Annotated in this window: 48 protein-coding genes and 1 tRNA gene (1 of these 49 running past the window's edge); 20 read left to right on the top strand and 29 right to left on the bottom strand. The window is 36.3% G+C overall.

The genetic code is table 11. The features are described from left to right. The 4 genes from ACFRAE_RS16380 to ACFRAE_RS16365 form a co-directional block, all read left to right on the top strand. A protein-coding gene (locus ACFRAE_RS16380) for a toprim domain-containing protein (RefSeq protein WP_422798254.1) crosses the window boundary here: on the top strand, nucleotides 1–508 show its 3' portion. The gene continues 374 nt to the left of window position 1, outside the view; only the last 508 of its 882 coding nucleotides appear in the window; the start codon falls outside the window, past its left edge; it ends in the stop codon at nucleotides 506–508. Nucleotides 509–578: 70 nt separating this feature from the next. Then, a complete protein-coding gene (locus ACFRAE_RS16375; RefSeq protein ID WP_422798253.1) occupies nucleotides 579–941 on the top strand; it encodes a plasmid mobilization protein in 363 nt (120 codons plus the stop codon). After that, nucleotides 922–1833: a relaxase/mobilization nuclease domain-containing protein gene (locus ACFRAE_RS16370; RefSeq protein WP_422798252.1), complete on the top strand. Its 912-nt coding sequence runs from the start codon at nucleotides 922–924 to the stop codon at nucleotides 1831–1833. The genes ACFRAE_RS16375 and ACFRAE_RS16370 overlap by 20 nt, the downstream gene beginning before the upstream one ends. Nucleotides 1834–1838: 5 nt before the next feature. Continuing rightward, nucleotides 1839–2507 (top strand): hypothetical protein, encoded by a 669-nt coding sequence (locus tag ACFRAE_RS16365; RefSeq protein ID WP_422798251.1) that lies wholly within the window; start codon nucleotides 1839–1841, stop codon nucleotides 2505–2507. Nucleotides 2508–2588: 81 nt separating this feature from the next. On the opposite strand, the gene ACFRAE_RS16360 is transcribed toward ACFRAE_RS16365, so the two are convergent. The 3 genes from ACFRAE_RS16360 to ACFRAE_RS16350 form a co-directional block, all read right to left on the bottom strand. Next, nucleotides 2589–3206 carry an FMN-binding negative transcriptional regulator gene (locus ACFRAE_RS16360; RefSeq protein WP_422798250.1) on the bottom strand — a complete coding sequence of 206 codons (618 nt, stop codon included), beginning with the start codon at nucleotides 3204–3206 and terminating at the stop codon, nucleotides 2589–2591. 174 nt (nucleotides 3207–3380) lie between these two features. After that, entirely contained in the window at nucleotides 3381–4025 is a 645-nt protein-coding gene (locus tag ACFRAE_RS16355) for a hypothetical protein (protein ID WP_422798249.1), read from the bottom strand. Between the two features lie 349 nt (nucleotides 4026–4374). After that, nucleotides 4375–4448, bottom strand: a tRNA-Pro gene (locus tag ACFRAE_RS16350). A 324-nt stretch (nucleotides 4449–4772) separates the two neighbouring features. On the opposite strand from ACFRAE_RS16350, the gene ACFRAE_RS16345 reads away from it, so the two are divergent. From ACFRAE_RS16345 to ACFRAE_RS16335, 3 genes are read left to right on the top strand one after another with little or no spacing between them, the layout of a single operon-like run. Beyond that, complete coding sequence (locus ACFRAE_RS16345) at nucleotides 4773–5618, top strand: hypothetical protein (RefSeq protein ID WP_422798248.1); 846 nt, start codon at nucleotides 4773–4775, stop codon at nucleotides 5616–5618. Between the two features lie 24 nt (nucleotides 5619–5642). Further along, a complete protein-coding gene (locus ACFRAE_RS16340; RefSeq protein WP_422798247.1) occupies nucleotides 5643–6050 on the top strand; it encodes a group III truncated hemoglobin in 408 nt (135 codons plus the stop codon). 47 nt (nucleotides 6051–6097) lie between these two features. Then, nucleotides 6098–6403, top strand: a complete 306-nt coding sequence (locus ACFRAE_RS16335; RefSeq protein ID WP_422798246.1) for a Smr/MutS family protein — start codon at nucleotides 6098–6100, stop codon at nucleotides 6401–6403. Nucleotides 6404–6441: 38 nt separating this feature from the next. Here ACFRAE_RS16335 and ACFRAE_RS16330 read toward each other — a convergent pair whose 3' ends face one another. After that, nucleotides 6442–7440: a 3-keto-disaccharide hydrolase gene (locus ACFRAE_RS16330; protein WP_422798245.1), complete on the bottom strand. Its 999-nt coding sequence runs from the start codon at nucleotides 7438–7440 to the stop codon at nucleotides 6442–6444. 22 nt (nucleotides 7441–7462) lie between these two features. After that, on the bottom strand, nucleotides 7463–8878 hold the full coding sequence (locus ACFRAE_RS16325) for a Gfo/Idh/MocA family oxidoreductase (protein ID WP_422798244.1): 1416 nt from the start codon (nucleotides 8876–8878) through the stop codon (nucleotides 7463–7465). Between the two features lie 120 nt (nucleotides 8879–8998). Here ACFRAE_RS16325 and ACFRAE_RS16320 point away from each other — a divergent pair, with 120 nt between their 5' ends. Next, nucleotides 8999–10393 carry a 3-keto-disaccharide hydrolase gene (locus ACFRAE_RS16320; protein WP_422798243.1) on the top strand — a complete coding sequence of 465 codons (1395 nt, stop codon included), beginning with the start codon at nucleotides 8999–9001 and terminating at the stop codon, nucleotides 10391–10393. Nucleotides 10394–10467: 74 nt separating this feature from the next. Here ACFRAE_RS16320 and ACFRAE_RS16315 read toward each other — a convergent pair whose 3' ends face one another. From ACFRAE_RS16315 to alaS, 5 genes are all read right to left on the bottom strand, one after another. After that, nucleotides 10468–12615 (bottom strand): DUF4954 family protein, encoded by a 2148-nt coding sequence (locus ACFRAE_RS16315; protein ID WP_422798242.1) that lies wholly within the window; start codon nucleotides 12613–12615, stop codon nucleotides 10468–10470. A 16-nt stretch (nucleotides 12616–12631) separates the two neighbouring features. Next, the gene (gene glmS, locus ACFRAE_RS16310; RefSeq protein WP_422798241.1) at nucleotides 12632–14473 is read right to left on the bottom strand and encodes a glutamine--fructose-6-phosphate transaminase (isomerizing); all 1842 of its coding nucleotides are present in this window, start codon (nucleotides 14471–14473) and stop codon (nucleotides 12632–12634) included. 134 nt (nucleotides 14474–14607) lie between these two features. Further along, nucleotides 14608–15300, bottom strand: coding sequence for a response regulator transcription factor (locus tag ACFRAE_RS16305; RefSeq protein WP_422798240.1), 693 nt, complete (start codon nucleotides 15298–15300; stop codon nucleotides 14608–14610). Between the two features lie 107 nt (nucleotides 15301–15407). Then, nucleotides 15408–16505, bottom strand: a complete 1098-nt coding sequence (locus ACFRAE_RS16300; RefSeq protein WP_422798239.1) for a redoxin domain-containing protein — start codon at nucleotides 16503–16505, stop codon at nucleotides 15408–15410. Nucleotides 16506–16510: 5 nt separating this feature from the next. Beyond that, entirely contained in the window at nucleotides 16511–19126 is a 2616-nt protein-coding gene (gene alaS / locus ACFRAE_RS16295; RefSeq protein ID WP_422798238.1) for an alanine--tRNA ligase, read from the bottom strand. 359 nt (nucleotides 19127–19485) lie between these two features. Between alaS and ACFRAE_RS16290 the strand changes: the two genes are divergently transcribed. The 3 genes from ACFRAE_RS16290 (at nucleotide 19486) to ACFRAE_RS16280 (ending at nucleotide 22610) form a co-directional block, all read left to right on the top strand. Further along, entirely contained in the window at nucleotides 19486–20319 is an 834-nt protein-coding gene (locus ACFRAE_RS16290; protein ID WP_422798237.1) for a universal stress protein, read from the top strand. Nucleotides 20320–20324: 5 nt separating this feature from the next. Next, nucleotides 20325–21179, top strand: coding sequence for a universal stress protein (locus ACFRAE_RS16285; RefSeq protein WP_422798236.1), 855 nt, complete (start codon nucleotides 20325–20327; stop codon nucleotides 21177–21179). Between the two features lie 102 nt (nucleotides 21180–21281). Then, nucleotides 21282–22610 (top strand): OmpA family protein, encoded by a 1329-nt coding sequence (locus ACFRAE_RS16280; protein ID WP_422798235.1) that lies wholly within the window; start codon nucleotides 21282–21284, stop codon nucleotides 22608–22610. 358 nt (nucleotides 22611–22968) lie between these two features. On the opposite strand, the gene ACFRAE_RS16275 is transcribed toward ACFRAE_RS16280, so the two are convergent. Then, nucleotides 22969–24453, bottom strand: a complete 1485-nt coding sequence (locus ACFRAE_RS16275; RefSeq protein ID WP_422798234.1) for an amino acid permease — start codon at nucleotides 24451–24453, stop codon at nucleotides 22969–22971. A 467-nt stretch (nucleotides 24454–24920) separates the two neighbouring features. On the opposite strand from ACFRAE_RS16275, the gene ACFRAE_RS16270 reads away from it, so the two are divergent. After that, the gene (locus ACFRAE_RS16270; protein ID WP_422798233.1) at nucleotides 24921–26717 is read left to right on the top strand and encodes a DEAD/DEAH box helicase; all 1797 of its coding nucleotides are present in this window, start codon (nucleotides 24921–24923) and stop codon (nucleotides 26715–26717) included. Nucleotides 26718–27277: 560 nt separating this feature from the next. Here the strand turns inward: ACFRAE_RS16270 and ACFRAE_RS16265 are convergent. The 6 genes from ACFRAE_RS16265 to ACFRAE_RS16240 form a co-directional block, all read right to left on the bottom strand. After that, entirely contained in the window at nucleotides 27278–27883 is a 606-nt protein-coding gene (locus ACFRAE_RS16265; RefSeq protein ID WP_422798232.1) for an HPP family protein, read from the bottom strand. Continuing rightward, the gene (rlmB, locus tag ACFRAE_RS16260) at nucleotides 27883–28665 is read right to left on the bottom strand and encodes a 23S rRNA (guanosine(2251)-2'-O)-methyltransferase RlmB (RefSeq protein WP_422798231.1); all 783 of its coding nucleotides are present in this window, start codon (nucleotides 28663–28665) and stop codon (nucleotides 27883–27885) included. The genes ACFRAE_RS16265 and rlmB overlap by 1 nt, the downstream gene beginning before the upstream one ends. 79 nt (nucleotides 28666–28744) lie before the next feature. After that, nucleotides 28745–30583 carry a DNA polymerase III subunit gamma/tau gene (locus tag ACFRAE_RS16255; protein ID WP_422798230.1) on the bottom strand — a complete coding sequence of 613 codons (1839 nt, stop codon included), beginning with the start codon at nucleotides 30581–30583 and terminating at the stop codon, nucleotides 28745–28747. A 171-nt stretch (nucleotides 30584–30754) separates the two neighbouring features. Then, complete coding sequence (locus ACFRAE_RS16250; RefSeq protein WP_422798229.1) at nucleotides 30755–31480, bottom strand: MIP family channel protein; 726 nt, start codon at nucleotides 31478–31480, stop codon at nucleotides 30755–30757. 237 nt (nucleotides 31481–31717) lie between these two features. Beyond that, nucleotides 31718–32218: a hypothetical protein gene (locus tag ACFRAE_RS16245; protein WP_422798228.1), complete on the bottom strand. Its 501-nt coding sequence runs from the start codon at nucleotides 32216–32218 to the stop codon at nucleotides 31718–31720. 130 nt (nucleotides 32219–32348) lie between these two features. Next, nucleotides 32349–32939 carry a C40 family peptidase gene (locus tag ACFRAE_RS16240; RefSeq protein WP_422798227.1) on the bottom strand — a complete coding sequence of 197 codons (591 nt, stop codon included), beginning with the start codon at nucleotides 32937–32939 and terminating at the stop codon, nucleotides 32349–32351. A 194-nt stretch (nucleotides 32940–33133) separates the two neighbouring features. On the opposite strand from ACFRAE_RS16240, the gene ACFRAE_RS16235 reads away from it, so the two are divergent. After that, nucleotides 33134–34045, top strand: coding sequence for an EamA family transporter (locus ACFRAE_RS16235; RefSeq protein ID WP_422798226.1), 912 nt, complete (start codon nucleotides 33134–33136; stop codon nucleotides 34043–34045). A 344-nt stretch (nucleotides 34046–34389) separates the two neighbouring features. Here ACFRAE_RS16235 and mtaB read toward each other — a convergent pair whose 3' ends face one another. Beyond that, nucleotides 34390–35709, bottom strand: a complete 1320-nt coding sequence (mtaB, locus tag ACFRAE_RS16230; RefSeq protein ID WP_422798256.1) for a tRNA (N(6)-L-threonylcarbamoyladenosine(37)-C(2))-methylthiotransferase MtaB — start codon at nucleotides 35707–35709, stop codon at nucleotides 34390–34392. A 114-nt stretch (nucleotides 35710–35823) separates the two neighbouring features. On the opposite strand from mtaB, the gene ACFRAE_RS16225 reads away from it, so the two are divergent. From ACFRAE_RS16225 to ACFRAE_RS16215, 3 genes are read left to right on the top strand one after another with little or no spacing between them, the layout of a single operon-like run. Beyond that, nucleotides 35824–36645 carry a thymidylate synthase gene (locus ACFRAE_RS16225; RefSeq protein WP_422798225.1) on the top strand — a complete coding sequence of 274 codons (822 nt, stop codon included), beginning with the start codon at nucleotides 35824–35826 and terminating at the stop codon, nucleotides 36643–36645. A 20-nt stretch (nucleotides 36646–36665) separates the two neighbouring features. After that, nucleotides 36666–37163, top strand: coding sequence for a dihydrofolate reductase (locus ACFRAE_RS16220; protein ID WP_422798224.1), 498 nt, complete (start codon nucleotides 36666–36668; stop codon nucleotides 37161–37163). Between the two features lie 44 nt (nucleotides 37164–37207). Continuing rightward, nucleotides 37208–38947, top strand: a complete 1740-nt coding sequence (locus tag ACFRAE_RS16215) for a M61 family metallopeptidase (RefSeq protein WP_422798223.1) — start codon at nucleotides 37208–37210, stop codon at nucleotides 38945–38947. A 55-nt stretch (nucleotides 38948–39002) separates the two neighbouring features. Here the strand turns inward: ACFRAE_RS16215 and ACFRAE_RS16210 are convergent, their stop codons facing one another. Then, nucleotides 39003–39509, bottom strand: coding sequence for a hypothetical protein (locus ACFRAE_RS16210; protein ID WP_422798222.1), 507 nt, complete (start codon nucleotides 39507–39509; stop codon nucleotides 39003–39005). A 189-nt stretch (nucleotides 39510–39698) separates the two neighbouring features. On the opposite strand from ACFRAE_RS16210, the gene ACFRAE_RS16205 reads away from it, so the two are divergent. Next, a complete protein-coding gene (locus ACFRAE_RS16205; protein WP_422798221.1) occupies nucleotides 39699–41459 on the top strand; it encodes an AMP-dependent synthetase/ligase in 1761 nt (586 codons plus the stop codon). 5 nt (nucleotides 41460–41464) lie between these two features. Further along, nucleotides 41465–42451, top strand: a complete 987-nt coding sequence (locus ACFRAE_RS16200) for a YihY/virulence factor BrkB family protein (protein ID WP_422798220.1) — start codon at nucleotides 41465–41467, stop codon at nucleotides 42449–42451. A 409-nt stretch (nucleotides 42452–42860) separates the two neighbouring features. On the opposite strand, the gene ACFRAE_RS16195 is transcribed toward ACFRAE_RS16200, so the two are convergent. The 9 genes from ACFRAE_RS16195 to ACFRAE_RS16155 form a co-directional block, all read right to left on the bottom strand. After that, nucleotides 42861–45605 carry a carboxypeptidase regulatory-like domain-containing protein gene (locus ACFRAE_RS16195; RefSeq protein ID WP_422798219.1) on the bottom strand — a complete coding sequence of 915 codons (2745 nt, stop codon included), beginning with the start codon at nucleotides 45603–45605 and terminating at the stop codon, nucleotides 42861–42863. Nucleotides 45606–45652: 47 nt separating this feature from the next. Continuing rightward, nucleotides 45653–47122, bottom strand: a complete 1470-nt coding sequence (gene cls, locus ACFRAE_RS16190; protein ID WP_422798218.1) for a cardiolipin synthase — start codon at nucleotides 47120–47122, stop codon at nucleotides 45653–45655. A 257-nt stretch (nucleotides 47123–47379) separates the two neighbouring features. Continuing rightward, the gene (locus ACFRAE_RS16185) at nucleotides 47380–48075 is read right to left on the bottom strand and encodes a sulfite exporter TauE/SafE family protein (protein ID WP_422798217.1); all 696 of its coding nucleotides are present in this window, start codon (nucleotides 48073–48075) and stop codon (nucleotides 47380–47382) included. 50 nt (nucleotides 48076–48125) lie between these two features. Further along, nucleotides 48126–48551 (bottom strand): FixH family protein, encoded by a 426-nt coding sequence (locus ACFRAE_RS16180; protein WP_422798216.1) that lies wholly within the window; start codon nucleotides 48549–48551, stop codon nucleotides 48126–48128. Between the two features lie 2 nt (nucleotides 48552–48553). After that, nucleotides 48554–49954, bottom strand: coding sequence for a cytochrome c oxidase accessory protein CcoG (gene ccoG / locus ACFRAE_RS16175; RefSeq protein ID WP_422798215.1), 1401 nt, complete (start codon nucleotides 49952–49954; stop codon nucleotides 48554–48556). An 18-nt stretch (nucleotides 49955–49972) separates the two neighbouring features. Beyond that, nucleotides 49973–50890, bottom strand: coding sequence for a cbb3-type cytochrome c oxidase N-terminal domain-containing protein (locus ACFRAE_RS16170; protein WP_422798214.1), 918 nt, complete (start codon nucleotides 50888–50890; stop codon nucleotides 49973–49975). 17 nt (nucleotides 50891–50907) lie between these two features. Next, nucleotides 50908–51084, bottom strand: coding sequence for a hypothetical protein (locus ACFRAE_RS16165; protein WP_422798213.1), 177 nt, complete (start codon nucleotides 51082–51084; stop codon nucleotides 50908–50910). 23 nt (nucleotides 51085–51107) lie between these two features. Beyond that, nucleotides 51108–53255: a cytochrome-c oxidase, cbb3-type subunit I gene (gene ccoN, locus ACFRAE_RS16160; RefSeq protein ID WP_422798212.1), complete on the bottom strand. Its 2148-nt coding sequence runs from the start codon at nucleotides 53253–53255 to the stop codon at nucleotides 51108–51110. Nucleotides 53256–53497: 242 nt separating this feature from the next. Beyond that, nucleotides 53498–54184 carry a lytic transglycosylase domain-containing protein gene (locus ACFRAE_RS16155; RefSeq protein WP_422798211.1) on the bottom strand — a complete coding sequence of 229 codons (687 nt, stop codon included), beginning with the start codon at nucleotides 54182–54184 and terminating at the stop codon, nucleotides 53498–53500. A gap of 291 nt (nucleotides 54185–54475) precedes the next feature. Between ACFRAE_RS16155 and ACFRAE_RS16150 the strand changes: the two genes are divergently transcribed. Both ACFRAE_RS16150 and ACFRAE_RS16145 read left to right on the top strand, forming a co-directional pair. Next, nucleotides 54476–55825 (top strand): pseudouridine synthase, encoded by a 1350-nt coding sequence (locus ACFRAE_RS16150; protein ID WP_422798210.1) that lies wholly within the window; start codon nucleotides 54476–54478, stop codon nucleotides 55823–55825. Between the two features lie 71 nt (nucleotides 55826–55896). Next, a complete protein-coding gene (locus ACFRAE_RS16145) occupies nucleotides 55897–56364 on the top strand; it encodes a hypothetical protein (RefSeq protein ID WP_422798209.1) in 468 nt (155 codons plus the stop codon). A gap of 68 nt (nucleotides 56365–56432) precedes the next feature. On the opposite strand, the gene ACFRAE_RS16140 is transcribed toward ACFRAE_RS16145, so the two are convergent. Next, nucleotides 56433–57389, bottom strand: coding sequence for a TIGR01212 family radical SAM protein (locus tag ACFRAE_RS16140; RefSeq protein WP_422798208.1), 957 nt, complete (start codon nucleotides 57387–57389; stop codon nucleotides 56433–56435). Between the last annotated feature and the right edge of the window lie 282 nt (nucleotides 57390–57671).

The raw sequence follows: 57671 nt of genomic DNA, 5'->3' as shown, positions 1-57671 counted from the left end.
AATCTATTACAGGACGGCAAATGGACAGACGTACTTTGCCGTCTGTTTTAAGAATGATGCAGGTGGATACGAACTGCGCAACAGCTATGACAAACGCTCCCTATTGACAAAGGGGATCACTACGATCGGTAACGGTAGCAAAGATGTTGTACTGTTTGAGGGCTTCACAGATCTGCTGTCCTTTATGACGTTAAAAAAGAATGCAGGTAAGCCGTATCTAAATACGAACTTCTGTATCCTGAATACGACCGCCAATCTGCAAAAAGCATATCCATTCTTAGAGCGACATAACAGAATAACAAGCTATCTGGACACAGATAGCAGTGGTTTAAAATCGTACCACACCTTGCGAAGCCATTTTAAGAAAACGCACACCGTAAAAAATGGAATGGAAGAACTGCAGAGGCAAGACAACAGGATCAAGGATGTCAATGACTACCTGATATTCAGATCACACAAAGAACAAATTCATAGCACCCAATCGGGAAGAAAGCTATCGAATAGGTAGGAAGCAAGGTTGTGTTTTGGTGACCCCAAAACCTATAAGCTCCCGATGGTCACAGCTAAAAAGAAACAAGATGAAAAATAACAAGAAAAAAGGCGGAAGACCCGCACTCGAAAATAAAAAGAAGTTCAGGATCAACGTACGTTTCGATGAGTTGGAACATAAAAGAGTTTTACAGAATGCAACAATTGCAGGCATGAGCAAATCCGAATGGGTACGCAAATCTGCGACCCTTCGCAAGATCGCTCCGAGGTTTACCGAAGAACAGCTCAAAGCATTGAGGGCGATTACTGGAGCTTCAAACAATCTCAATCAGCTAACGAAAAAAGCACATCAATCCGGATTACTAGACATCGCAACAGAATGTCAGAATACGATCAGCCATATCAATTATTGTATCGATAAAATACTACACCATGATAGCCAAGTTAATTGAAGGAAGATCATTTGGAGGATGTGTTGCTTATGCCTTAAAGAAAGATAGTGAAATTATTCATTCAGTAGGACTGCGGACAGATAATGCAAAAACCATTATACAAGATTTCAATTTTCAAAGAATGTTAAATCCGAAACTCGGTAAGGCAGTCGGTCATATTATCCTCTCATGGAACACTGCAGACAAGGACATGCTCAGCAATGATATCATGATATCATCTGCCAAGCGTTATCTTTCCAAAATGGGCATTAGGGACACACAATGCCTAATGGTTAGGCATTACGATCGACAGCACGATCATATTCACATCCTCTTTAATCGGGTCAACGATCATGGCAAAACCATATCAAACAGTAATCAGCGGTATAAGAGTTTTAAAGCCTGTAAAGAATTAAATACCCTATACGGTTTCAAGCAATCAGAAGGTAAACAAAATGTAAACCGAGGACGATTAAAAGGCAATGACCTTATAAAGTATCAGATCCATGACACCGTAAAAGCAGGTATCAAAGCTTGTAGAAATTGGAATGAACTAGAAAACTATATCAAATATAGAGGAGTATCAATCCAGTTCAAACACAAATCGGGATTAGACGAGATACAAGGGATTTCTTTCTCCAAGGACGGACAAGTATTTCGAGGCTCTGCCATTGACCGTTCATTAAGCTTCGGACAGATAGACAAGGCGCTAAATAGCATGGATAACACAGAAGAGCTACAGCAGACAATAGAAAACACCCAATCAGCAGATCAATCCATGGATAACAGCATCATTAGTGCAATTGGAGAAATCACATCTGCACTATTCTCTATCCCTCAAATCGCACCAGAACAAGAAGATCCTTGGAGAAAAAAAAGAAAAAAGAAAGAAAATAATACATTTAAACGTTAAAGACAATGCATACAGAATTACAAAACATTAAACAACAGGTAGACGCTCTACAAGAAAACATAGACTTAATTACGCAAGATATTGTGCGAATCATGCCGACTATCATATCGCTACTTTCTGAAAATGAAAAGAAAATGAAAGATTTTCATGAGATACGAACACAGGATCAGGAAGTTCTGACGCAAATAAAAGGATATATCAAGCGTGAAAATGAAATCCTATCCAAAATCATCAATGATTATAGCTCTCTTCAAGATGTCGCCAATGAAATTGTTACTACAACTAGACAGGAATTAGTCGTATTAGCAGACAAAGAAAAAGAGATTGTGTCAAAGATTTCAGAGATTCCCGAACAGGTCATTGTGAAGCATCAATATGGCATTGATTTGAAATCAACTCCTGTGGTGGTTGTTATGGTATTATTTTCGGTCATAATCTCACTAGGGCTTGGTACTTTATACGAGAAGAATAGACAAATTGACAACATAAAATCATATGAGATGCGTTATCGAATGATGGAATTGGAATTACCAAGTTTAACATCTCATATTGACTCTTCTTACTCTTTAAACCCCAATAAATTCCATGATTTGGTGATAAAAAAAGAAGAACAACAGCGCCTAAAATGGAGCATACAGGAGAAGCAGAGAGAAATTCATGAATTACAGGATTAAGTTTTAAATTCAAATACCTTAGGGCATCGAAACTAAGGTATTTAAACCTCCATCATCTTGCCAAACTGCCGTTGCAACTGGTTATTTCTCTGTTAAGTTCTCTTTCATATACTCTGCAATAATTATTTCGTTTGTGTCCTTGCTGTTTGATAAAGTTTCAATGATTTTATTCTGCTCCGTTTCCGATCTATTTTGGCTTAATTTCTTTTTAGCTTGTAAGTCGGTTACAAGGATTTCAAAGGCAACAATTCCTTTTGACATTCTTAATTTATATTCTTCTGAAAAATTGTTCCATTGTTGTCGATATGTTGTTTCGTAATTGTCAATTGTCGCTTCCAGAATTTCAAAGGTCTTTTCTTGTTCAGTTATTAATTTTCCTTGCCCATAGGCGTGAATTGAAATATAGTTCCAAGTTGGCACATTTAGTTCTTTGTCATAGTTTTTTGTAGAAATGTATGCGTGGGGTTCACTAAAAATAACTAAAACAGAACTATCTTCAATGTCTTGCCAATGCTCATTGGCTTTTGCAAAATGTGAAGTTAAAACTATATGATCATCTTTCGTAGTTACAACAAATGGTAAATGTGTTGCGATTGGAAAATTATTTTTTGAGGTAATAATAGTCGCAAAACTAAACCGTTTAATAAAATCAATAATTTCTGTTTTGTCTGTCACTAAGTTTACTTTTGGAATATACATTTTTCGATTTCTTTCTAAATTTTAGGTTTATTTAAATATAGTCACTAATGTTTTAGCTCTTTACGTTTGGGCGGGATTACAGCTTCAATTTATCACTAAAGTTTAATCGAAGTATAAAACTCTAAGATTGAACGTCAGCCCACCTGACTCAAGCCCCTTGTTAACAGTGTTTTTTTATTTACGTCCGACAAGTTTGTCTAACCATTTTACTTTCTCTTTAACAACTCCAATTTTATTCTTATTAGGGTTCCAAAGGGAATTAGTTTGTGTCTTAGCATATTTTCCTGCTAATTCTTCATATATTTTTGCTTGTTCAAAATTTCTTTTATACTCTGCAATTACTATCATTACAGAATACATAATGTAATTTTGAACAGGAAATATTAAAGTGTCTTCATTTAGTTTTTCTGTCAGCAGATTTTCAACTTTATCATACAATTCTGTTTTTTCTGCACGAATTACAGCCTCAGAAAAGTTTAAATATGCAGTCGTGACAACATTCGGAAATTCTTTTTCAATATCGAGTGATTTCTGAAAATATTCTAAAGCAGTATTGTATTCTTCTCGAAGCTTATAAATTTCACCTAATAAATTATAGGTTTGGCTCTTTTCAATTCGGTTCTCTGGATAGTCCTTCAGAATTTTATTCAAAAGTGTCTCTGAAACAGACAAAAGATTTTTGTCCTTCGTCTCAATAAGTTCTATCGCTTGAACTCTTAAATATTGGGCTCGACTGTCTTTTCTTGCACGTCCAAGTTTAGCGAAGTATTCTTCTTCGTCTGTTTTAGTCCAAGTTTTTCGTCTGTACCAATCTGTCATTGTCGAGTCTTTCTAAAATTACTACTAACCTATTTTTTAGCTTAGCTAATATACAAAATATTAAACACTGTAAAGCGCAACAATATATGAATAAAGTATTATCACTACATAGATAACGAATCCCTAGGTCATGAGAATATCAAGACTACCATGATATACACACATATCACAGATATTGATAAGAAAAAAGACCCCAAGCCCACTAGATTTTTTATAATTTCTAAGAAAAGCACTATATGAGACTACATTAATCTAGACTTACCTATCTTAATATTAAATTGAAAAACAAGCAATTTCGTCCGAAATATGTCCGAAAACAGAAAAAGCCACTGATTATCAGTGGCTTTTGTCGGGGTGGCAGGATTCGAACCTACGACCTCCACATCCCAAATGTGGCGCGATACCGGGCTACGCTACACCCCGAAAAGGTATCACCTTTGTTTTTGTGTGGCACAAATATACAATCTTATTTTTATTCATCAAAGAGGTAAATATAACATTAAATTAACCCTCTGATTACGTGTGAAATAATTTACAAAATCATCATGCAGCTTCTCTATTTTGATTCTAAATTAAAAATATGTCTGAAAATAATAGCTGTTTCACTACAGGAGTTTTTATATTAGCATAGTATTAACATTACATGCTCTCAACAATTTAATTTTAGCATGTACTTTGTTTAAAAATAGCGACATGTATTTAAAGCATATTTTCTTTTTTTTCACCCTTTTACTCCTATTCAGCTGTGTGTCAAACACAACGAATGAAAAGGATAACAACAATGATATCAAAATTATTGATGGCAAGGAATATGTGTTAACGAAAGTGGAAAAGCTAGAGGATTACCTATTGGCTCTCGATTCAACTGATGTAAAGAGTCTAACGAAAGCAAATAAAAAATTCAAAGAACTTTTTAGTGAGCAAGATAGCCTAGAAAATGATTTAGCGGTGCTAAGTATTTTAGATTATTTTGATAAAGTATCCACATATGCGACGCCATTTATTTTCGAAGAAAAGGTTGACTATAGACCATTAGTAGATATTGAATTTAATAAAGCATCCAATGATATCCCTAGTCCTTTGGAAAATACCTATGAAACTATTAATGAAAATGGTTTACGGGTAAAAGAAACGGAAGGTATGTTTATGTTAGAGGTTAATCCACTATATATTCAAAAAGAGTATTATCCTTTTATCAGCAAAAATTTAGAAATTTATTTACAGCAATTAGGTAAAGAGAATATTGAAGGATTTGCACAAGATGCTGCTATTGTTATTCCATTTCAATCTTTAGTTCAACGAACTATTTGGTGGGAGGATTTTTCAAACAGCACTAAAAATTCTGCAATTGGAAAAAAGGCAACTGACCTTTACAACTATTATTTTAGTAACCTTTGTATTGGAATGGATAATACTCCAGCCATAGAAAGTGAACAAATAGCTGCTTACTTCCAAGATGCCTATAACTACTTAAAAGAAATTGCGCCAAATTCCACAACCTATCAGCGATTGAAACTCTATGTTGAATTGTTGGAGCAAGAAAAAATCGATGAAGCCAAAAGTTTAGTACCAGGCTTAATTTCGAATGAATAAAACTATGATTTATCTATTGAATCAATGAAATTACAAGATAGTCCACGAGAAGATATTCAAGGAATTGATGATATTAAAATTTTTGTAAACTCATTTTACGGTGTTATACAAAATGATTCTCTTTTGGGGCCTATTTTTAATGCAGTGATACAAGACCGTTGGGATGCTCATTTAGCAATCATGTATACTTTCTGGCAAACTATATTATTTGATCAGCACACCTATTCAGGTCGTCCTTTCCCTCCACATGCTAAATTACCTATAGAAAAAGCCCATTTTGACCATTGGTTATCCTTATTTAGAGCAACAATTGATCGCTTATATGTAGGACCTATCGCTGAAGAAGCTAAATCAAGAGCTGAAAAAATGGCGCTATTATTTCAAATCAAACTCGACCATATTCGCAACAACCCTTTTAAACCGATATTATAATTCATTTTAGAATCGTTAGGATTTAGAATTAAACCTATTTTTGCCCTATGGGAAGAAATTTATTCAAACCTGCAAAGACGGTAGACTTACATGCCGAAAGTTTTATAGCAAATATCGAAGCATACGACACGAATGAATTATTAGGCGAGTCAATCGATATTCTACGGGAAAATTTAGATGCAGCTATATATTGGGGTTACCCGGAAATTAAGTTTATCCATGGCCGAGGAACAGGGAAATTAAAACAAGCCGTTTATGAAGAATTAAAAATCTATAAAGATCAAGGAGCTATCAGGCAATATTATTCATCCTATCAAAATGAAGATATTGTGGTCGTAATCATAGGCATCTAAAAAATAAGAGCTCAACATCTATTGAGCTCTTATTCTATTTATTTTGCAGGTGTAATGCTAATTTTTCTAAATTCTATTGGACCGTGATCCCCTTGAATGTAAATTGGACCTGGTTCACCTTCGTTGCTATCTAAAGCACCACCAGTAATGCCTGGAATCTCTTGTTGATTGATGACCGTTTTACCATTAACTACGATAGTTACTAAGCGTCCAACTAAAGTAATATCCATCGTTTGCCATTCATTAGCCGCTAAATTAGCCATAGCATTTGGCGCTAAGAATCCATATACTGCACCAAAATACAGTGATCCGGGGTGTCTATCTTTTGGAGAATCTTCGATCTGTACTTCATATCTTCCCCTTAAATAAAGTCCAGAATTACTTCCTTCCGGATATTTAAACTCTACACTTAACTTAAAGTCTTCAAACTTCTGTTCTGTGATTAAATTTGCACCAGCAGATTCATTCGTTAAAATACCCTCTTTTACAACCCATTTATTATTTTCATTAGATGGTTTCCATCCAGCTAAATCAGTTCCATTAAACAAGTTAATCGATTCTCCCCAAGCTACCTCACCCACTCTATTTAAATATGGAGCCTTTACTCCAGTAAATGAATATTTTTCTCCAGCACTATTAGATATAGTACCTTTCAAACCACCAGCGGCAAGTTCACCCTCGATAATAAAATCTCCTTCAGTGCCTTCCCATTGTGGAGGAATAGCAAAAGAAAATTTACCATCTACTAATTTAATATGCGAAACAGGACGAGAACTACCACTGTCCCCTACCCATGCCCCAACTAAGGTGCTAAATCCAGATAATTTAATTTCTAACCAAGAAGGAACAGATTTCCCCGCTTTATCTACTGTTAAATCCCATCGTCCGATCAAATCTTTAGATTCCTCAGGAATCGTTTGGCTGGCAGGATTATGCTCTACTTCTTCTTTTTTTTCTGCCGGTTGGTTTGTACATGAAGTTAGAGAAACCCCTAACAAACTACTGAATACAAGACCAAAAGCTACTTGTTTTATCATGTCTTTATTTATTAAATTTATACTATACCACAAAATATTGTTCCCAACCCTTCTTAGGAGGTGGACCAATTAATAATCCATTGGCAAATTTATCATTTACAATTTCCTTTTTCAACGGGTCAAAAACTATTTTGGTATTTAGTCGCTGAGCAATAACTCCTAAACAGAACACTTGACTTAAAGGTCCTGCAATATCAAAAGGAGATCGGGTTTTTTCTTGTCCTTTACAGGCCTTAAGAAAATTAGCAAAGTGATTTGAAGGAGAAGCAGGTACCTCAGGTAGTCGGGACGCCATATCTTTTGCTTTATCCTCAGGAATAATGGATAAGGTACTTGCATGCGAGCCTCCTTTAAAGGTTAGGTCTTTGGAATATATAATTTTTCCAGGATTTAATTTTACAGGCTCTAATTTTCCAGTACTCGGAGGTGGAATATTCGGGTCTAGACCAGATACACCGTAGCCCTCAGGTATAGGAGGAAGATTATCCACTCCATCATGCCACATAATATCTAATGCAGGCATCTTTTTCCGTTTTGGAAAACTAAATCTAATGGTACTAGACATCGGGAAGAAAAAGGAATTATGACCTGCTAATTTCTCCGCACTGACTTCGGTCGGTAAACCTAATTCTAAAAACTCATGTGCGGTATCTAAAATATGAGCTCCCCAATCACCTAATGCTCCCATACCAAAATCAAACCAACAGCGCCATTGCCCATTGATAAAATCTTTATTGTAGTTATGGCCCATCGTATGCATCTGCCATAAATCCCAATCTAGGGAATTTGGAATTTCCTCTGTTTTAGGGAAATTTTTAATATTCACATCCCATCCATGCCAACGACGAGGAGAATTCATATGCCCCACAATCTTGGTCACATCTTTAATGATTCCAGCTTCTTTCCAAGCTTTAAATTGAAAATAATTTGCTTCAGAATGCCCTTGGTTTCCCATTTGTGTCGCCAATTTCGGATTCTTCTTAGCTTTCTGCATCATCAATTCGACTTCCAAAAATGTTCTAGCCATGGGTTTTTCCACATAAACATGCTTACCCAAATCTAAGGCCATCATTGTTATCGGAAAATGAGAGAAGTCTGGAACACCAACGGAGACCGCATCGATCTGATTGCCCATCTTATCAAACATTTGTCTGAAATCTTGGAATCGAGGAACATCAGGGAATTTTTCTAATATGCCTAAGGTGTGCTTAGCACCCATATCTACATCACATAAGGCTACTATATTACAAAGCCCTGTTTTATGAAATTCTAATAGAATTTCTGCTGCTCGATTACCAATTCCAACTGCGGCTAAATTAACCCGCTCATTAGGTCTTGCCATGATGACATCCGCAAAACTACTACTTGCAAAAGCCATCGCTCCTCCAGTTAAAATTGATTTTTTTAAGAAACTTCTTCTTGAAAAATGGTGATCCATCTAATTTATGATAAGGGTTTATAATTATTTCATGATTATATCCTAAAAATAAAAAAAAATCCTAAATTCATTGTGTATTTTGCAGAATTATCAATTAACCTGTTACAAACTTTTAATATCATGTATAAACCTTGGAGTAAATCAATTCTTTCTAAAGCGAGTATTTTTATCACAATTGCCTCTATCACATTATCCTGCAAATCTGCGAAAACAAGCAACAACCAATGGGAAAACCTATTTAATGGGAAAGATTTGGCTGGCTGGAAATCAGTAGCTGGCAAGGCAAAATACCTCGTGGAAGATAATTGTATCGTAGGGGTGATGACTAAAAAAACTCCTAATTCGTTTTTAATAACAGAAAAAGAATACGCTGATTTCATCTTAGAATTAGAAATTAAGCTTGAAGGCAATGCCACCAATTCGGGAATCCAAACACGAAGTCATATTGATCCTGCTGGCAATAACGGATTAGGTAAAGTATATGGCAGACAAGTGGAAATAGATCCTTCCGCTCGTTCATGGTCAGGTGGTATATATGACGAAGCTAGAAGACAGTGGTTATACCCATTAGACCTAAATCCAAGCGCTAAAACTGCTTATAAACAAAATGAATTTAACCATATCCGAATTGAAGCGATAGGTAATGAGACTAGAACATGGGTGAATGGTGTAGCGACTTCTTATGTTATTGATAGTTTAGATCGCAGTGGATTTATTGGTTTGCAAGTCCATAGTATTCCAGATGAATTAGATGGAAAAAAAGTATATTTCAAAAACATCAAAATTCAAACCGCTAATCTAAAACCAACAAAATTCCCCAATGATGTATATATCGTCAATACGGTTCAAAACAACTTAAGCACTGCAGAACAAGCTGCAGGATATAAGTTATTATTTAATGGAAACGATAATACTGGATGGAAGAGTGCTCGCGGCGGAAACTTTCCAGCAAAAGGTTGGAAGATAGAAAATGGTATTATATCTGTACAGAAATCAGATGGTGGAGAATCTACAAACGGAGGTGATATTATTACAGATGCCCAATTTAAAGCTTTTGATTTTTCATTTGATTTTAAACTAACCCCTGGAGCAAATTCAGGAATAAAATATTTTGTTACTTTAAATGAGCAAACTGCAGGATCGGCTATTGGACCAGAATACCAAATATTAGACGACGCTTTACATCCAGATGCTAAATTAGGCAAAAATGGAAACAGAACATTAGCTTCTTTGTACGATTTAATTACTTCAGACCGAAACCCTAGACCTCGTAAAGCCATAGGAGAATGGAATAGAGGAAGGATTGTCGTTGAGCCTAATAACAAGGTAACTTATTACCTTAATGGATTTAAGATGCTTGAATTTGTGCGAGGATCAGAAGATTTTAGAAAATTAGTAGCAGGAAGTAAATATAAAGATTGGAAAAACTTTGGCGAGGCTCCTCAAGGTCATATCCTATTGCAAGATCATGGAGATAATGTTTCCTTTAGAAGTTTAAAAATTAAAGAACTATAAGATTAAAAAATCCCCATTTTCACTGCCCTCATTAAGTGTCTAGCTTTTGGGGGCAGTGTCATTTGGGGTCATTATTAAAATTTCAGTTTAAATTGATTTATTTTATCCTCAAAACGGTCAAATTCTTCTTTCTGTAAATTGATAAAACTATTAGCTTCTAAACTTCCTACTACGGTGTTCATCTCTTCCAAAGATTCATACACCATTAAGCGAAATGGATTGGAGTAATCCTTACTCCTTGATTTAAATATTTCTTCACAAATCCATTTTTTCGTTGCAATTGCTTCATCAAATAATTCCAACCAAAAATCCTTATTCCAAGTTGTTACTTCTTTTCCTGTTACCTCCTGCAAGGAAGATAAGGCGTGAACAACTTTATCCTGTACATACGATTGGCTCCAGTCATGATACCTTTGATGAACTTGTTCCCAGCTTGAAACTGAACCTGATTTAATCTCATGGATTAAATCTTTTAATTTGTTTCCCGGAACCAATTGACTCCCCACATTTTCAAAATGGAAACGTTCAAATGGTTTCATACTAAGTTTTTCCAATACTGTATAAAAATGCGAAGGCTCTATTTGTTCAACGAGTTGACAAACGGCATAATAACGGATCAACTTCCTGAAGAGTTGGTAAGATTCCCTTGGCTTCAGCAATAAGACCTTACGTTTAGAACATTCGGTATTTTCCAATAACACTTCCAGATTAGTATCCACGGATTGTGTTAACCAATCTTCAGCAGTACCATCGGTTCCCAAAGCTTTTTGAACAGCTTGTTTGATTTCCTTTAATGAATCAAATAGTTCATTCACTGTATCAGGAGCCAAAATATCGTATTCAAAATATTGATTTTTGAATTTTCGTTTATCTCGACTTGTAAACTTATTCGTATTACGCATCAATGCGTACATATTATACATAAACCAATACCCAGGAACAACCACCAACCGATCATTAACCGTGTCATTACTCACTAAGCTGAATGGAATCCGAATATCCAATTCATGTAGAAAATCTCCTTTTACAATTAAGGTATAAGAAGCGAATTTAGAATTATGTTTTAAACTCACACACAAGCCTGGCCAGAAGCCCCGACCTGCAATAATTTCACCATCAGCAGCTCTAGAATTGTGATTAGACCCTACGGTAGCACCCGCTGCCATATTACTCTGCCCTTTAATCAAAGAGGCACAAAGAAACGAATTATTATGATGTTGCTCATGAGCCGGAAAAATGAGGGAATTCAATACCTCACAACAGGAAATAGTAGAATTATCCCCTAAAAAAGAATTGATTAATCGTGCTCCATATTTCAATTGTGAATAAGAAGATAAGATAAATCGAACTGCTTTAACGCCATAAAACACGCGGCAACCATAACCGATTATCCCATTCACAAGTTCACATCCTTCGCCAATTTGCGTATAAGCCTCGGATGTAGAATTTATAGTTAAATTTTTGAGTTTACTTATGCCTTTGATGTACGCATCTGAACCAATTTTAACATTTTTTATCGTGTGCGAATTCTTGATGACCGTTCGATCCCCAATTTCAGAATAATACCCTCTAGTCGAATTGAACCTATTTTCCGTCAATTCTAAAAAACGACCTTGCAAGATTTTATCATCTCGATTCCGAGTCCATAAGTAAACGTCCGCCGCTTGCATCCCATCAAAAGGGAGAACAGCCCTACCTCCATTTTCATTGCAGAGTTCTAAATGGATCCGGCTACTTTCTTGATCGCCATCTTTTAGGATACCATTCCCGAATTTAGCATTAGAACTAGTCTCCATTTCATTTACATTCAACAAGATTACCTCATTTCCTACTATAAAATGAGCGATATATCGAACCTGATGAAGACACACGGAATCCCCCAAATCACAACTTATAATTTGCGAATTGTAGATCCCGACAGGCAATCGAATATCTCGATATTCCAAGTAGACCTCCTCCATGTCGCCAATTCGGACAAATCCATAAAACTTAGACCGTTTTATTTGATGGGGTAGAAATTTATCCGTTACCAAAACGTCATTCCAATCGGTCGATTCGTTCGCATTTAATTCCAGTATACGAATCTCTTCCGCGGTAAGCGAGCGATATGTTTTATTGGATTGAAACTGCTGATTTCTTAAATAGTACTCATCCTTTCCTTCAGGCAGATATTTTTCCGGTATGAAATCGTATCCTATCCTTGACAAAGGAATCTTATTCATATATCCCATATACCTTTTATTCTACAGTAACTGATTTCGCTAAATTACGTGGCTTGTCCACATCTAAACCTCGATATACTCCAATATAATAAGATAATAATTGCAAAGGTACCACAGTCAATAATGGAGCAATTACCTCATCAGCCAATGGTACGGTCATGATATCATCTGCTATTGTAGGAGTAATTTCATCCCCTTCAGAAACGACGGCAATCACTTTCCCTTTCCTAGCTTTGATCTCCTGCATATTACTGATTATTTTTTCATGATAGGCATCCTGACTCGCTATAAACACCACTGGGAGTTGCTCATCAACCAAGGCAATAGGCCCATGTTTCATTTCAGCCGCTGGATATCCCTCTGCATGGATATATGAAATTTCTTTTAATTTCAGTGCTCCTTCCAAAGCCGTTGGAAAATTATACCCACGACCTAAGTATAATGCATCATGCGCATCTTTATATTTATAAGCAATTGCTTTAATGTTATCAACCTCATGATCCAATATCCATTGCACTTTTCCTGGAATATCATTGAGCTCATGGCATAGCGCTTGAAAACGCTCATTGGAGATTGTTCCCCGCTCTTGGGCTACCTTTAACGCCAACAGCATTAATACTGCCAATTGAGCGGTATAAGCTTTAGTACTGGCTACCCCAATTTCTGGACCCGCGTGGGTATAACAACCTGCATGCGAAATTCGCGCAATAGACGAACCTACTACATTGACAATCCCAAAAATCGTAGCTCCTTGTTCCTTCGCTCGCTCTAATGCGACGAGCGTATCTGCAGTTTCCCCACTTTGTGATATTGCAATAATCACATCATCCCCATCAATTATTGGATTTCTATACCTAAATTCCGAAGCATACTCGACTTCCACATTTATTCGACACAGTTCCTCGATCACATATTCCGCCAGCAATCCAGCATGCCAGCTCGTGCCACAGGCTACAATGATTACGCGACGTGCATTCCTTAGCTTTTCCTGTATAGCATCTACGCCACTCAAGATGATTCTAGATTCATGGAGCACTAACCTTCCTCTTAATGAATCAGCAATAGTACTTGGCTGTTCAAAAATCTCCTTAAGCATAAAGTGATCATAGCCCCCCTTTTCAATGGCAGCTAACTCCAAATCCAATTTTTGAACAAATGGAGTGATTACTTCATTTCCTAAATTCTTTAATATTAATTCATCAGGTCTAACAATTGCCAATTCGTAATCGTTGATGTAAACGACCTCTTTGGTATAAGCCAACATAGGTGAAGCATCCGAACCTAAGAAATGTTCTTTATTTCCAATACCGATAACCAAAGGACTTCCTTTTCGCGCAGCGATGATGGTATCTGGTTGCTCAGCATCAATAATTAAGATGACATAGGCGCCCGTTACACGTTTTAATGCAATACGTATTGCCTCTTCTAGGCTACAAGCATTGTTCGTTTTTATATCTTCGATAAAATTCAATAATACCTCTGAATCCGTATCGCTTTGAAATTGATACCCTTCTTTTATCAATTCATTCTTTATTTGCGCATAATTCTCAATAATTCCATTGTGAATCATTGCCAAGTTTCCAGATTTAGAAATATGAGGATGAGCATTTCGATCTGAAGGTTCACCATGTGTTGCCCATCGGGTATGACCAATTCCAGTGGTTCCTAAAGTTGATGCGATACCTATATGTTCTTCCAGGGCAGCAACTTTGCCAGCCTTCTTATATACTTTTAATGAACTACCTTGTTGTAATGCAACACCAGAACTATCGTAGCCACGATATTCCAATTTCTTTAAACCATCAATAACAATAGGATAAGCTTGACGTGATCCGGTATAACCGACAATTCCACACATATTTTTCTCTTTTTAATTTAAAAATTAAGTTTATTTTGCGACTAAATATAGGAAAAATCAAATGCAATCGATTGCACAATGCAAAAAAATAAAACCGAACTATTGTTCGGTTTCGCTATACATAAATAATTTTATCAGTTCAATTCAAACTTGTAACCGACTCCTTTAACTGTCGTCACATAGTTTTCACCAATTTTTTCACGCAATTTACGAATATGTACGTCTATTGTTCTATTGGTTACCACCACCGAATCTTCCCAAATTGCTTTTAAAATTTGCTCTCTTGTAAAAACTTTATTTGGTTTCGAAGCTAACAAATACAAGAGCTCAAATTCTTTTTTAGCTAATACAAACTTATCATCATCCCGATAAACTAAAAAAGAATCTCGATCAATGATCAAATCCGAAATTTCTAATTTATCCGTTGCATAATCATCTATCGCTTCCGATGAAGTTCTTCTCAAAATCGCATTAATTCTACTCATTAATGCACGAGGCTTGATGGGTTTCGCAATATAATCGTCTGCACCAACATGAAATCCTGCTATTTCAGAATATTCTTCACTCCTTGCGGTAAGAAATACCATGAACACCTGTTTGAATTCTGGCATAGAGCGCATGATTCGACAAGCTTCTATCCCATCCATTTCGGGCATCATGACATCTAAAATTATTAAATCCGGATAAACTTCTTTCGCAATTTTTATAGCTTCTTTACCATTTGAAGCTGTATAGACTTGATATCCCTCCTTCGTAAGATTGTATGATATCAATTCAACTATATCAGATTCATCATCAACTACTAGGATTTTTTGTTTACTAGCCATATGCAGTATTTTATTTTACGCTAAGGTATATACTAATTCCTAAAATAAAGTTAACCAAATATTATGTTATTGTTAAGAGTTAAACAGGAATTAACAATACCTACTTATTAATTTAAGGTTTTAACCAAAAAATCTTCCAAAGCTTTTCCACGTAAATTTTTTGCAACTATACGACCTTCGGTATCGATTAGGTAAGATGTTGGGATCCCTTTTATCGAATAAGATATCACGTATGGTGAGCTCCAAGCTTTTAAATCCGATATATTAACCCATTCCATATGATCATCTTCAATAGCACGCATCCACGATCCCGGATTGTCATCCAAGGATACCCCTAAGACCGTAAAATTCTTATCTTTAAATCGTTGATATTGTTTCACAATATTCGGATTTTCCTGCCTACAAGGTGCACACCATGAAGCCCAAAAATCAATGAGCACATACTTACCGGCCAAATCACTTAATTTAACGGCTTTATTAGTAGGCGTAAACCCTTCCAATGCCGGCGCATGCTGACCGATAGCCAATTTTTTAAGTTTTTCTACCTCGGCTTTGAAATCATTAACATACCTATTTTCTAGAAATTTATCTTTAATCTCCTCACTGTATGCAATTAATTCGGCTTCAGCCAATTCATAATCCAATGTGCTCATTACGTAAAAACCAGCGAGGTCATGATGCTCCTTTGCAAAAGAAACCGCATCCGCTGTAAATTTCCCATAAGAAGGTTCAAACTCCAATAACATTTCTGCCCGAAGACTTTGAACCTCATTAACCTCCAAATCTGCAGTTGCTTTTGTAAAAACAGCTTGCAAAGAATCACGAACATGGTCAATATTTTCTTTTAAAGGTGCAAAAGCCTTTAACTTATTGCTTAATTCAGAACCGCTGATTTTATAGTTTTGCGGTTGTTGAAGATCAAGTGTTATCGACAATTCTTTACCAGGCTCCACGATTAAGGGAATATTATTATTTCCAACTTTGATTGTTAAAAGCCTTTCTTGCGTTGCTGGACGCTCAAATTTAAATTGATTTCCATCCGCTAAAAACACCGAGTCTAACTTATTATCTCCTTCATAAAAGCTGATAACTTTCACATTTCCAGGATTATTAACAACTCCCCGAATTAGCATACTCTCTTTGTTAGAGCAGCTCATAAAAGCAAATAATAAAAAAACAGAAGAAACGATTGCAATCCTTTTCATATAGTTTATTTTAGAAAATCCTTAGCTTTTTCAATAGCACGATCTAATCCAGTAACATCTTTACCACCAGCAGTTGCGAAGAATGGCTGTCCACCACCTCCACCTTGAATCTCTTTAGCTAATTCACGAACAATAGTTCCCGCGTTCAATTGATGTGTTTTCACCAATTCTTCGGAAATCATCACCGTTAAATTTGGCTTTCCATCAATTTCTGAAGCTAATACTAAGAATAAATTATCTACAGCTCCTTTTAAGGTATATGCCAATGCTTTTATAGCATCAAGGTTTGGTAAATCTATTTTGGTTGCCAAGAAGTTTATACCATTTACATGGATCATTTTAGCTTGCAAATCAGCCAACATGCCTTTCGACCGTTCGCGAATTTGATTTTCGATTTCTTTCTTTAATGCCGAATTTTCATCGATTAACTTTGACAAGCTTGAAACAAAATCCTTTGGATTATTTAATAATTCTTTCAGATTCCCCATTAATTCAAAATACTCACGAATCACTTGAGAAGCTTTAGAACCAGTTATCGCTTCAATCCTACGTACGCCCGCAGCCACTGCCGATTCAGACATAATTTTGAAGAAACCAATTTCTCCCGTTGCTTTCACATGCGTACCACCACACAATTCTTTAGAAAAAGCATCTTCAAAAGTAATAATGCGAACAAAATCACCATATTTTTCACCAAACAATGCCGTCACACCAGAAGCAAGCGCTTGTTGATAAGGCACTTGACGTTCTTCCTTTAAGGCAATGTTTTCCCGAATTTTACGGTTTACGATATCTTCGATCTGCTTGATTTCCTCATAAGTCAATTTAGAAAAATGTGAGAAATCAAAACGTAATAGATCAGGAGATACTAGGGAGCCTTTTTGATTAACATGATCTCCCAACACTTCTTTAAGGGCAGCATGTAGCAAATGTGTTGCAGAATGGTTAGATTCTGAATCTTTTCTTTTCGATTCATCGACTACAGCCTCTACTGTTCCCGTTAATGTACTCGGTAGCTTATCAATAAAATGAATGAATAATCCATTCTCTTTTTTGCTATCTAAAACATCTATTTTCTCATTATTATCTAAAAATCTTAAGTACCCCGTGTCCCCTACTTGACCGCCGCCCTCGGCATAAAAAGGCGTTTCAGCCAAAACTAATTGAAACTGTTCTTTTCCTTTAGCACTTACTTTTCTATATTTTACCACTTCAGTGTGTGCACTCAAGTGATCGTAGCCTATAAATTGACTTTCTTGTTGATCATTAACAGGAATCCAATCGCCAGTATCTATACTTGTTGCAGCCCTCGAACGTTCCTTTTGCGCTAACAAAGCACGTTCAAAGCCCTCCATATCCACTTGTAAATTATTTTCTCTAGCTAATAATTCTGTCAAGTCTATTGGAAATCCAAACGTATCAAATAATTCAAAAGCAAAATTACCATCGATGGATTGATGATCCCCGATGTAGTTTTCAAAACGCTGAATTCCAGCCGTTAGTGTTCTTAAAAATGAAACCTCTTCTTCTAAAATCACCTTTTCCACGAAATCCTCTTGCTGCTTCAATTCATCAAAAACATGGTGAAATTGTGCAGACAATACTGGTACTAGTTCATGGATAAAGGGTGTTTTAAAATTTAAGAACGTATAAGCATAGCGAACAGCACGTCTTAATATTCTACGGATAACATAGCCAGCCTTATTGTTCGATGGCAATTGCCCATCTGCAATCGCAAAACTAACCGCACGAATATGATCAGACAACACACGCATGGCAATATCCGTTTTCTCATCTTGACCGTATGGTATACCTGATTTATTCGCTATAAACTGAATTAATGGTTGAAATACGTCTGTATCATAATTGGAAGATTTTCCTTGTATCGCACGTACCAATCGCTCAAAACCCATTCCTGTATCGACATGTTTAGCTGGTAGTGCCACTAATGAACCATCTTTTAGGCGGTTGAACTGCATAAAAACAAGATTCCAAACTTCGATAACTTGAGGGTCATCCGCATTAACTAATGTTGCTCCTGAAACCGCATTTCTTTCCTCATCAGATCGCATATCATAATGGATTTCAGAACAAGGACCACATGGACCTGTATCGCCCATTTCCCAAAAATTATCCTTTTTATTTCCCAGTAAAATACGGTCTTCAGAAATTAATCCTTTCCATAAATCAAAAGCTTCCAGATCGCGTTGTAAGCTTTCTGTTGCATCCCCCTCGAAAATCGTAACATATAAACGACTCTTATCCAATTGATAAACGCCAGTTAATAATTCCCATGCCCATTCAATGGCTTCTTTTTTGAAGTAATCACCGAAAGACCAATTTCCTAACATTTCGAATAAAGTATGATGATACGTATCGATCCCAACTTCTTCCAAATCATTATGTTTTCCAGAAACCCGTAAACAGCGTTGTGTATCAGCAACTCGAGGATATTTGATATTGGCCTCGCCAAGAAACAATTCTTTAAACTGATTCATCCCTGCATTCGTGAACATTAGTGTCGGGTCATTCTTTACTACAACAGGTGCAGAAGGAACGATTTGATGACCTTTACTTTTAAAAAAATCTAAATAAGCTTGACGAATTTCTCTACTAGTCATTTATTTCATATCTAATTTGCTTGCAAAAGTACTAAAATTCACAAACTATTCATTAGAAATTGCCTGTTTATGACGTTAATTTAGTACTTCTTCCTATCTCTCCAGCTTAGATAAACACAATCAAATTCAGCCGGTTCATCCTTTACTAAGGATGAATAATTCTATTCCTTTTTCTAATCCATGATTCCAACAGAATTCCATCACTTGATCGAAAAATGGTAACCCATAAATTTATTTTTTAAATAAGTTTTTCCTACTTAATAGAGGAAATAAGAGAAGTTAAGCACAAGTATTCTAAGATTCAGCTATAATTTTAGTACATTTAACACAGAAATATAAAAATCTCAAAAATCCAATAAATGACAATATTAGTTCCAACAGATTTTTCTGAAAATGCACGTTATGCTGCTTTATACGCTGCCGAATTAGCCACTTCAAAAAACTACAATGTACATCTAATACATGGCTACACCAGTTCCTCAGTATTGGATGAAAATAATGATGTTTTTCGGACTAACTCGTTAAAAGCGGATGAAAAGATCCAGGAGTGGAAAACCCTATTAACGCAGGCTTTTCCGGCATTAACCGTTACCATTCAATGCACTAGAAGCTTAATTACAGAAAAACTATCCGAATTATCTCGAAATAATGAATTTGAACTCATTATTATGGGAGCATCTGGTGCTAGTACTTCACAACCGATTTATTGGGGTAGCACAACCATGGCAGTCGCGTCTCAAGCAGACATCCCCGTGCTTGTCATCCCGAATACTCAAACAGCCTTGTCCACTCATCATGTGGCTTTATTAACGAATTTTAAGCCTGAAGAATTAGATACCTTGAAAGCTTGCACCCAAAGTATCGGTAATCCTCAGTTACTTACGTTAATTCACGTATTTAAGGATAGTCAACAAAAACAGGCTGTATTGGAAACCGTAGAAAATTGGATTTTCAATATCCGTGAAATGATGCCTACCGAAAAAATTGATTATATCCTAGAACCTATTCATAAAGACGATGAAACCTTGGATACTGTTCCTGAAGTGGTAAGTAATATTATTCGTAAACTTAATCCGGATATGATTTTAGTTACTCCTTCTCGAAAATCTTTTTTTGAGAGACTTTTTAAAACTTCCGTTTCTAAAGCCATCGCATTAGAATTGGAAAAACCTACATTTTTTGATAAAATTTAATAATAATGGGTAAATTACTTATTCCTATAGATTTCTCTGCATATTCAGATGTAGCTCTAAAATATGCAGCTCAAGTAGCTTTAGATGCTGGACAAGAACTTGAATTAATTCATGTATTCTCAGAACATTCAAACAATTTGATTAATGTCCAAGATGCAGCACCACTTCAAGATCCGCGAATACCTGAAGCACGACAACAAATGGAAAATTGCATAGCATCTTTGCAAGCAGAGTTTCCAAGCCTAAGCATTCAAGGCACATTTAAAGACGGCAACTTGTACGATGAGTTAAAAAATGCCACTAGCTCATCCGCATATGATGCCATCGTCATGGGGACCAAAGGTTCTTCAGGGTTAGAAGCTGTTTTTATTGGTAGTAATACGTACGACACCATTTTAAACACGCAAACCCCTGTATTAGCGGTACCTTTAGAGTCCACAAAATATAAAAAACAAAAAATAGCCTTACTTTGTAACTTCAAAGAAGGAGAAATTAGCGCTTTAAATCAAGCGGTTCCATTATTTAAAACAGACTTTCAGCTCATTTTAGTTCATGTAAATGATAAAGACCGAGCAATAAAAGATATTGATGCAGATTTTAAATTATGGATTCATCGAATTGAAACTGAATTGAATATTTCAGACATTTCTTACATCATTAAACCACAGACTCTTTTTATGGGTAGAAGAGAAAGTGTAGCGCAAGGAATCACGACCGTGTTATTAGACGAGCAAGCAGACATCTTAATTTTAACAAAAAGTAAGAAAAATGTATTTCGTCAATTAACTGAATCGAATGTAATTAAAAAATTAGCATTTAGCATTCAAATCCCAACCTTTTTCGCGAGAGTACTATCGTAAAACAGCTACAGTATTTCTTATTATTTTTGATTTTTTGCCAAAACTTAAAAGTTTTGGCAAAAAATTTGCCTATTCAGTAGCATAGGTTTTAAAAACTATAATATGAAAACAATTTACGTAAAAAAAGCATGCTTGCTTGCTGTTGCTGGATTATTCTCAGCAGCTTCTTTCGCTCAATCCAACCAGTCTTCTGTAGAAGGAACTACCCTCTTAGGGCCTTCATCAGAATATAGAACTTGGTCAATCGGAATAAATGCCGGTGTATTAAATCAATCGAACATTCTAGGATTCAACAGAGATGGTTTTGACAAACTAAACCACAACCTGGGATACAGCGCTTACATTAAAAAGCAGATCTCTCCATCCTTTGGTTTAAAAGCTCAATACCTTGGTGGAAAAGTAGGTGGCGTAAATGAAAATGCGTTAGCAACCCAAATCTCTGAATTTGAGACTAAAACTCCATGGTCTGTAGCTTTATCAGGTGAATTCTTATTAGCAAATACCAATTGGAGATTCTTCAACAGTTTTATTAAACCTTATGCCGCAATTGGTGTTGGTGCTTTAAATTTTGAAACCACCACAACTGATGCTGCCGGAACAAACACTGCTGCTAGTCAAACTAAATTATTTGTTCCTGTAGATGCAGGTTTCAAATTCGCAGTTGCTAAAGGAATCAATATAGATTTAGGTTACCAATTAAATTGGGCGAACCAAGATTTTGATGGTCAAACAGGCACGCCTTATAAAAACGACTTGTTTTCTTATGCACATGCTGGTTTAGAAATCGCTTTAGGAGATGGAAGCAAACCTTATTTAGGAAACAGCAATCCCGTAGCTACCTTGAAAAAAGGGTATGATGAGTTAAAATCTGAACGTGATGCTCTTATTGCTGCAAATGAGCAATTAAAATCTGAAATTTCTGGTATTAATAACGACTTGAAAGATGATGACGCTGATGGTGTCGCTAATAAGTTTGACAAATGCCCGAACACTCCTGCAGGAGTAAAAGTTGACGGAGCTGGCTGTCCATTACCGGAAATAAAACATGAAACTAAAGTTGTTGAGAAAATTGTAGTGACCGAAGAAGATAAAAAAGTAGTGGATGAAGCAATCAAAAATCTAGAATTTGATTTAGGAAAAGCAACTATCAGACCTACTTCACACGAGTCATTAAATCGTGTAGCTGCACTTCTTATTGAGAAAAACTTCAGCTTAAAACTTGCTGGACACACAGACAATACAGGATCTATGCAAACAAATTTAAGGTTATCTAAAGAGCGTGCAGAATCTGTGAAAGCTTATTTAGTATCCAAAGGAGCAAATGCTTCGCGTATTGAAGCAACTGGATATGGTCCAAACCAACCCATTGCGACTAACGCTACAGCAGAAGGTCGTCAACAAAATAGACGTGTTGAATTTACCCTTTATTAGTATTTAAATAACTAAACAACAAAATAAATAACGTTGAAGCTGCTCCGCTCGGGGCAGCTTTTTTATTGTTCCTACATTTTAGAACCAATTCCTTTACCCCTGATTTTCACATCTTGACCTTATTAAGCCTTAGCTGTTTCAGGATAAGTAAAAAGCTTCATTGCGCAACCTGTATGCAACAAGGAAAGCTTGAGCTGTAGAAGGACAATAGTTCATTTACCAGCCGTTCCTCTATCCCCTAACCTATTTACAACCGATGTAGCAGGCTTTAGGGAGCTGATGGAACAAAACCAATTTGCTTAATAAAAAGAAAGGGTCATCTACAATGTAAATGACCCTTTCTTTTTATTAGGAAAAATTATTGTTTTAATTTCTCAGCTTCTCTTTCTTTACGAATCACACTGTGTCTATATCCATATAGAAAATAAACAGCAACGCCAATCGCCATCCAAATTCCTAAACGTTCCCAGCTTACTAATGGCAATCCTGCCATCATCGCCACACATACTAAAATACCTAAAATAGGTATAAGTGGAACAAGTGGTGTTTTAAATGGACGTTCAAGTTCAGGGTTCGTTTTTCTTAATACCAATACACCCACACAAACTAAAGTGAATGCAAATAAGGTACCTATACTTACCATATGTCCTAAATCAGATACAGGAACAAAACCTGCAAAAATACTCACGAAAACCATAAATATTAAATTCGTTTTCCAAGGCGTTTGACGCTTAGATAAATCCGAAAATATTTTAGGTAATAATCCATCCTTACTCATGGAATAAAACACACGGCTTTGACCCAATAACATAACCAAAATAACGGAGGTATAACCAGCGATGATCGTCACAATCATGGCCGTATTTAAAAAATGATATCCGGTTTTCTCAAAAGCGGTAGCTACTGGCTTTGCATCACCTTTAAAATCTGTATACGGTGCTAATCCCGTCATTACATAGGCAAATAACACGTATAAGATGGTACAAATAATTAATGAACCAATGATACCTATTGGCATTCCTTTTTTAGGATTTTTAGCCTCTTGTGCTGCTGTACTAACCGCATCAAAACCAATAAATGCAAAAAATACCACTGCCGCTGCTCTTAAAACACCCGAAATTCCATAATGACCAAAGTAGCCATCTTTAAAGAAATCCAGCATTCCGATTTCCCCCTTCTTCAGCAATTCTTCGCCTTCATTCGTTGGAATAAATGGTGTATGGTAAGAAGGGTTGATAAATTGCCATCCCAATACGATGAACAAAATCACAACACAAACCTTCATGATCACCAAAATATTATTTACTGCAGAAGATTCTTGGGTTCCTCGCATCAACAGCAAAGACAATAGACATACAATAATAATAGCAGGTAAGTTAATAATACCACCTTCCCAAGGTCCAGCTAACAAATCTGGTGGTAGATGAATCCCCATGATAATCATCAATTCATTAAAATATTGAGACCAACTTACCGCTACGGTTGCTCCGGCTAGCGCATATTCCAATACTAAATCCCATCCTATAATCCAGGCCATAAACTCGCCCATCGTAGCATACGAGTACGTATAAGCAGAGCCAGCCACAGGAATCATGGATGCAAACTCAGCATAACAAAGACCCGCAAACGCGCAACCTACAGCTGCAATGATAAAGGATAACATCACCGCAGGACCAGCATGATCGGCCGCAGCTATTCCAGTTAAAGAAAATAAACCTGCGCCAATAATAGCTCCAATACCCAAGGCCACTAAACCTGAACTTGATAATGTTCTCTTTAAGGTACCTTCACCACTTTGTTCAGCTTCTGAAACTAATTTGGTAATTGATTTTTTATACCACATAAAATAGATTAATAAGTAATAGGACCAAACCTACAAAAAAATTAAAAAATTCAAATGAAATTTATCATAATTAAGTCATTATTTTATTCAAACGTACATTTGTTTACCTATAAAACTAATTAAAATAGGTTATAAATTATTTTAAGATTTGATTTATTTTCAAACGCATTTATTTACACTTCTAATCACAAATCCATTTAAAATCCAAAAATCCATTAACTACACTCGACTTTTTTTATAGAAAATCCCATATAGATTAATTAAAAAAATAAGTTTTTAAAATGCGATTGATAGAGCATTCAGCATTAAAATCAAATGATATCGTTCAATAAATGAATAAATTAGTTCTTTTTAGGTAAAAAAATCGAAATAAAAATTATATAAATGTTTGATTTATAGGAATTATCAATAATTGTACTTATCTTTGCACCGCCTTAGGCAATTGTGCCTATTGTATAAATTATTTCATGAACCCATTTTTAGAACTGGGAATCCGTCATGATATTGTTAATGCCATCACTGAGTTAGGTTTTGAAAAACCTTCTCCCATCCAGGAAAAAGCCATTCCTGTATTACTGACTGGTAACGACGATTTTGTCGGATTAGCCCAAACAGGTACAGGGAAGACAGCGGCATTTGGTCTTCCTCTATTAGAACAATTAGATTTTACTGTAAAACAACCTCAAGCATTGGTGCTTTGTCCAACGCGTGAACTTTGTTTGCAAATTGCACGAGATCTAGAAAAATTTGCCAAATTTATTGATAATGTACACGTTGTTGCCGTCTATGGTGGTGCCAACATCAGCGACCAATTAAGACAAATTCGTCGTGGAGTACAAATTGTTGTTGCTACACCAGGACGTATGTTGGACATCATTGGCAGAAATGCTATTGATTTTTCTAAAGTTAAATACGTAGTCCTTGATGAAGCGGACGAAATGTTAAACATGGGTTTCCAAGAAGATATTAACAATATCCTTTCTGAAACTCCTGATTACAAAAAAACATGGTTGTTTTCTGCAACTATGCCTAAAGAAGTGCGTCGTATCGCCCAAAATTACATGACCGATCCAGTTGAACTAACGGTTGGTACTAAAAATACGGGTAATGCGAATATTGAGCACAATTATTACATGATTAAGGCTAAAGACAAATATGCTGCATTCAAGCGTATTGTTGATTATTATCCTGATATCTTTGGTATTGTATTTTGCCGTACCAAAATTGAAACCCAAGAGATTGCTGAAGCATTAATTAAAGATGGCTACAATGCCGATTCTTTACATGGTGACCTTTCTCAACAACAACGTGATAAAGTAATGAAACGTTACCGTGAGCGTAACCTTCAATTATTGATTGCAACGGATGTTGCTGCACGTGGTATTGATGTTAACGACGTAACTCACGTTATTAACTACTCTTTACCAGATGAAACTGAAAACTATACGCACCGTTCTGGTCGTACAGCAAGAGCTGGTAAAACAGGAATTTCTATTTCTTTAATTAACATTAAAGAAATGAGCAAAATCCGTCACATTGAGAAAATTATTGGTAAAGAATTCGTACGCAAACAAGTGCCTCAAGGAACTGAAGTTTGTGAAAAACAATTATTTGCTATTGTTGACAATGTGCACAATGTAGAAGTTCACGAAGATCAAATCAATACATTTCTTCCTCAAATCTTAGAAAGTTTACAAGACTTAACGAAAGAAGAAGTAATCAAACGTTTTGCATCTTTAGAATTCAACAGGTTCTTAAATTATTACAAAAACGCTCCCGATTTAAACATCGATGGCAAAGAAACTAAATTTGATCGTGAAAAAGATGGTTCATCTAGACGAACAAGCTCTAAAGGTTTCACGCGTTTATTTATCAACCTTGGTTCTGTAGATGAATTTAGCCGCGGTGAAATGTTAGGTTTTATCTGTAACAACAGTAAGATCTCTGGCAAATCCATTGGTAAAATTGATTTAAAAGGTGTATTTACATTCTTCGAAGTTCAAGATGAAGAAGTGGAAAAAGTTTTCCAAGGCTTCAAAGAAGTTGAATATAACGGTAGAAGTGTAAGAATTGAAGTTTCTGGAGAAGGCAGATCATCATCCTCATCATCTGATCGTGGTGGTAGACGTCGCTCTTCTGATCGTTCTTCTGATCGTGGTGGTGACCGTAATGGTTCACGCAGCGGATCTGGACGTAAAGAAAGATCCGGAGGCGGATTTAAAGATTTCTCTGGTAAAAGAAGAGAATCTAAAAGCAGATACTAATAAAAAAGCTCCCTTAGGGAGCTTTTTTTATACCTATTGATTTCCTTAAATTTTCAAAACAACCATTCACACAGGCATCTTGTACATCCAACTATGGAAAAATCAAGTAGCCCATGCTCTTGGAAATAAAAGTACTATCGCTGAAAACATATTTAGGTCAATATCTACGTTTCACTTTGTTTTTACGTTCCCTTGCTCAACTTGCTAGCTGTGTTAGGTACAAATTCATTAAGCTCCGCAATTGTATCAAAGACCTAAGCAAGCTTAGTTGCTGTGGACATCCGGTATAGCAATACAATTTGAAACTCAGGCGTATATTTCCTGCGGTAGTTGACAACTCATACCCCCATCAAGTTTCAGATTCATTTTTTTTTCGCAGCACAAAACTTAAGAAAATTAAACCTTCATCATCTTCCTTAATGAATTTCAAAATCCTGCTATCATGCTTGATATTTATAAATACGAAGCAAATAAAACACTAGCTTAACCATGCCCATCAATCGGCAAAATACCTTAGAAAAGAAAAGCCTGATACAGAAAGCGCTAGGTTTGAATAGATTTTATTGAAATCTTTTTTTCAATTCACGTCGTCGAGACCTACGTAAACGAGATTTTTTTATAGGATAATGCCTGTTTTTAGTAATATTATTGAATATTAATGCTACCGATAAAAGTAAAATAGCTCCCGCTAAGACTGGAAATAAGACATAGGAATACCCTAAACTGCTAATTTGTTCGCCACCAGTTACCGCGATTAAGGCCGTTGCTCCTCCAGGTGGGTGCAAACAACGGGCTATTTGCATTCCTACTATAGATAGCGCTACCGCCAATGCAGCAGATAACCATAAGCTATCTGGAAGTAATTTTGCTACTGTCACGCCAATAATTGCCGAAACAACATGACCTAGTAGCAAATTTCGCGGCTGCGCCAATGGACTTTGAATAGCTCCGTACACTAAGACTGCAGAAGCTCCAAAAGAACCGATTAAGAACACAGGTACCACGCCCGAAAATTGCAAGGTACTTAATAATGCAATACTTGCAATCCCGATAAAAGCACCAATAAAGGACCAAAAATGCTCCCGAAAGTCTACTAATGTTTCCTTATAAAAAACATATCGGTAAACTCTTAATTGCCTTTTTATAGCCCTTTTTATTTTTGTCACTACGCGCTTGGCAAATTACGCTGGCGTATTGCTTCATAAATGACAACGGCAGCAGAAACCGAAACATTTAACGATTCAATTTCACCAAACATGGGGATTTTTGCAAGTTTATCAGATATACGAATCAAATCATCCGATACACCTACATCTTCAGCGCCCATGATAATACATGAAGGCATCGCGTAATCTACATCATAAATAGAATCTTGTGTTTTCTCCGTACTGACCACTAATTGAATCCCTGATTCTATTAAATATCTACCTACTTTCCCTAAGGAATCATGACGGCATACTGGGATTTTATACAATGCACCTGCAGACGTTTTAATGGCATCTGGATTAATTTCGGCAGACCCTTTTTTAGGAACGATGATCGCATGCACTCCTGCACATTCAGCAGTACGAGCAATAGCTCCCATATTCCGAACATCGGTGACGCCATCCAACATTAACAACAAAGGCGTTTCTCCCTTTTCGTAAATAGCAGGCAATAATTCTTCAATATTATGATAAGTGATAGGTGATATCACGGCAATAATTCCCTGATGATTCTTCCGGGTAATCCGATTTAACTTCTCAATAGGTACTTGTTGATAGCTGATGTCATATTCTTTGACCATCGCCTTAAATTCCGCAAATAGAGGTCCTGATAATCCACGTTGTACAAATAAGGATTCGATTTCTTTACCACTATCTATTGCTTCCATTACGGCACGAGTACCAAATACCAATTGATTCGATTCTCTAGCTGCTGGCTTATCCCTACGTTGAAATTGTTGCATGTTATTGTTTTGTAAAATAAGATATTATTCTTTCCTAATACATTTGAAAAGAACCACAAAAATAAACAAAGATATTGGATTAGCTGAGACCTAAATCAAAGGTTTTTCGTAAATCGTCTAATAGTGGATTTTTTGCAAGCATAGCTTGATATTTTTCTTGAGAAGTATAAGGTTTACGCTCCTTCGTACTTTCAACCATGACTCCTTGTATATCCAAAGCAAAGTTACTCAGTTCTATACGGAGGTAATTGAGCATATCAATTTTTCCCAATTTCAATTCTTCCATCTGAACGCCATTTTCCACCTCCACTTTGATGGTTGTGCCCTCCAAAATTGGAGCATTTGCAGTCATAATCGTGAATAAGGTAATTTTATGTTCCCGTTTCAATTTATCGGCAAAAGCATTCCATTTACCCAACAGATTATTTAGGTTGATTTCTAAATATTCATTCCCCTCGACTAATTCAATTTCATCTCCGTCCTTAGCCTGTTGGTCATCGAGGATAGTATTTAAGTTAGGAACCGTCAGACTTGATTTAATATTCCCCCAGCCTTTGCTAGCGGGCTTTGGCGATTCTACAGGACTCGTATTCGTTGGAGCAACAGTACTATTGGATACAGGTTTAGAAACTGATGCTTGACTGTTTGCTGTACTTTGCACCGGCACAGTAGCGGAGGCCGCAATTTTTGTGGCTACCGGGGTTTCAAAGCTAGTCGTTGCTGTTGCTGAAACAGGCTTAGCATTCGGGGTATTTACGCTTGATTCAGGGAGTTTTTTTTTTAGATCAGCAATTGCTAATGAACCGTTTTCTGCTAATTGTATCGCATTTGCAATATGGCATATCTTCAACAAGGCGAGTTCGACTTGCAAGCGTTGATTCTTACTTACTCGATAATTTACCTCACATTGATTCGCTATATTCAATGCTGACAGCAATAATCCACTCGATAACTGTTGAGATTGTTCTAAATACCTCTTTTTAACATTTTCACTCGTTTCTAGCAATTTGAGAGTCGCTGGATCTTTAACAACCAATAGGTTTCGTAAATGGCTAGAAAGCCCAGCAATAAAATGCCCAGCGTCAAAACCCTTATTTAAGATCTGATCAAAAATAACCAAAGAAGCTGCTGCATCTTGTTGATATAAAGCATCTGCCAGTTGGAAATAATAATCATAATCTAAAATATTCAGATTATCAATGACTGACTGATAGGTTAAATTCTTATTGGAAAAACTGACAATTTGATCAAACATGGATAAAGCATCCCGCAAACCTCCATCAGCCTTTTGAGCAATTACATGCAAGCCATCCAGCTCAAAAGCAATAGCTTCTTTTAAAGCTATTGAACTCAAATGATTGGCCATATCCTCTACCTTGATTCGATTAAAATCAAAAATTTGACACCTTGATAAAATCGTTGGTAGGATTTTATGTTTTTCAGTAGTCGCAAGAATAAAAATGGCATACGATGGTGGTTCTTCTAGCGTCTTTAAAAACGCGTTGAATGCTGCTTGAGACAACATATGAACCTCATCAATAATATATATTTTATATTTCCCAGTTTGCGGAGGTATACGAACTTGTTCGATTAATGAACGAATATCCTCTACAGAATTATTAGATGCGGCATCTAATTCATGAATACTGAAAGAATTTCCATTTTGAAATGACTTACAACTTTCGCAAGTCCCACAAGCCTCTATATCCTCAGAAATTTGCTCGCAATTGATGGTTTTAGCTAGGATACGAGCACAGGTTGTTTTACCAACTCCTCGGGGTCCACAGAACAGAAATGCCTGTGCTAATTGATGATGTTGTATGGCGTTTTTTAAGGTCCCTGTAATATGTTGCTGCCCAACGACAGAATCGAACGTGGCTGGTCTATATTTTCGTGCAGAAACAATAAAATTATCCATACACGAAGGTAATCATTTAAATAATTTGCCACAAATCTATTCCGCTATTCTCAGGTAATTTTTACGATAGAAATTTAGGATTTTAATGGACAAAAATTAGGGCTTTGAACACTATTAAAAAAAAAGGGAGATACCAAGGTATCTCCCCATTAACATCGCTTAAATGACTATTTATGCTTCTTTAATTTCAGCACTCGTAATTTTCCAAAGGATAGCACCAACTATAGCACCTATAATTGGAGCAACAAAAAACAACCAAACTTGCGACAAAGCTTGACCCCCAGCAAAAAGCGCCGGACCTAAACTACGTGCAGGATTTACCGAGGTACCGGTAATAGGAATAGCGACCATATGAATAAGTACCAAGGTAAAACCTATGGCTAAGCCTGCCATATTTCCATTTCCTATTTTTGAGGTTGTCCCTAAAATAACAAATAAGAAGATGGCTGTTAAGATCGTTTCGGTAATAAATGACGATACCATATCGTATTCATTCTGATACCCTGCTCCCCAACCATTAGACCCATACGCCCACTCTCCTGCGGTGAACCCATTCACTTGGCCCATTAAAATCGTCTTTAATACAAATGCACCCAAAATACCACCGATAATTTGAGCTACAATGTATATGATTGCATCTTTAAATGAAATTTTACCTGCTACCAAAACCCCAATTGTTACTGCGGGATTGATATGACATCCAGAAATACCTCCAATCGCATAAGCGAATACCACTACTGATAAACCAAAGGCAAGAGAAATTCCCAACAAACCTAAACCAGAGGTTTGCGCTAAAGTGTCTCCTCCTGCTACTGCAGCTGCCCCACAACCGAATAATACTAAACCAAATGTTCCAATCAGTTCAGCAATAAATTTTGATGAGATTTTAGTTTCCATAATTTATATATTTAGTTAAAGTTAACAATAATCACTCCGATTTTCCTAATAAATATTATTATTCAGTAGCACTTAAACTACAGGTAAAAAAAAAGGCCGATATCACATCGACCTCAAATTGTTTTACCTAATAACCTTTATTCACCAAACAATTTATTGAAACAAATTACTTAGTTCAAAAGTAGGCGTGTTTTTTAAAGTAATCGTTAAGAATAAATTAAAAAATGAATATTATTTCTATCTAGCTTTGACACTCGCCATCATACGCATGACCTCATCAACAGTCGTACGCGCAGCTTCTAACATTTTTGGATTTCCATTATAATCTGGATCCATGATGACTGTTTTAGATTTTTCTTTATAGGTAAAAGTCAATTTGTACCTTGGAACACGTTTTCCATTTTGACGCTCGGAATCAGGAAGGGTCATATCATTATCGACATTCCAAAATCCCAATTCTTGCGCTTTGCGGTGTAAGTACAGCAAATCATCATCACGTAACCTCAAGGTGTCATGAATCAATTCTCCTTCTTTGGTTAAATAAGAATAGGCTTTTGTTTTCGAATCGTAATGATTCAACATAGAATCTGGAAATCCATAAGACACTTCGATGGATTCAAAATCTGAAAATCGGTAAGGTGCATTCTTAACCATTGCCGAATAATAATACACACAATAGATTAAAAATGGAACAATAATACAAAGACCTAAAAAAATTCTTTTTGTTTTTTCTGACATAGCTGAATTACAAATTTTGCACAAAAATAAGGATTTAAAAACAACTTTTGTCCCCAAATTTGTTTTATAAACCTATTTACATTGAGATTACAATTAATCTAGAAAGCTGCAGAAATACTGTAAAAATAGATTAGCTTTTTGGAGTACCGCAACGGGTCAAATATTTTGCATACCAGCTATCATTCAAGTTGGAGATAATCACCCCTTTCCGAGTGGATACATGTACAAACTTACCATTATGGAGGTAAATACCCACATGATCTATCGATCGACCAGCAAATGAAAAAAACACCAAATCACCTTCCTTAAGTTCATGATCATATTTTCTTTTCAGATTTTCGGCCATATCTCTGGAGGTTCTAGCCAAATTTTTTCCATAAACCTTATCATACAACATACTCACAAATCCGGAACAATCCACCCCTTTTTTATCCAAACCACCTAAACGGTGCGGTGTACCCATCCATTCATCTATCAGATAATATAGGTCTTTATTGTCCAAATCTTTACTTTTCACCCCCAACAAGGAGGCATAGTTTTCCAAGCGATTTCCATCGAATGTTTTTTCTCTTGCATCACTAGCATCTGTCAATGGGGCATCAGAACGCGATGTTACAGTACCTGGCGAAACCAGGGTCGTTGATTTTTTCTTAACCCCACAGGAATACAAAAACAGCGTACCTGCAAATATTAAAAGGATATGTCTAATGAGTTTTTCCATCAATCAAACAAAGATATCGGCAGACGATAGAAAATACAAACCGTAGTTATCCACAATTGTGATTTAAAAAATGAAGAATAAAAAACAATAAACTTAAATTCATTTAATTTTCATATGATTCAAAATAATCCGCGGATTGTCAAGAACGAAAATATTTCCGGTATTCCAGGAACATTTCTTTTATTTTGCAGTTCATGAAAAAGAAACAAGGGGCAATCGCTGTCTTCATCGGTGCAGCAAGTTTTGGAATCCTTTCCACATTTGTAAAACTTGCTTACGAAAAAGGATTTACATTAGCTGAAGTGACGGGTATACAAGCTGCCTTAGGCGCATTTATTTTATGGGTATTATGGCTAATCGTCAAGATCAGGAAGGCAAATAAGCAAGCCATTTTAAATAACACAAGCAAAACTCCCACTTGGAAAGTCATTGCAAGCGGATCATGTACCGGACTCGTCAGTATTTTATATTATAAAAGTGTAGAATTAGTCCCCGCATCTATGGCCATTGTCTTATTAATGCAATATATATGGATCGGGCAACTGCTCGAATTAATGGTATTTAAAATCAAACCTAGCATCTCTCAAATCGTATTGATCATCTGCATATTGGGTGGAACCATTCTTGCTACAGGATTGATGGAAGATCCCATTGATTCATTTTCTTTGGAAGGGATTATTTATGGTTTATTAGCAGCTACAGCATATGCTATTTTTATTATTCTTAGTGGACGCATTGGAAATGATTACCCTGTCTTACATAAAAGTGCCTTGATGATTACGGGGGCATTGCTATTAATCATTTTAATTTTACAACCCTTCTCCCTGTTTCAAGCAGAAACCCTCCTAAATATTCAAGTATATGGACTTATTTTGGCTGTTTTTGGAACTGTGATACCCCCTCTTTTATTCGCCTACGGAATGCCAAAGACGGGATATTCTTTAGGAGCTGTTTTAACTGCCGTCGAACTTCCAATAGCGGTATGCATGTCCTACTTTGTATTAAACGAGTCCGTCAGTTGGCTTAAATGGCTTGGTGTTTTATTTATACTAGCTTGTATTGTTTGGAAAAATATGTTTAATAAACCCAACTCATTGACTGCCTAAAGCGAATTGCACGCAATCTGCATTTATTTACTGTATGAACACTTTATGCGCTGAAGGTATATGGAATACCTGATTCTTTGCAAGTCCTCTTAAAAAATGTTTATCAGGCTTTGGAACTAAAGCCCATGGTTACGTATTTTATCCCATGCTCCTTCGTCACTAAGACGGATATTGTTCGGATAAATCAAACCCTGATCCGATTCATCTCCAAAGAAGATCCGAAGAAGATGCGGCTAAAACAAGCATGGAAGGTTAAGTCATATAAAACTTCCTTGCTTTAAAAAGCCAAGGAAGTTAAACGCAAAATTTTGAATATTTTTTATTAAAATCTGACTCTAGGCAATTTAGTGAGCCAGAACTTCTGGTAGTTCTTCGACATCTACATCGCCTTGTTCACTGATAGACAAGAGTTTAACAGGTATTACTTCATTCACTAATAATGGATCATATAAGGTACGAACTTTCACATAGTTCTTTGTAAATCCATGCATATAGCCATCTTTTTCATCACCTTCAAACAAGACATCGCCTGTACTTTGCAATTGAGATTCGTAAAATGATCTTCGTTTTTTATCGGAAAGAATATGTAACATTTTGCTTCGATCACTGCGTTGAGCACCAGGAACAGCGCCTTCCATTTGGGAGGCTATTGTATTTTCTCGCTCTGAATAGGTAAATACATGTAAATAAGAAATATCTAGTTCATTTAAGAAATTGTAAGTATCGATAAAATCTTCACGAGTCTCGCCTGGAAATCCTACAATAACATCCACCCCAATACAACAATTAGGCATTAGCGATTTAATTTTATTGACCCTTTCGGCATACAATTCGCGCTTATATCGACGCCTCATCTGCGCCAAGACTTTATTATTTCCGGATTGCAATGGCATATGAAAATGAGGCACAAAACGTTTCGATTGCGCAACAAATTCAATGATTTCATTGGTTAATAAATTAGGTTCTATGCTGGATATTCGAATACGGTCTATCCCTTCCACCTCATCCAACGCTTTTACTAAATCGACGAAACGATCTTGTCTTTTACCATCACGAACACCATAATCACCAATATTTACTCCTGTAAGCACTATTTCCTTCACCCCCGAGCGAACAATCTCTTTGGCTTGCTGTACAATGGATTCAATACTTCCAGAACGACTAGCCCCTCGAGCTAATGGAATGGTACAGAAGGTACAGGAATAGTCACAGCCATCTTGAACTTTAAGAAAGGTACGTGTACGATCGCCAATGGAAAATGCAGACACAAACTGATGGGTCTCATCTATAGGTGCATTATGAACGACCGCTTTGGCATTCTTGGTTAGGTCATTGATGTGTTCAAGGATATTAAATTTCTCTGCAGCTCCCAAAACCATATCCACCCCAGGGATTTCTGATATTTCTTTTGGCTTAAGCTGTGCATAGCATCCTACAATAGTAATGTAGGCATTGGGAGAATGCTTTAAAGCCTCCTTCACGACCTTTCTACACTTGCGGTCAGCATGTTCAGTCACTGAACAAGTATTAATAACATACACGTCCGCAGGACTGTTGAAAGGGGTCGTTTCATACCCTCCATCTTTGAAAATACGACCTATGGATGATGTTTCTGAAAAATTCAGCTTACACCCCAATGTATAGAAAGCAACTTTTTTTACCATGATATTTTGCAAAAATAAGCAAAAAGACTTAAAATGTGAGTTGTTGAAAAATTGTGATATTTTCATGATTTAAAAAAAGGTATCTTCGTAGCTATATTTTTTAGAATGTAAACTATGAAACAGTATTTAGATCTCCTAAATCAAGTGTACACAACAGGTGTGGAAAAAACTGATAGAACTGGAACTGGAACCAAAAGTGTATTTGGGTATCAAATGCGTTTTAATCTGAAGGACGGTTTTCCCTTGGTTACTACTAAAAAATTACACATCAGGTCGATTATCCACGAATTAATTTGGTTTCTGAAAGGAGAAACTAATATTCAATATTTGAAAGAAAATGGCGTAAGCATTTGGGACGAATGGGCGGATGAAAATGGAAACTTAGGTCCGGTTTATGGTTCTCAATGGAGGTCATGGCCCAAGCCTGAAGGTGGAACCATTGACCAGATAAAGCAAGTAATTCAACAATTGAAAAATAGTCCTGATTCAAGAAGGATCATTGTTTCTGCATGGAATGTTGCCGAAATTGAGCATATGGCTTTGCCTCCTTGTCATGCATTCTTTCAATTTTATGTTGCACCTGCGCAACCTGAAAAAGGAATTTTAAAACCGCAGCTTTCTTGTCAATTATACCAACGTAGTGCGGATATATTTTTAGGAGTTCCCTTTAATATTGCTTCCTACGCTTTGTTAACTATGATGGTGGCTCAGGTATGCGATATGGAAGCCGCTGAATTTGTGCATACCCTTGGCGATGCCCATATCTATAGCAATCATTTTGAACAAACGGAATTGCAATTAAGTCGGGATCCAAAACCATTACCGACCATGAAAATCAATGCAGAAATAAACGATATTTTCGACTTTAAGTTTGAAGATTTTGAATTGTTAAATTACGAAAGTCATCCACATATCAAAGCGCCTGTAGCTGTTTAATTTTGCCGACGAATATTTATATGACATATCCAACACTTACCCTTATTGTAGCTGCAGCTGAAAATAACGCCATTGGAAAAGGAAACCAAATGCCATGGCATCTTCCAAATGACTTTAAATACTTTAAATCCACCACGATGGATCATTCCATTGTAATGGGGAGAAAAACATTTGAATCCATTGGAAAACCTTTACCAGGGAGAAGAAATATCATCATAAGCAGGCAGCATACCTATTTACCTGAAGATGTCGATGTGGCCAACAGTTTGCAAGATGTCTTTTCTTATTGCCGAGATGAGCAAGAGGTTTTCATCATTGGTGGTGCTCAAATTTACCAGCAAGCATTACCCTTAGCCAATAAAGTTTTATTGACTCGGGTACATACTCAAATTTTAGAGGCCGATGCCTTTTTCCCCGTATTAAATGAGGAAGAATGGCAATTGGAAAGTAGTGAGCCTCAACATCAAGATGAAAAACATCCATTTGATTATACATTCGAAGTATACACAAGAAAATAGGGAGGTCAAATGGACTTCCCTTTTATATGTTAAAACAGTTAAGCATGAGTAAAAGTCGCATTCTATATCAGTTATCTTTCATCGAGCCACATGCACATTACGTGGAAGTGAACCTACAACTTCAAGGATTTGAAGAAGAAATTATAGATTTGAAAATGCCGGTTTGGACACCAGGATCCTACCTCATCCGGGAATTTTCAAAAAACCTAGAACAATTTGAAGCAGTAGATCAGGACGGATTGCCTTTGCGGATTGAAAAATCCAAAAAAAATGGTTGGCGAGTATATTCCAATAAGCGTGAGGTATCAATTTCCTATCGCTTATATGGTTTTGAGAAATCTGTACGCACGAATTTTATTGATGAGTCCCATGCCTTTATCAGTCCGGCAGGAACTTTTCTTTACTTGGACGATTACCTCGATCATGCCATAGAAGTGCAAATTACCTTACCTGCCATTTGGACTAAAATTTCTTCGGGTTTATCTTTATTAAATAGAGCCGACAACTCCTATTTGGCAACAAATTTTGATATCCTTTTCGATTCCCCAATAGAAATCGGCAATCAGGATACTTGGACTTTTGAAGCCGCTGGAATACGCCATGAATTTGCGATGGTAGGCTCCGCAAATTATGATAAACAGCGGTTGACAGACGATATCACTAAAATAGTGGAAGAGGAAACAAAAATTTGGGGTTCCAACCCAAATGATTATTACTTATTCATTACCCATAATTATCAAAGTGCTCATGGCGGACTTGAACATTTGAATTCAACAGTACTACAAGCATCCCGTTCCGGATATCAAAGTAATCAAGGATACCAAAGCTTCCTAAGTCTTGTTGCCCATGAATACTTTCATTTATGGCATGTCAAACGTCTGCGTCCAAAAAACCTAGGGCCATTTAATTATGAAGCAGAAAATTACACCGCTTTACTCTGGATCTTCGAAGGTTTTACCGCGTATTATGACAATTTGATCACAAGAAGGTGTGGCTTTCGAAATGAACAAGAATACCTCAATGAATTAGTAGTCGAGTTTAACTTGGTATTGAACCGCGCAGGCCGAAAAGTACAATCTGTTGGATTATCTAGTTTTGATGCATGGATTAAGCAGTACCGTCCAGATGAAAATTCACCAAATTCCAGCATCTCTTACTACAATAAAGGGGCTATGCTTGCTTGTGTGATCGACTTACACATCATTGCTCAATCGGCCGGAAAACACCGCTTAGACGATGTAATGAAAGCTGCATATGAACAATTTTACCTGATTGAAAATCGCGGAATTGAAGAACAAGAGTTTTTAGCTTTAGCAGAACAAGTAACCCAAGTTTCATTACAGCCTATTTTTAATGCGGCATACGAAACTGAAGAATTGGATTACAACAGCTATTTCAATCGAGTTGGGTATCAATTTATAGATCAGAATCAAGCCAATCAAACAGCAAGTTTAGGTATTAAAGTAAGTCATCAAGACGCTAAAACGATCATCAAAAATATAGACCGAAATTCTTCGGCATGGACCGCTGGATTAAATGTAGATGATGAAATTATTGCGGTAAACAATAACCGATTGGATAATCAAGGGCGGGAAATGGATCAAGCTCTGGCTTATGGCCAAGTAGGCGATGTATTGCAAATATTAATAGCTCGAGATGGATTAATCAAGGAAATTCCAGTGACATTAATGGCTAGTGATAAGGTATCGTATTTAATCAACCGATTAGAATCTGCCACAGAAGAGCAGCGTAGGTTAGGGAATATCTGGTTGTCTATTGGATAAGCTTTAACAACATTTAACAAAAAAGTCCCTATTTGAATAGGGACTTTTTTGGGTTTTAGAATGTATATCTTACCGAGAAGCCCAGGCCATCAACAAAGTTGAATCCTGAACTTTGAATAATATCAAAATAAGGTTTTGCATCAAGAGAAATCGCAATAGGTGCACTCGGAATTTTATATTCTATCCCTACAATACCATCGATACTGATACTTGTCTGCGAATATTTATCAAAGCGATTTCCATTTGCATCGGTATGTGCCTTTCCAGTATAAGAACCTACAGATCCACCAAAGCCATAAAACCAAGATAAATCATCGATCAAAGGTTTATGGTATTGGTATAAACCAACCAACCGAAAACGGCTGTAGTTTGAGTTACTTTGAATACTCAGAATACCTTCCACTGCTCTTTCTGGGGATAACGTATAGCGATATGTGATACCTGTAGCTGAACCAAATCGTGCTCCAATAGCATGTTGTGTAGGTAATTGGGCAGAAGCTGAAAAATTAGAAATAATTACAGTAATAGCAATAAGCAATGTCAGTTTTAAAATTTTATTCATCGTATTTAATGTTCGTTTAAATTCATACCAAATGTAACCATAAATTTTTAAACGGTAAAAACTGTCAAACGGTATGTTTTAGGTTAAAATATTATTCTGCAAGCATAGTTTATGATTTAAAAATTTTATATTAGTCATACCTAATGTATTTATGAACCCGCATTAAGTTTTATAAGAGGAGAGATACTCATGAACAATTTTGTAAAATTATACGACCTTTTAGAACATTACCAACAACATTTCGCTAAAGATATCATGTTAGCTGGTCGGGCAAACAATAGTTGGAAGACCTATTCCACCGATGAATTTATAAAAATTGTTGATCAACTAAGTAGAGGATTTCTAGCGAAAGGCTTGCAAAAAGGAGATCGAGTGGCCATCATGTCGGGAAATAGACCCGAATGGAATATGATTGATTTTGCTTGTAACCAAATAGGTATAGCTGTGGTCCCCCTCTATCCTACTTTATCAAATCAAGATCTTATTTATATCATGCATGATGCGGAGGTTAAACTATTGTTCACAAGCAATGAAGAACTGGCGCAAAAAGCAGATATGGCTTTAAAAGAAAACAACCTAAGCCTAGATCTTTACACTTTTGATGAAATAGCTGGTCGATCTTCTTTTCATGAACTTACGCAACTAGCAAATGCGCAATCCATCGATTTAAAACCATACCGAGATGCGGTAAAATCAGCGGATTTACTTACCTTGATTTATACATCTGGTACTACAGGGAAACCCAAGGGGGTTTTTTTAACGCATTTAAATATCATTAGTAATGTGAGTGCCTGTAACCATTTGGTCACCTCAGAATTTAAAAAAGCACTTAGTTTCCTACCCTTATGCCATATATTCGAACGTATGGTGGTTTACTTGTATTTATCTAAGGGCGTTCAAATTTATTATGCGGAAAACTTAGACAATATCGTACAAGATATTAATGAGGTAAAACCCGATTTGTTTACTACAGTTCCACGAGTTTTAGAAAAAGTATACGATAAAGTTGTAGAAAAAGGTAAAAATTTAACAGGAATTAAAAAAACCTTGTTTTTTTGGGCCTTAAATTTAGGACTGAAGTATCAGGAGCCAAATGTGAATTCTGCTTGGTATAATTTTCAATTAGGCATCGCTAGGAAATTGATCTTTTCGAAATGGAAAGAGGCTTTAGGAGGGAATATTAAATTAATTATTTCTGGTGGTGCTGCCTTACAAGAACGTTTAGCCCGTGTATTTTGGGCTGCAGATATTAAAGTTTTGGAAGGCTATGGACTCACAGAAACGTCTCCAGTTATTGCCGTGAATTCATGGAAAGTGGAGGATGTCAAATTTGGAACTGTGGGTCGCGTACTGAATAATTTGGATGTTAAAATTGCTCCTGATGGTGAAATTTTAGTGAAAGGCCCCAGTATCACAATCGGGTATTATAAAAACGATGAAGCAACCAAAGAGGCTATCGATGCAGAAGGTTATTTTCATACTGGAGATATTGGTGAATTAACTTCGGATGGGTTTTTGCGCATTACCGATCGGAAAAAGGAAATGTTTAAGACAGCAGGTGGTAAATATGTAGCTCCGCAAGTTCTAGAAAATAAACTCATGGAATCTACGTTAATCGCGCAAGTTATGGTTATAGGGGAAAACCAACGGTTCCCGGCAGCCCTAATTGTTCCTGCTTATGAAGAATTGGAAAAATATTGTCAACATAAAGGTATTCCATATGGATCCAAAGAAGAAGCTATTCAGCAAGAGGAAGTATTAGCTAAATACGATCAAATAATCTCACAAGCAAATAGTAACTTTGGTCAATGGGAGAAAATTAAAAAATTCAGATTACTTGCTAACGACTGGACCATTAATGCGGGAGAATTGACGCCTAAATTAAGCTTGAAACGTAAAGTCATTTATCAAAAAAATGAGCATATAATCCAAGGAATATATACGGAATAACAGGTATGATTGATAGTATTTGGGGAAAAATAAAAGATTTTTGGAAATTGCTAATGAATGCTGGCGCTGCATTCGCGGAAGATAATTGCATGAAATTAAGTGCATCTTTAGCTTATTACACTATATTTTCTATTGGTCCTCTATTATTGATTTTAACATGGACGCTTGGATTTTTCTATGGTAATGCCTTAGATGGAAGTGAGGGAGCTCGAGAGCAAGTCATCGATGAACTCAACCAACTCTTTGGAAAAGACATCGCTTCGTTATTGGAATCAACCATCCATAATTTATCCTTAGATAGTAAATCTTCCAATATCGGGATTATCGTCGGTGGTGCCACCTTAATGTTTACGTCTACCACCATTTTTGTGGATATTCAGAATTCTATTAATTCTATTTGGAAAGTGAAGCCTAAACCAAAAAAAGGCTGGTTAAAATTGATCGTCAATCGATTAATTTCTTTCTCCATGATTTTAGGCTTGGTCTTTTTATTATTGGCGTCTCTTATCATTTCCAGTTTGATTGGTATTATGACCGATTATTTCAATCGATTTATGGCTAATTGGGATATTAACCTCATTGATTGGATTAATAGTTCCATTACCTTTTTGGTAATTAGTACCTTATTTGGGATTATATACGCCTTCCTTCCCGATGCGAAAGTTCGATTTAAAGACATCTTAGGGGGAGCCATATTCACATCTTTATTGTTTATGCTAGGTAAGTTTTTGATTTCCTTATACCTATCTCAAAATATTACCGCAAGCTCCTATGGTGCCGCAGGATCCATCATAATCTTGCTGGCTTGGGTGTATTACTCTTCAGCCATTCTTTATTTTGGCGCTGAATTTACCAAGGAATATGCGGTTAAATATGGCAAAGGTATTCAACCCTCCTCCTTTGCGGTATTAGTTAAACAAACGGAATTGGAAATTGATCCGGAAACTGGGATAAGGGAAGTCGTTAAAAAACATAACGACCCTGTTCAATAAAGATAGTTAAACTCAACTGCCTTTTCAAAACAGCTGTTTATCGATCAGCCATAGAAAATTATCGGATTCTAATGCGATGTTACTTATACAAGCTAGTTTTTCAGTTGGATTACCTACGCCTACATAAACGTACTATTCCAGCTTATCTGCAAGAATATACGCTAAAGTTTTGTATGGAAATAGGGAAGCGCACACAGCTTTAAACTGCGCTCTAAATAGGCTTACTATACTACAATGCCTATTGTTGACCTTCTATTACTGGAAATTAACTAGCTTGAAGCATACCGCAACAACCAATAAAAAAGGTTTATGAAATTTGATATTCATAAACCTTTTTTATTTTGTTAGTTTGCTAATGCCTAATGATTAAGCTAGCTGTTTTAATATTTCCACTTGGGGATATGTGATACTAATTTACTTCGTAGTAATAAATCTGTCTTCCGACATTTCCTGAAATATCATTACCTTCTACAATCACTTTGTATTTACCCGCACCGTCTGCATTATAAAATTCAAGATCTATTTCTCCTTTGCTTAATACTTCTATTTCTGGATTCCAATATACGGTTGTACGGTAGTCATTCGTATTTTTAGATTCCGCTGTACTGTATTTAGGCATGTAGAATTTACGTTGCTTCACGTATCCTAATGGGAATAAATCAATCACATTGGATTTAGGTAACATCGCCTCAATTTGCGCCATGGTCATACGAGGTTGTTTCTTTTCTTTTTTCGTGATGATCGATACCACACCATCATTTTGATAAATATTTCTAACCGTTCCTAAATCATCTTTAAGAAAGATTTCGACCGTTTCAATTTCTGAAACTTGTATGGAGTTTAATGTATGTTCATCGATTGGCATTCCATTTAAGAAAAATTGTACGGGTACACGGCTTCCCTGATTGTAATTACGCGTAACATAATACTTTAAGGTATTGACATCGTAAGTCACTCCTGTTAAGAATGTATTCAAACACATGCTTAACACATTACAACCTGCAAACCGACTGCCATCAATGGTATGCTCAGGCATAGATAAACCTGTCAGATTAGAAAAATCCTTACTCGTTTGTTTCTTCTCTACGGCTTTGGTTATCACAACTTCTTCGATTAAATTTGAAGTTCTGAATTCTTTCTTGCTATTATCCAAGTAGGCTTCTAAGTTTTCATCTATGTTGGGAATGAATAAACCTTTATATGGATTATTCTCATCTATTTTGGGGAATTCAGTAGCATCCATCGTAATGACCAAATTCCGGTAGTTTTCATTACTACGTGCGTTAACTGTGGCCTTCAAGGAATCCCTAAATACTAGGTTTTGAAAAACAAACTTCCCTTGTTGATCTGTATAGGCATCTTTTTTAACACCTGCGCCAGGAATGGTCAATAATAGTCCGGCGCCAGGTTGAGTTCTTCCAGTATTTTGTCTTAATATACCGGATATACTGATACCCAGTTCGGGCATGTAACGTAAAGCAGGTAATTTTCCTTTGATTAAATCGTTATAATCAAATCTTCGGAAGCCTTGTGTCATCAATAAAGCGTCTAATGCCTCTAACCTGTTCTCATTCGCTGGATTGAAATAATAATTAGGCTGTTCTACAAATCCTTTTAAATCGGAGGTAAGCAACATATTACTGATTATTCCACGATCCTTATCGTCTTCATAAGGCACTTTAGTTTCATCGATAACTGCGACAGAGAAACTTGCAGGAATACTATCTACATGGGTATCTAAGTTTAGTTTTAGTTTTACTAAATCTTTTTTAGCATAGGTTGGCTTATCCGTCTTTACTTGAATTCCGATAAACTTTTGAGGCTGAATATATACGAGTCGCTCAGAGATTGGTTCGCCTGCAGCAGACATCAGGGTCAATTGAATAATTCCGTTAGGAAGTTGTTTCAATGGCACTTTAATAGCTACAGAGCTGCTTTTGATTGAAATTTGAGCCCCATATACAAGGTGACCATTTAATTGACCAAAAATGTAAAAGGGTTTATTTTCAATAGTTTTAAAATAGGTATCGTTCGTCACTAAACCAATTGATATATTGGCTGTATCTTGAGAAACATAAACGACATTGATTTTATTCTGAACCACGGCAGGTAAATCAAACGTCTTCTCGGTTCCGTTCTCAAAACTTACGACCGCTTTATAGGTTTCTCCAAAGACTGGATTTAACATAAATGATCCCATACCCAGTCCTAAATCTTCAAAAGTAGCCAGTTCAGTTTTCTTACTATCAATAATTTTTCCTTTTACTTTTATACCGACCCCATGAGAGGAAATCGCTTTAAAGGAAACTCGTTTATTGACAGCAGCGAGGAGATCTCCCCCTTCAGGAAAAAACTGTACGTCAGCATCCCATAATGCATTGGATAAAGCGTATTGACCCACTAGAATTTCTTGATCTTCTAATTTAACCAGTATCCTACCTTTTTTAAATTTCTCTTTTTCTTTATTATTTAAATTGATGATCACACGGCCCAATTCGTCCGTCTCCCCTTTTCCTTTGTCAAAAGCATCCCAACCATCATTGGCCTCCCAAGTCAGTTTACGATTGTTCAATAATTGACCATTCTTACCTCGAAACTGCAAAGTTGCTTTTGTTTTAGAACCATCAGGAGAAAAAGTCACAATAGCCCCTAACTTTTTATTGATGGCATCACCAATAGGTACGACTTTATTGAAGTAAAAATCTAAATCGAAGTTCATCATCCACTTGGTATAGGCGCGGAAACGATAGTTATCTTGTGCCCAGAATTGAGGATCTAACACTAAATGACCATCTCCACCTCCATTTTTTAATGGAATCCGCATAACTTGCATCAAAGAGTCTCTGCTATTTAAAACCTCTACATAAGCCACTTTACTCGGATCATAATTGAACAAATTGGTGTTCAAATAGGTTTTAAACCATAACGTATCTCCGACAGCATAATAGGGTTTATCGAAATGCATATGTATTTTCTCTACTGGATATACCGAGAAATACTTTTGTACATTTTCAACAACCGTATTAATGGGTATTTGGGGTTTTTCTTGGGCATGTGTACTGAAATGTACAACCAATAGGAAAAGGATTGGAATTAATAGGCGCTTGAATTTCAACATGTATTCTTCATTTTTCAAAAAGCTAAATATATTCATTTTTTGGTGAAGATAAATGCTTATTCACTATTTTTAACAGCTTGCGCTTATAATAAAGGTGCCAATAAACGACAAAGGGAGTCGATTCCACGTTTCCAAGGTTTACGTTTCTTCCATTCTTTTAAAGTTACTAACTCACAATCTTGTTTATCCAATTCAAATTGATCTTCCATGGATTTACAAAACGCCTTATTGGAAATGACGGCAGCGACTTCATAATTGATGTAAAAACTGCGAAAATCTAAATTCACTGTACCTACATAAGCGATCTTACCATCGATGATGGCCGTTTTAGCATGTAAAAACCCTCTTTTATACCGGTAGACTTGTACACCACGTTCTAATAAAGGTTTTAAAAAAGATAATGAAGCATGTTGAACTATCCAGCTATCGCCTTCGAGTGGTACCATCAGTTCTACTTTGACACCTGCTGCTGCTGCTGATTTTAAAGCGGTGGCTAACTCGTCTGTCGGGATATAATAGGGAGTGCAGAGTCGAATAGACTCATTAGCCTCCCCTATACTAATAAGTAATGCTTCCATATTGAACGGACCCAATGATCCAGGATCACTGGAAGCAATAGCAACCGCACTTAAATCTTCTGAGACAATCGCAGTTTCTTTGATATACCCTTCATCCAATTGAAAGGGCTCTCCTTCGGTCTGATTCCAAGAATTCCAGAAACTAATTTGAAACATAGAAGCGGCATTGCCTTTGATTTGAACCGAGGTATCTCTCCAATAGAGCTTATGGCTATTGGGATTAATGTATCGGTCTGAGATATTTATTCCACCAATGAATGCATTGAAACCATCAATTATTGCAATTTTCCGATGGTTCCGATAGTTGCTATTCGCGAGGGACGTAAACGTAACTGGAAGAAAAGCTTGAAATTCAATTAAGGAGTCTTTTTTATTTCTAAAGTAGCGAACAAGCTTTGGTGAACCAAAACTATCGACAATCAAGCGTACTTTAACCCCTTCAGCTGCTTTTGCCTCCAATAGTTCCAATACTTGTGTTCCAATGGTATCTATATCGAATATATAATATTCTAAATGAATGGAATGCTTGGCTGCTTCTAATGAAGCTAAGAAAACTGGGAATTTTTCTTCACCATTGTTCAACAATGTTACTTCATTGTTTAAAGTCGGGGTAGATAGTTTCTCATTTTTCAAGTAGGCATATACGCGGGATAAATCGCCTATTTTACTATGAATATTGCGAATAGACCATAACATTAATGGCTCTAATCGTTGAAACTCTTTTTTTAATCGTAAACTTTGTTCATGGTTGATACGCTTCATCTTTTTCACTTTGGAGAATTTCTGCCCAAACAGGTAATACAGAATTAACCCAACAAAGGGTAAAAAAACGATGACTAAAACCCAAGAAATAGTCTTTGTAGGATTTCTGTTTTCAATTAAAATAGTGATGATAACGCCGAGATAAATGAATATCATAGGTATCCATCCCCACTGCTCAAGAAATACGATTACAGGATCTATATACTCCCTCATAAAAGATGATTTGTTATCCATTCAATGAAAAAATCAGCATTTTAAGCTGATTTTGATAGGCATCAACCTTGATTACAAGATAGAAAAGAATTTTCATTGCGCCAAGTCCTGAAACCTCAATTCCTTTTAGGCTGTGTTTATACTAACAACGGAATTCAAAATATGTTTTAAGCGTTCCAGGGTCTAGCTTTCCATGGCTTGCTCGTAAAACCTATGGGCTTAAATTAGAAATCGAGTAGCTAGGAAACTATGGGAAGTTATGCGCTGCAGTTCATCGCACCATTGACATGGAGTAATGGACTTAAATAGGGAATATTAAGATTTGCACCTCGAAGGATAAACCAAATGCCCATAATTAAAAATAATACAGGCAGAATTTTAGAAAAGCCTTGTTTAAAAATACGTTTAGGGAAGTTTCCGACAAATGAAAAAAGGATTAGTAAAGGCAATGTGCCTAATCCAAATAAAAGCATAAAGACTAAACTATTGGCTATTGAATCTGCATTTACTGCAGATGCCAGGGCCATATAGACCATACCACAGGGTAAAAAGCCATTTAGCATACCAGCAATAAAACTTCCTCCTGGTCTAAACAACCACTTGCTCATGAGTTTAGTGAATGGTTGTATTGCTTTAGTTTGAAATGAAGCAAAGGATTTGGAACTATGTTGAAACATAAAAACAAATGCCAGTAGGATTAGTAATATTCCAGTGAATAAACTAAAGCCCTGTTGCCATCCATATATTGCTGCTCCACGACCTAAAATACCTAGTATCCAGCCCAACAATACATAGCTGAGAATTCTACCAGCTTGATAGATGAGTTTATTTAGGGTTGTTTTCCAATTGATGGTTTGACCACCTTGAATAGCAATCAATAATGGGCCACACATAACAGCACAATGTACACTGCCTAGAAGCCCCATAAAGAATGCGATGTAATGATAGGTCATATGCTAATATATTTTATACTACTTGCTGTTGCAGCATCATTTACCTGTTCCTAAGGAACAAAAAGTTGATGATGAGATAAGTAACTTATTTGTTGATGCTTCCAATCCACATCCAAATTCCAGCTTCCCGATTTAAAAGTGTTAAGTGGCAATTTAAATACCTGAGTTTGGGTTGCAAATGGAACTTCCTTATCTCCTTTATTTTCGTCTGATCGTTTAAACAATAGTAATCCCTGATTACCAGCACCTGTAAATTGAAGAATTAAGGTATCTGCTTTGACCATAACTGTAGGCTTTGCTTGATCCTTCAGTAGATTTTCCTTTTTTTGAATAGTCTCATCGTAGCTAAGACTTTTTTCATAATAATCTGTTTCTACTAAACTATCTGTATCTTGTGAAACCATATAGATAGCAGCTGCTATGATAAACAGCATAAAAGCACCTAAGCCAAAAACTATTTTATATCCCCAGTTCATTATTACTTTTTTGAAGGTGGCGCAATAAAAGTTGTTTCTAAGGTTTCTAACAATTTACCTTTAGATTTCACTTCGACTTCGACATCCGTTTTATAGTTCAAGATATTCTTTCTCTCTGTAATCAGAAATAAACTCAATGTAGCACTTCCCTCTTTTTGAATCTGGCTCATTGGGTTAACTAGCTGTACTTTAATGGCAGGGTTCTTACTTATTAATTCAAAGTCCAGATCATGACTTGTCTTATTAATTAATTCAAGCGTATAAAGATTACTTACTGTTCCATCGTCTTTGAGCTGATAAGAACTTCCCTTAGCTCTAAGTAAGCGGCCACCAACATCCGACCTGCTAAATACTAAATAGCCAAATATACTCATCAAAATCAAGAGAATTACCGAATAGATAATCGCTCTGTTATTTCTTTTCTTTCCTTGATTGGGCACTTCTTTTCCTTCGGCTTCTGCCAATGTGTAAAATCCAATTAACCGCGTTGGTTTATGAATTTTCTCCATGACTGCGTCGCAGGCATCTATACAGGCTGTACATGAAACACATTCTAATTGTGTCCCCTTACGAATATCAATTCCAGTAGGACATACATGTACACAGAGGTTGCAATCAATACAATCGCCTGTAGCTTGCTGCTCTCCTTTTTTTATTTTCCCCCGAGGTTCTCCTCTTGAGGCATCATAGGCGACTGTGACAGAATGATCATCCAATAAAACTCCTTGTAATCTTCCATAAGGACAAATTCGCGTACAGACAATTTCTCGGACAAATGCAAATACGAAATAGAAAACAAGGGTAAAGACGAGGATGGAAATAAAACCGACGAGATGTTGATCGATTGGATCAGTGGCAATTTTGACCAAGGCATCAAAACCAATAATATACGCTAAAAACAAATTAGAGATCAGAAAGGAAATGAGTAAAAAGACACTGTGCTTTAGGACTTTTCTCCATGCTCTAGCATCCGAATCAGGACCTTCATTTAATTTCTTTTGTTGCGTCCAATCGCCTTCGATAAGATATTCTATCCGTCGAAAAATCAATTCCATAAATATGGTTTGCGGACAACTCCAACCACACCAAACACGTCCATAGACTGCCGTAAAAAGAACGATACAAACCAATACGATAAGCATACCAAATAAAAAGATATGCATATCCTGTGGATAAAAGATATTTCCAAAGATGGAGAACTTCCGTTCCAAGATGTTGAACATCAAGAACGGGTTCCCATTGATCTTCACTATGGGACCAAGAAAAAAGAATAGCAACAGACTGTATCCAACGACCTGTCGATAATTATAGAGTTTGCCAGCAGGTTTTTTGGCATAAATCCATTGTCTTTTCGATTTATCAGGTTGGTTTATTGGATGGTGGTCATCTGTTGCTATTCCCATTATCTTATAATTTTCAGCCTATTTATTTTCTACAGTTACGCTATCTGTTCCACTCCCTACGTTTGTCTGCTCAGCAGCGCCTGATTCATTCTCATAAGTCAGAATTTCTTCTCCTTGTGGCTCTTTAGGGTTTGTAGGCTTCGTATCACGAAGTGTCAATATGTAATTACTAACCTCCGCAATTTGTGCAGGTGTCAAGGTTTGTTCCCAAGGAACCATCCCTTTATCTGGAACCCCATACTTAATGGTTCTAAAAATGTCCTTAATTTCTCCACCGTGTATCCAATACCGATCGGCTAGGTTTGGCCCAATAGTACCTTCCCCATCGTTACCATGACATGCGGCACAATTGCTGACAAATATTCCCTTTCCATTGGCTGCAAGAGACCCGGAAGCATCTACAGTAATGGTATTCTCATCGAATAAATTAGCACTTTTGGATAAATATTCTTGTTTTGCTTTCTCTGCTAATGCCATCTCTCGTTCGTATTCTTGATCTTGGTTTAAACCAATCCCCAGTACATGATAGATAAGGATATAAACAATAGCAAAAACAATGGATGAATAAAACAAAGCACTAAACCAAACCGGAATAGGGTTATTTAGCTCCTCAATTCCATCGTATTCATGGTCTTCAATGACTAGGCTTTTTTCTTCTGCTAAAGGTTTCAATCCTGTGATGTAATCCCAAGTTTTCTTCCAATAGGTTCTACGGGCAATTTTCTTTTCTTCCAAAAGACGCTTTTCTTCTTTCACTACCTCAGGCATGGTCACCTTCAGCATGGAGCGAAGCGCTTTATTGATAGCCAATGCTGCAAATAATACCGCTAACAGCACTAAAAATACGCTGATATAAAATATATCATTATACAGATTGCCTGTACCTAGAGGTTTCGCACTTGTTGCTGCTACGTCGGCTAATAGTATTATATTCATATTCGTTAAGATTCAGGTTAATTCTCTAATTCTTTTTCAGACTCCTCAAATGGTAAACCCTTCATGTAATCCACGAAGCTCTTTTTCATCGTAAAAAGCATAATAGCGACCATGATGAAGAAGGATAGGAAGATGAGAAGAGAAATAATTAAATAGATCTCGTCACCTTGTAAATTTGTTATTTGCCTCCACATAATAATTCTAATTCAGTTTTTACTTAATTCGTTTCGTCCACTTTAATAACTTCTGTTGTTCCTTTAGGTGCCCCTTTTATATCGGTACCTAAGCGTTGTAAATAGGCTATCATTGCAATAATTTCTTTATTTGGTTCAGCTTCCACTTGATTAGCTTCCAAATCCTTGGCAATCGTTGCAGCCTGTGCACGAGCATCTGCTTCTGCATTGTTTATTTCAGCTTCTGAATAAGGCACCCCCAAATTCTTCATCACCTTCATTTTACTGGTCAGGTATTTATAGCTGATATCTTGTGTTAATAACCATGGATAAGCCGGCATAATACTTCCAGGAGAGGTAATTGTAGGGTCCAACATATGGTCATAATGCCATTTGTGCGGGTACTTTCCACCAATGCGGTGCAAATCTGGACCGGTACGTTTAGATCCCCATAAGAATGGTCTATCGTAAACAAACTCTCCAGCTTTACTATATTCTCCATACCGCGCTGTTTCTGAACGGAACGGCCTAATAGTTTGCGAGTGACAGTTCACACAGCCTTCGCGTATATACAAATCGCGACCTGTCAGCTCTAATGCAGTATAAGGTTTTACAGAAGAAATGGTTGGTATGTTACTAGTAACGGTAAACGTTGGAATCATTTCCACAACTCCCCCGATTAGGATGGCAATTAATGCTAAGACCATGAATAGAACAGGTTTACGCTCTAATCGACGGTGTTTAGAAGCCTCTTGATGAGTCAATGGTTCCAAAGCAGGAGCTTCTGCAGCCTCATTCGCTATTAGTTTTCCAGTTTTTACTGTTTTTATTAAGTTGTAAGTCATGATAATTACCCCAGACAAGTATAATACACCGCCTACAGCGCGCATCATATGCATCGGAAGTATTTCTAAGGTAGTCGCTAAGAAGTTTGGATATTTTAAGACTCCTTCTGGAGTAAACTCTTTCCACATTAAACCTTGTACTACGGCTGCCCAATACATTGGAATAGCATAGAATAAGATTCCTAAAGTACCAATCCAAAAATGGGTATTTGCTAACTTCTTAGAATATAATTCTGTACCATAGATTCTAGGAATTAACCAATATAGTACTGCGAAAGTCATAAATCCATTCCATCCCAAAGCACCGATATGCACGTGAGCAACTATCCAATCTGTAAAGTGGGCAATGGCATTTACTTGTTTCAAGGATAACAATGGTCCTTCGAACGTCGCCATACCATAACATGTCAAAGCAACGACCATGAACTTCAACATAGGTTCGGTTCTCACTTTATCCCATGCACCACGTAAGGTCAACAAGCCATTAATCATACCTCCCCAACTTGGAGCAATCAACATGATGGAAAAAACTACCCCTAATGATTGAACCCAACTCGGTAATGAAGTATATAATAAATGGTGTGGACCTGCCCAGATATAGATAAAAATTAATGACCAAAAGTGAAGTATACTTAATTTGTAAGAATATACAGGTCTATTTGCCATTTTTGGCAAGAAGTAATACATCATCCCTAAGAATGGAGTTGTTAAGAAAAATGCAACTGCATTATGTCCATACCACCACTGTACTAAAGCATCTTGAACACCGGAATAAACATAATAGCTTTTCCAAAAGCCGATAGGTATTTGAATTGAATTGACAATATGCAATACGGCAACGGTCACAAACGTAGCAATGTAGAACCAAACAGCCACATACATATGGCGTTCTCTACGCTTAATAATAGTACCGAACATATTTATCCCGAAAACAACCCAAATGATGGTAATCGCTAAGTCAATAGGCCATTCCATTTCTGCGTACTCATGCGAGGTCGTAAGCCCTAAAGGTAAGGTGATCGCGGATGCAACAATGATTAATTGCCATCCCCAAAAATGAATTTTACTCAATAAATCGCTAAACATTCTCGCTTTCAGCACTCTTTGCATTGAGTAATAAACGCCCATAAATATTGCATTTCCTACAAATGCAAAAATAACAGCGTTCGTGTGCAAAGGTCTTATCCGACCGAATGTCGTATACTGTGATTCAAAATTAATCGCAGGCCAAATCAATTGCAAAGCTACCAATAGCCCTACGGTCATGCCTACAATTCCCCAAATAACAGTTGCGATTCCAAAATCTCTGACAATCTTGTTGTCATACTTAAATTGCTCTACCTGCATTATTCTTTATATTAAGTTAACCATGTCAAAGGTACTGGGATAACGATGACATTCTAATGATAATAGGACGCAAGAAAAGGTGATATAAATCACATTTTTGAAATTTATTTTTAAAAAACCAAGGCTCAATTAATACACCGTATACTGGAAGTAAATAGGTTCAAGATTTGAATAAAATAAAAAAGGCTAAATCATACTGGATGATTTAGCCTTTTAGATAAGAAGGATCCTTAAATTAGAAACTAACTTTGATCCAATATCGTTTTCATAGAAATAATCTTATACACATAAGATGCAGTTTCAGCATTCAATTGAAGATCGTAATAACTGTCTTTATTCTGCTTCCTTAACGAAGATTTTAAACGATTACCACCTACATTATAAGCAGCAGCTACTAGCGTCCAATCGCCAAATTCTTTGTATAAAGATTTGATGTAACGTGCAGCGGCATGGGTAGATTTATGGAGATCCAATCGATCATCCACTTTCCCATTCACTTTTAGCCCGTATAGACGAGCGGTAGATGGAATAAACTGCCAATATCCTCCAGCTCCCTTGTGGGAAGTTGTACCCGGATTAAGGCTACTTTCAACAACAGCAATGTATTTGAAATCATCGGGGATACCATAACTTTGAAGAATTTTGGAAATTTTCGGTAGTAAAACATCAGCTTTACGATGTATATGGTGAGATGATTTTTTAAGATAGGCAAATTGCTTTAAGTATTTATCCAATTTGCGTTTTACTCTTTCCTCTTCTAAAGGAACATTTTCATCTGCGAAATTCACTTGATTGGAAATCATTTGAATTTCTTTGTTTTTTTTCTCGGCTAATGTTTGAGAAACATTAGCTTTCATGGATTGGTCCAATGCCTTTCTAAAAGGATCTTCCAATAGCTCTGTTTGGGGGTTCGAGTATAACTTAGACAATAATAAAACAGTCAAAATTACACTACTACATAATACTCTTTTTTTAATCATTCAATCCCTTACTGCTGTCCTATCCACGCATAACTTTCCGTTCAAACGACAGCTTGGTAAAAATTAAGCTCCAAAGATACAAACTATTTTCCTAAATACCAAATAGTTACAAAACAAGCACCTTCTTCTGCCTTAAAATCAGTGTATTTAGGTCCTGAGATATTCTACTAAAATAATAGTAAATAATTCAAGCAATACTCGTTTTTTTAACTACCTTTGTAGTTCAATTTTTTTGAAAATATGCCATTTAGTAGCAACAGGAACAGTCGAGAGGACAACTCCAATAGAAGAAAAAGCAACCCACAAAGCTTTAGGGATAATAATAGGGATAAGAAAAGTACTCCTTATTCATCCTCCAGAGATCAAGATCGGAAAGTAGACCGATCTAACAATACCGACAAAGATCGTAATTTTAGTAAATCTGATCGTCCATCTTCATTTAAGAAGTTCGATAAAGATCGTAAGTTTGGTAGCTCTGACAGTGGAAATAGATCTAATTTTGATCGCTCTAAGCGCTCGGATTCATCCTTTAATAAATTTGACCGTACGAACAAAGAAGGAAGCTTTGATAAAGAATCAAAATTCAACAAATTTGATCGCGACAGTCGTCCTGCACGACCTGCAAGGGATCAAAAATTCAACAAGTTTGATCGTGATCAAAAGCCAGGAAGATTTAAAAAAGAAGGAACTAATCGTTTCGACCGAACCGATGATCAACGACCACGTAGATCAGACGATAGAGATAAACCATCAACAAGACGTAGTTTTGGTGAACGTGATCATAAAGAATATCGCGATCGTTCCGATGGCAATAGCTTCAGTAAACCTAGAAGATCATTTTCTGAAAAGAAACAAACCGATCATGACGATGATGGCCTAATTCGTTTAAACCGTTATATTGCCAATTCAGGAATCTGTTCACGCCGTAAAGCGGATGAACTTATTGAATCAGGCGTGATATCGGTAAATGGAGAAGTTATTTCTGAATTAGGGACCAAAGTCGATCCTGCTAAAGACGAAATAAGATATAACAATGAGCGCTTAAAGCGTGAAAAAATGGTTTATGTATTATTAAACAAACCTAAAGATTATATCACCACAACCGACGATCCACAAGAACGTAAAACAGTTATGCAACTTGTTGCAAAAGCAACTAGAGAACGTATCTATCCAATTGGTCGTTTAGATAGAAATACTACAGGATTACTATTATTGACAAATGATGGAAATCTTGCCGAAAAACTATCACACCCTAGAAATAACATCAGTAAAATATATCAAGTAGAGCTTAGTAAAAACTTAACTCAAGGTGACTTTAATAAAATCCAATTTGGTATAGAACTAGAAGATGGTTTTATTAAACCTGATGATTTAAGTTTTGTAACTGGAGCTTCTAAAAGAGAAGTAGGTATTCAAATCCATAGCGGCAAAAACAGAGTTGTACGCCGTATTTTTGAGTCCTTAGGATATGAAGTCGTTAAATTAGACCGTGTAGTATACGCGAATCTAACGAAAAAAGACCTTCCTAGAGGACGTTGGAGATACCTAGAAGATAAAGAAATTATTCAGTTGAAACACCTGATTAAATAATCAAAAAGGCACTTTCTAGTGCCTTTTTTATGTCCACTAACTTTTGTATTTTTAAAGAAATTTAACACCTCATGACAGATCCAAAATGTTTAACTTCCGTTGCTGAATTTCATCAAACATTTCAGCACCCTATATTAGAACAACCTACTATTCCATCCGAAACAAGATGCAATTTACGTGTATCTTTGATAGCTGAAGAATTGAAAGAATTACAAGAAGCTATAGACAACAAAGATATCGTAGAAATTGCAGATGCCCTATGCGATATTCAATATGTACTTTCTGGGGCGATATTAGAATTTGGACTAAAAGATAAATTTAATGATTTGTTCAATGAAGTTCAACGTTCTAATATGAGTAAAGCTTGTAAATCAGAAGAAGAAGCGATTGCTACACAAAAACACTATTTAGCAAAAGGCGTAGAATCTTATTACAAAGAAATAGATGGTAAATTCTTGGTATTTCGTAATGGAGATCATAAAACATTAAAATCGATAAATTATTCTCCAGCAGATTTAAAATCTATTGTAGAAGCTTAAGAAAAACATATACTTACAAAAAGAGGGATGAACCTATGTTCATCCCTCTTTTTGTAAGTCTTATTTATTTAAAATATCAATTCCTGGTATTGTGAACCTTGTTTCACTCCCCTCGATTCTAATCCCTTATCAATTTTCGTTTGTATACCTGATTTTGGTAAATTCCAATTAGGAGCGATAAGCAATTCCTTATCAGCAATCCCAAAGACACGTTGGATAACGATATCAGGTCTTAGTAGCGGAATAAATTTGGCTAAAAATTCCGTATATTCTTCCAAACTAAATAACTTAAAAGGTTCTCTTTTAAATTTAACCCCCATAATAGATCCTTCCACAATATGCAAGTGGTGTAACTTGACAAATTTTATTTGAGGATGTTTATTTATTTCATCCGCATACCTCAACATCATATCTTCCGTTTCCCATGGAAAACCAAAAATCGTATGCACACAGAGTTCCAAAGGTGAGTTCTGAAGCATTCCCATGACTTGCGTAAATTCATCGTGTGAACAACCCCTATTAATGCGTTCTAAGGTATCGTTATAAATGGATTCCATACCCATTTCCAAATCAACATCAAAACGATCGGTATAACTCTCTAATAAGGCAATTTTCTCAAAATCAATACAATCAGGTCGTGTACCCACTGATAAACCTAAAGTATGTTCAGGACAAATACTTAAAGCTTCATCATACATCATTTTCAATGCATGCGTAGGTGCATAGGTATTCGTATTGGGTTGAAAATAGATAATGAATTTTTCAGCTCCGTAACTATTGCGTGCTCGTTCGATCCCATTCTCCACTTGTTCACGGATAGAAGGAATTTTTCTAGCTGTATCTGGCGTAAATGAATCTACATTACAATAAGTACAACCTCCAAATCCTTTACTTCCATCACGATTAGGACAGGTAAAATTACCATCAACAATAACTTTAAAAACCTTTTGACCGTTATATTTTGATTTCAAATAGGCCCCATAATGATTATAAGGCTTTACTCCATTATCTAATTGTGTACTCATTCTTCTGCAAAGATAAACATTTGGAACTAGATATTAGAAGAGAGGTAGGAGACAATACGTAGGAGATTTGTAAGTATAGTGTCTAATTATATTTCAATTAGAAAAACTCTTCATAAAAGGAAGAATCACACATTCTATTTTAACAACAAGTATGTACTAAGGTCTTAACGATAAAGGTATAAAACGCAAAAAGCCCATGATCATATGATCACGGGCTTTCCGTATAAAATTAGGCACCGACCTACTCTCCCACCTGTTACGGCAATACCATCGGCTCTGGCG

This window comes from Sphingobacterium sp. HJSM2_6 (assembly GCF_049316305.1).
Taxonomy (GTDB): domain Bacteria; phylum Bacteroidota; class Bacteroidia; order Sphingobacteriales; family Sphingobacteriaceae; genus Sphingobacterium.
Note: the sequence above shows the minus strand (reverse complement) of the source record. Positions and strands in the feature narration are given on the sequence as shown.

What these genes read in the sequence shown, in the direction of transcription:
- ACFRAE_RS16250 (WP_422798229.1), bottom strand. Translation starts at nt 31,480, where the DNA reads ATGGAAACTAAAATCTCATCAAAATTTATTGCTGAACTGATTGGAACA.
- ACFRAE_RS16240 (WP_422798227.1), bottom strand. Translation starts at nt 32,939, where the DNA reads ATGGAAAAACTCATTAGACATATCCTTTTAATATTTGCAGGTACGCTG.
- ACFRAE_RS16320 (WP_422798243.1), top strand. Translation starts at nt 8,999, where the DNA reads ATGTATAAACCTTGGAGTAAATCAATTCTTTCTAAAGCGAGTATTTTT.
- ACFRAE_RS16185 (WP_422798217.1), bottom strand. Translation starts at nt 48,075, where the DNA reads ATGACCTATCATTACATCGCATTCTTTATGGGGCTTCTAGGCAGTGTA.
- alaS (WP_422798238.1), bottom strand. Translation starts at nt 19,126, where the DNA reads ATGACTAGTAGAGAAATTCGTCAAGCTTATTTAGATTTTTTTAAAAGT.
- ACFRAE_RS16290 (WP_422798237.1), top strand. Translation starts at nt 19,486, where the DNA reads ATGACAATATTAGTTCCAACAGATTTTTCTGAAAATGCACGTTATGCT.
- ACFRAE_RS16270 (WP_422798233.1), top strand. Translation starts at nt 24,921, where the DNA reads ATGAACCCATTTTTAGAACTGGGAATCCGTCATGATATTGTTAATGCC.
- ACFRAE_RS16170 (WP_422798214.1), bottom strand. Translation starts at nt 50,890, where the DNA reads ATGAATATAATACTATTAGCCGACGTAGCAGCAACAAGTGCGAAACCT.
- ACFRAE_RS16335 (WP_422798246.1), top strand. Translation starts at nt 6,098, where the DNA reads ATGGGAAGAAATTTATTCAAACCTGCAAAGACGGTAGACTTACATGCC.
- glmS (WP_422798241.1), bottom strand. Translation starts at nt 14,473, where the DNA reads ATGTGTGGAATTGTCGGTTATACCGGATCACGTCAAGCTTATCCTATT.
- ccoN (WP_422798212.1), bottom strand. Translation starts at nt 53,255, where the DNA reads ATGCAGGTAGAGCAATTTAAGTATGACAACAAGATTGTCAGAGATTTT.
- ACFRAE_RS16180 (WP_422798216.1), bottom strand. Translation starts at nt 48,551, where the DNA reads ATGAACTGGGGATATAAAATAGTTTTTGGCTTAGGTGCTTTTATGCTG.
- ACFRAE_RS16215 (WP_422798223.1), top strand. Translation starts at nt 37,208, where the DNA reads ATGAGTAAAAGTCGCATTCTATATCAGTTATCTTTCATCGAGCCACAT.
- ACFRAE_RS16315 (WP_422798242.1), bottom strand. Translation starts at nt 12,615, where the DNA reads ATGAATAAGATTCCTTTGTCAAGGATAGGATACGATTTCATACCGGAA.
- cls (WP_422798218.1), bottom strand. Translation starts at nt 47,122, where the DNA reads ATGAGGGAGTATATAGATCCTGTAATCGTATTTCTTGAGCAGTGGGGA.
- ACFRAE_RS16140 (WP_422798208.1), bottom strand. Translation starts at nt 57,389, where the DNA reads ATGAGTACACAATTAGATAATGGAGTAAAGCCTTATAATCATTATGGG.
- ACFRAE_RS16145 (WP_422798209.1), top strand. Translation starts at nt 55,897, where the DNA reads ATGACAGATCCAAAATGTTTAACTTCCGTTGCTGAATTTCATCAAACA.
- ACFRAE_RS16300 (WP_422798239.1), bottom strand. Translation starts at nt 16,505, where the DNA reads ATGAAAAGGATTGCAATCGTTTCTTCTGTTTTTTTATTATTTGCTTTT.
- ACFRAE_RS16245 (WP_422798228.1), bottom strand. Translation starts at nt 32,218, where the DNA reads ATGTCAGAAAAAACAAAAAGAATTTTTTTAGGTCTTTGTATTATTGTT.
- ACFRAE_RS16165 (WP_422798213.1), bottom strand. Translation starts at nt 51,084, where the DNA reads ATGTGGAGGCAAATAACAAATTTACAAGGTGACGAGATCTATTTAATT.
- ACFRAE_RS16340 (WP_422798247.1), top strand. Translation starts at nt 5,643, where the DNA reads ATGAAATTACAAGATAGTCCACGAGAAGATATTCAAGGAATTGATGAT.
- rlmB (WP_422798231.1), bottom strand. Translation starts at nt 28,665, where the DNA reads ATGCAACAATTTCAACGTAGGGATAAGCCAGCAGCTAGAGAATCGAAT.
- ACFRAE_RS16375 (WP_422798253.1), top strand. Translation starts at nt 579, where the DNA reads ATGAAAAATAACAAGAAAAAAGGCGGAAGACCCGCACTCGAAAATAAA.
- ACFRAE_RS16330 (WP_422798245.1), bottom strand. Translation starts at nt 7,440, where the DNA reads ATGATAAAACAAGTAGCTTTTGGTCTTGTATTCAGTAGTTTGTTAGGG.
- ACFRAE_RS16205 (WP_422798221.1), top strand. Translation starts at nt 39,699, where the DNA reads ATGAACAATTTTGTAAAATTATACGACCTTTTAGAACATTACCAACAA.
- ACFRAE_RS16195 (WP_422798219.1), bottom strand. Translation starts at nt 45,605, where the DNA reads ATGAATATATTTAGCTTTTTGAAAAATGAAGAATACATGTTGAAATTC.
- ACFRAE_RS16365 (WP_422798251.1), top strand. Translation starts at nt 1,839, where the DNA reads ATGCATACAGAATTACAAAACATTAAACAACAGGTAGACGCTCTACAA.
- ACFRAE_RS16360 (WP_422798250.1), bottom strand. Translation starts at nt 3,206, where the DNA reads ATGTATATTCCAAAAGTAAACTTAGTGACAGACAAAACAGAAATTATT.
- ACFRAE_RS16285 (WP_422798236.1), top strand. Translation starts at nt 20,325, where the DNA reads ATGGGTAAATTACTTATTCCTATAGATTTCTCTGCATATTCAGATGTA.
- mtaB (WP_422798256.1), bottom strand. Translation starts at nt 35,709, where the DNA reads ATGGTAAAAAAAGTTGCTTTCTATACATTGGGGTGTAAGCTGAATTTT.
- ACFRAE_RS16370 (WP_422798252.1), top strand. Translation starts at nt 922, where the DNA reads ATGATAGCCAAGTTAATTGAAGGAAGATCATTTGGAGGATGTGTTGCT.
- ACFRAE_RS16305 (WP_422798240.1), bottom strand. Translation starts at nt 15,300, where the DNA reads ATGGCTAGTAAACAAAAAATCCTAGTAGTTGATGATGAATCTGATATA.
- ACFRAE_RS16255 (WP_422798230.1), bottom strand. Translation starts at nt 30,583, where the DNA reads ATGGATAATTTTATTGTTTCTGCACGAAAATATAGACCAGCCACGTTC.
- ACFRAE_RS16220 (WP_422798224.1), top strand. Translation starts at nt 36,666, where the DNA reads ATGACATATCCAACACTTACCCTTATTGTAGCTGCAGCTGAAAATAAC.
- ACFRAE_RS16275 (WP_422798234.1), bottom strand. Translation starts at nt 24,453, where the DNA reads ATGTGGTATAAAAAATCAATTACCAAATTAGTTTCAGAAGCTGAACAA.
- ACFRAE_RS16200 (WP_422798220.1), top strand. Translation starts at nt 41,465, where the DNA reads ATGATTGATAGTATTTGGGGAAAAATAAAAGATTTTTGGAAATTGCTA.
- ACFRAE_RS16355 (WP_422798249.1), bottom strand. Translation starts at nt 4,025, where the DNA reads ATGACAGATTGGTACAGACGAAAAACTTGGACTAAAACAGACGAAGAA.
- ACFRAE_RS16235 (WP_422798226.1), top strand. Translation starts at nt 33,134, where the DNA reads ATGAAAAAGAAACAAGGGGCAATCGCTGTCTTCATCGGTGCAGCAAGT.
- ACFRAE_RS16225 (WP_422798225.1), top strand. Translation starts at nt 35,824, where the DNA reads ATGAAACAGTATTTAGATCTCCTAAATCAAGTGTACACAACAGGTGTG.
- ccoG (WP_422798215.1), bottom strand. Translation starts at nt 49,954, where the DNA reads ATGGGAATAGCAACAGATGACCACCATCCAATAAACCAACCTGATAAA.
- ACFRAE_RS16280 (WP_422798235.1), top strand. Translation starts at nt 21,282, where the DNA reads ATGAAAACAATTTACGTAAAAAAAGCATGCTTGCTTGCTGTTGCTGGA.
- ACFRAE_RS16325 (WP_422798244.1), bottom strand. Translation starts at nt 8,878, where the DNA reads ATGGATCACCATTTTTCAAGAAGAAGTTTCTTAAAAAAATCAATTTTA.
- ACFRAE_RS16150 (WP_422798210.1), top strand. Translation starts at nt 54,476, where the DNA reads ATGCCATTTAGTAGCAACAGGAACAGTCGAGAGGACAACTCCAATAGA.
- ACFRAE_RS16210 (WP_422798222.1), bottom strand. Translation starts at nt 39,509, where the DNA reads ATGAATAAAATTTTAAAACTGACATTGCTTATTGCTATTACTGTAATT.